Below are 56,673 nucleotides of genomic sequence, written 5' to 3'. Positions count from 1 at the left end.
CACCTCTGGACTTCCATTTTCACTAGCTGCTTGCGGAGCTTGTGAGGTTTGTGCTGGAGTTTCTATATCGTCGTCAAAAGAAAAGCCGCCCTGTTTTGGATTACCACGACCTGTTATCTGATTGATACGCTCTTGGATGTTCTCGCCCATTGCTTTAGCAGAACGTCTGTTGTCATAGAACGATTTTAGAATGTCTTTGGCGCCAACGCTTAACCCATCATCGAACAAAGCATCTTGTGACAAGTAAGACTCAACGTCTTGACCACTCTTGGTAATATCCATATAGGCTTGGGCAGCATCAGCAATATCTTTAGACAGTGTGTTCTCATAGGCATCACCGCTTTTCGCATCGTTATTTATTTGACTGATCTGTGGCGCTTTATCGGTCACTACCTTCAAAATATTTTTTGAGCCTTCGCCCAAGGTTTCAGATATAGCTGTGACAAGGTTGGGTGCGTCATAAGCGTCTTGAATGATGGCAGCTTCTACGCGACGCTTACCTTCTTGCGATAGCGCACCGTTATCGTCCATCATACTAGCCTGCTCAGTACTGGGCAGGCCTGCAATAAAGTTTTTAATGTAGTTGCTACTTTGATAGAGATTCATCGCGCCATCACTACCAAACGATAAAAGACTGGCATCAGGCAATTGCTTAGCATCAGTTGCCGCTTGCTCAGTTGAGCTCATGCGAGCCACTGACGTTTGGTTTGCTTCACTAGCAAACTGATTTCTATCCATGTTCGACATATTGCGTCGCACCAATACTGGCGCTTGCATGTTATTGACCGCATTGGTATCAAGGCCGTACTTGCCAGCGCTCTCACTGACAAACTGACGGTATGCTTGCGCCTTCTCGCCCCCTTCCTTATAAGCGCGTCTGATTGCCATGGTGCGACCATTGCCTGAGTCAACCACATTATCATTAGGTCCAATAAATGGTGAGCCAGTCGATATGTCTGAGCTTTCGCCAAGCATATTTGGTTGCAACTTATTGGCGATATCATTGACTTGTTTCTGGCTGCCTGCGCGTGTTCTGTCTCGCGGCTGACGGTCTGACGGAAAGTCAGGGTTTGGTGTGAAAGTATCGGTGTTACTGGTTATAAGCTGGCTTGCATCAACCACATCCCACTGCGCTTGCACTTCATTACCTTTAGGTGTGTACGCTTTGGTCTGGGCACGACTCTCATCAATGACGCGAGCCTTTGGGTCGACTGCCTTAGAGTCGATTTGTCTACTAGGTAGCTTGGCTGCATCGCGTAGCATCTTGTTTTTTGCAGGCACAGACGTGGGTTCGCTTGCCATGGCTTGCGCTAAGCTCTGGTACTCAGGGCTTGATTGATCAGCCATTTGCATGCGCTCACTCATGGCTTTTTGCCAAGCGCTTTGGGTCGGTGCACTCGCTTGTTCAAAAGCGGCAGCGGCTGGACTTGCGCCACTATCTACCGCAATAGCAGCGGCTGCACTGAGGCCACCTTTATTTGGGTCGAGCCCCATGCGCTCAGAAGGCTTGCGATTATCAATAGAGTCTAGGTCACCAAAACCACGCGCCTCACTTGGCACTGGCGTGTTGTCCTGTATATCACCACGTAGTCGGCTAGCAAGACGTTCAGCATTAGCAGCACGCTCTTGTTGTAGCGCGGTATTACTATCTGCACTGGTGCGTGCGGTACCATCAGGCGTCACTTCAAAATCACTGCGAGGTGCTGGCAGGCGTGGATCACCCCCAAACTGATCATAGCCTTGCGGCACTGGCGTCACATCATTCACATCAGACAAGCCAGCGTCACGCGCCGCTCTTGCCTGCGCTTGTTGCTGTGCTAGGTAGTCGTTGTACTCAGCCTCAGTGAAGATAGTGCCATCTTGCGCAGCACTAAACTGACCACCAAGCTCGCCATTAAACGGCAACTCAGGGTCGGGCGTTAGGTTGCGCATACGGCTAGCATCTGGACCTTGACTACGATCAAAGTAATCAGGATTGGCATTCTCAATCCAGTTTGGATTATTTGGATCACTAATAGCACCTTGGTAGCCAAGCTGGTTACCGCCACCTGGTCTGTTTGGATTGGGCAATCCAAGTCTAGGCGCTTCTTGCCCCATGTCTTCAGTCGGGGTGATATCACTATCTGGCTTACGGTTGCGAGTAATACCGCCAGCAAAGCCGCCCATAGCAGCACCTGATAGCAGGCCAAGCACAGCGGCATCGTCAACGCCTTCCTCAATAGGGTTGCCAAGCGCGATGTTTTGTAGCACTGTTTCAGAAATTGATTGCGGTAATTCTTCTAGCACGCCTTCTGAGGCAGCGCCTTCTAAGACACGTCTAACGATATTCTTCTGATTGGCTGCTTCTGCACCTTCTGTGGCAGCGCGTCCGCTTGCGCTACGAGTACCACCAGCAATCATGGTATCCACATCACCAATACCAAGCTTCTGAGCTACTCTACCGCCTGCAAAACCAAAGCCTGCGGTAGTAGCACCAGTAGCGGCAGCAAGACCAGCCTGCTTACCTGTCAATAAGCCATCGTCAGTTTGTTGGCGTATCTGTTCTGCAGCAAGACCAGCACCTACCGCACCTTCACCGAGCGCGCCTGCTGCTACTGGTGATAGTTTAGGAGCAACTGCACCAAGGCCACGACCAACCACACCGCCAGCGCCCATTGCTGGTAAGGATTCCACGACCGTATTGGTAATTAAAGTTGGGTTATCAATCGCCTGCCCAAACTTAGCCCCAAAACCTTGAGCGCTTTGAAAGTCGCGCAACTGTTCTTGACTACGTTCAGTTTTAGCGCCAGCGATAGCTTCCTTCGCCTCTTTCGGGCGAAACCCTAACGAACCACCTTCATTTTCTAAAAACTTACCGACGCGACCGCCAGTAGGAATATCAGCCAGACCGACCGCCATTTCAGGCACAGATACTGCACCAGACAGCGCGCTGAGCGCGGTATCGCGTATGTGTCCACCGACACCCTTATTGGGCGCAGCTCTATTCTCTTTAACAAAACGCGCAATCTCTTGACTGCGCTGCTTTGCGGCTTCGATTGCTGGGTCTTTTTTATCTTCTTTGTAGTTATCCATCAGTATCTACCTTAACTGTATAGGGCCGCTATTTGATTTTGCATCTCTTCATCACTCAAGTCTCTGTTGCCTACGATGGCAAGGACTTCAGGATCAGAAAAGTTAATCTCTTTTTTTGGTAGGTTGGTGAAACTGCCAGTATCAGGATCGTAGATAACAGACGGATTCTTTTTAACACCGCCCAAGCCGCCTGGTATTGGTGACTCACCTGTCTGGGTGATAACCACTGGCTTGCTTTTCTTGTCAGGCGTGCCTTTTAATGATTGAATTTGTTTGGCAATAGCGCTTCTGTCTTCATCGCTTTGTGCGGCATCAAACTTCTCATAGAGTGCGTTCAGCTGCTTAGGTGCAAAGTTTGCAACATCAGAATTGTTTTGCTCAATATCCAAGCGACGACTGGCCAAGCTGTTTGCTTGTTGCTGCTGTTCGACGGTTTGTTGAAACTTGCCAGCATCAAAGCCAAGCTGTGCGTTCATTCGGTTGTTACTGCCAGACTCGCCTAGCGCCGCACGCTGATTGGCCCCATCTTGCGACATCTGTGCTTGGGCCATTTGGCTTGCTGCACTTAGCTGTGCGCCATACTGATCATTCTTGTACTTATCATCAGCGCCGATAATGCCTGCACGTAACTCCATCTGCTTAGCAGTCAGTTGGCCATTTTGCGAGCCTTTATAAGCGGTACTGGCATCACGCAGTAGTGCTTGGCGTTCTTGCTGCTCTGCCATGGTTCGACGCGGTGCATTTGGCATACGAAAGTTTGTTGTATTGTTTTGGATGGATTGTGGGTTTCTTACTGGGTCAAAGCCAATGCGCGGTGCTGTAGATGACTGTGCGTTCTCCGCATAAGTCTCTTTGATTGGTTGCTGGACAGGTTGGCTGGCAAGCTCGCTTGCTCTGCCAGCAAAAACACTTGGGCTCCTTTTATCAAGAGCCGCAGATTTTGGTGCGCCTGAAACATAAGGGTTTTTTACATTGACACCCAAGCCGCTCAACACAGCTGAATTGTTGGCACGCGACTGCTCTGTCGGGTTGTAAGCGGTTCTGACTTCTTGAGCTGCTTGGTTTCGGGCTGCTGCTTGCTGTGCGTACTGCCCAATACCGCCCACCCCTAAAGCGCCAGCACTACGCGGCTGTGCTTTCTTTTTCTTTTCGTCCTCATCCCAAGAACCACCTGAACCGCCCATCATTCCTAAAGCCATAACGACCACCCATACTTTTATTAGACAATAACTTAGTATGATGGATATACTGAGTCTCACAAAACCTTATAGGGGTAGGCTTGGTCATGGATAGTATTGTAATTTTTGCGATGGGATTCGCAGCGCTGATCGCTTTTGTTGCTTCGCTTTGGTATTTATTTCAAACCGTGCGTATCATGTGGTCATATAATTCTTTGTTAGCAATCGCGGCAGTGCTTTTTAGTCCGCTGGTTCATATAGCTTTTTACTTCATTCCTAAAGATGGTTTTGACAACGATGAAAAACGCCTATTCAAAAAATACTTTTTATCCATTGCTGCAATATTTACGGTAGGTATTTTAGCTGCTGTGATCATTCCCACTACGCAGCAAAGCCAATCCAACAATACCAATATTGATGAAACTGCCGAGGTGCATTTTGCTGCTATTTTCAAGGCTCACCCTGATGCAGATAAAATAGTAGAAAGCCCTGAGTTTGAAGCTTGGCGTCAAAGAAAATCAGGGGTTGAAAGAGATGATATCGAAAGAGTTTTAAGGGAAGGTTATTCTGAAGAGGTGATTGATATGCTGACTCTCTTCAAAAAAGAAACGTCCTAAAAAAACACCCACTACGACCGTAGTGGGTGTTTTGTTTCTCGTAACAGGTAATTGATTAGTAGCTATAGTTGTAGCTCGTTGATTCGCTTTCGCTATCACTTGAGCCAACACTTGCACTACCTGAGCCGCTGATACTCGCTGATACGTGTGCGGCACTCATAGCACCTGCTGCGAGCTGTGCGGTATATTGACCAGCTGCGGTGGCTGCTTGTAATGCAATACGTGCAGACTCTTGCGCTTGACTGACTTTAGCACTGTATTCACTCATTTGCATCTCAGCATAAGCCAAGTTGGTGCGCGTATTCATATCGGTATAGCGTGACTGCATTTCGCTGTCCGCAGTGTTTGCAGCAACTTGAGCGCGCCAGCCATCGACTTGCGCTTGGAATACTTGCGTATTGTATTGAACCTCACTAAGCCCTGCTTGCAGCTCTGCTTTAAACCCATCAACGTCCGCTAAGTATGTCGTCACGTAAGCACGCGCTGCATCAATATTGATCTGCGCTTGCTTAACTTTAACATCACTCTTAGAGGCGTAACTTTGTACGCGGCTGGCATAGGCTCTGACGGTGCTGTCATAAATGTCTGCCTTGGCAGTCTCTGCCTTAATCTGGCTATCGAATGCCTCGAACTTAACTTTTTGGGCGTCGTTCTGCGCTTTGTAAGCATCGATATCGCTGGCATATATTCTCGCCTGCGTCTCACCAATACCAAGCTCTGCTAGCTTGGCTTTGATTTGCGCCTCAAAGCTGGCAAGCTGCAATCGTCCAGCTTCTGTTTTAGATAGCGCAGCTCTCACATCAGTCTCATAGATACCTGCTTCTGTCTGCATGATATCAGCCTTGATAGCTTCGCCACGTAAAGCAGCTTCATGCATCTCAAGCTTAACCTTCTCACCGCCAAGCCTTGCATTATAAGCATCGATATCGATACCATATATCTGAGCTTGCGTACTAGCGACGCCTAGACGTGCCTGTTCACCTTCAATCTGAGTTTTATAGGCATCTAGCTTTAAGCGCTCGCCTTCAATCTTGCCGCCATAAGCTTGAATTTGTTTGGCATAAATATCAGCGCGTGTCTGAGCCATACCGATTTTAGCCTGCTGACCGCGCATTTCAGCGTCGTACTTCTCAATCTTTAAACGCTCAGCGCCCAACTGCTCAGCGTAAGCCTGCATATCAGTACGATAGGCATCAAACTGAGTCTTAATAATATCAACACGCATCTGCACTGCAAGCATATTGGTTTTAAACACTTCAGCGTCGGCAGTCGCGCCTGCCAATTTTGCCCGGTACACTTCTAACTCTTGCGCGTTAAGCTGTCCTTGTGCTTGCTTACTATCTAAGCGCAGTCTTATACCGTCGATGAACATAGCAAGTTTGGTCTTGTAGGTATCGACCAGTATCTTATAGCTTTCATTTTGCGTATTAAAGATAGTGAACTGATACTCATACAAGCGAAAACCAGCTTCTACATTGTACTTAGCCACTTCAAACAATCGGTTAATCATGTCTTGATGGCGATCATACGCAGCTTGTTCTAATGCGATGCCTTTTTCCACGGCAAACCTAAGCGCTTCGATCTGCATCTTGCTGGCTTCTGTGAATATGTCACGGTTCAAGTCAGCCACTCGTAACTGGCCTTCTTGCCTTGCGACATTGGCTTGTTTGGCAAGCATACCTGGCGGCATGCTAAAACCACGCGCAGCAAAAGTATTGACCGCCTCTTGTACGTCGCGCTCTACTTCTCTACTGATACGCTCACGAGGTTTATTAAATAGCGCTGCTACAACGGCATCAGGCAGGCCAAAGTTTTCAGGACGTGCCAGCATATCTTTTGCGACGGTGACCAGCTCGTCGTAATGCGTATTGTCATACTCGTTATCGACATCACCTTTCCACCAGTCGGCGTCAAAATCTTCATAAGGTTGTAAGTCTGCTGCATTATTAGGTGCTTCAGGTATTTCAAATTCAGGAATAGTAAAGTCATCTATCTTTAATGCTTCTAATTCTGCAAGCTCAGGCAGTACCAACTCATAATCTTTCGGTATATCTACGTTGGTATCAATATTCGGTCTGACAGGCGCATTGAGCTGATCAATAGCATCAAGTGTGGGTAGCGTGATACTGGTGTCAAAGTCGGGTTCAACAGGTGCGTCATACTCTTTGAGCGTAGGCGCTGTCGGCATATTGACCGATAAATCAACATCAGGTCTATCGGGCGCGGCTATTGTGTCAACCGTCGGCATGTCGGGAATGTCGATAGTAATGGTCGAGCTGTTACGCTCAGGCATCACAATATCGTCAATCGTTGGCGCATCAGGGAAGTCGACGGTTGTGATAATGTCTGGACGTGCTGGCAGGTCTATTCGCTCAAGCTCGGGTGCTTGTGGCGCTGTAATAGATATTGCTGTTGGCGCTTCAGGTTCAGGCCCTAGATCAGTGACATCAAGATTGCTCAAAAATTTATCTATGTTTGTCATGGCTGGCATGGCAGGAATAGATAAGTTTGCTGGATCAAACGTAGGGAACGCACCTATCTCATATGATGGCACGATGGCTTCAGGCGTTTGTGGCCTGACTGGTGCCTCAACGTCAGCGATGGTAATACCGCCAATATCACTTAACACGGCTGATAGCTCGTTATTAAATCGCTGAGACAAGCCATCCAAGTCTTTTATCTTTTCAACTACCGTGTCGGTAGCTCGGTATAGCATATTATCTGCTATGGCACCTCTAATGGTTAATGGCATTATACTCTCCGACTGGTTGGGGTGTGCTCGATAAACAAGTCATTTACATGGCCATGTGTACCAATCATGATTAATTCAAAAGCAAAGTGACGACCACGCAGGCCGCGACCAAAGATAAAGCGACCATTAGTAAGCTCGTCAGCCACTTCACTAGGAAGCATATAGGTGTATTGCTGCGCTACTCCTTTTTGCGTGGTGCTGACCGTCATACTGGCACCACCGTTTAGCTCGTATTCAAGATAGGCTGTTGATGGGTGTGTCAGTGCGCCTTTACCTAAATCCATCTTGCCAGTCTTAACACTAGCCGTTACCGCGCTCACTTGTTCATCAAGTCGATAGATACCGTCATCAGCTTCACCGTATAGCACGCCATTGATAACAACTAAGCGATTATAGTTATAAGGGTTGTAACGACTCATGGCCCAACTATCGACATTGGCTGTCCACGCCTGACCTTGTGCACCGCCACTACTGAGCACGTTATCCTCAATCACTGCGCCATCGATGATTAATACCATGGCATCGAGCTTGTCTATCACCTCATCAGTGATAGCAATGCTGTCCATGATGATAGCGTTTTGAATAATGCTATCGAGGACAGCATCACTTATGGCTGCGGTATCAATCAGCGTGCCAGCAGCGCCAAACTTGCCAGTAGTTGTGTCGCTAATAGCCACATCATCGATGATAATATCAGCGCGATTGAATAGCAGGCTGTCACCGATAGGCGTGCTGTCTGCCACAAAACTTACGACATTGCGCTGAGTGAATGGCTGCCCATAAGCAAAGGCGCTGTCTGTAATAAGGGTGGCGATACTGCCAGTAGCACTATCAGTCACGCCAGCGCTGTCATTGATTAACTGTACCGCTTGCAGCTTATCGGCGGTAGTGTCAGTAATAGCTAGGCTATCAACAATCAAGTCGCGCTCAATGGCCGTAATACAATCTTTGGCGCGTGCGCTGTCTGTAATTAAGTGTGTGACAATACGCTGGCTGGCCGTGCTGTCAGATACTTGGGCGCTGTCAGTAGTAATCGAGCGTGTGCTGCCGCTCAGTAGTTCATCATTAGCAGTAGCGCTATCAGATTGCACCGCCAGTAAGCCATGCTGATACTGCTCGTTTGCTTTGGCGCTGTCAGTGTGTAGCTGGCGTGCGGCCTTGATGTCTGTTACGTGTTCAGATATTAAAGCGCTGTCTTGTAAGACCTGTATGCTACTATCAATTACCTCATCGCTGGCAAGCGCGCTACTAGATAGAGTGATAGCAATACCAAAAAGCAGGGCGTCCGATACGCGCAGTAACTCCTCAACGACCGCACGCAAACCGCCAAATGTTGTGTTGCTAGCAATCGCCGTATCTTGACTGTCATCTCTATAGTTACTCATTAATCACTCCTATAAAACAATGCGCTGACTTATGATCAGCAAGTTTGGTGCTGCCCCAGTAGGCGCGTTTCCCAACTGTCTTTTCTTCACTGGTGTTTGAGTATTCTTGATTGCCAGCTGTTATCCATGTGGCGTCTTTTTGAAAGTACAGAAGTCCTGCGCCAGTATCGTAAGGCGAGAAGTTATAGTAAAAACTACTAGGTAGCTCTTTGTTTATTGTTGACGCGCCAGCGATTTTTATCGAACAATTAACCTTGCCCTCTATCCTAGCTGGCAAGCCTACTGCGGTGCTATACTCTTTGATTTGTGGTGGCGCACCGCCTATTGTTACGCCGCCTACGTTTTGTACGGCTGATGATCGAGAAGTGTATTTTGAGCAAATGCCCGATACATCGATAAATCCACCCTCCGGTACGCCATACCAATTACCGCTATCGATATAAAAAGCATAATCACTGTTTGAGCTATAATCGTACTCAGGGTCGTAGTTTGCATAAACCCTCTCGCCCATCGTTGGTGACGGCTTACCAATACCTTTACCGCCAATAAAGTGATAAACAAAATCATAGGTCCATATCCGATATGAGGTAGCATCTTTCATAGAGCCTAACTGCACTTTATCCCTATATATTCTTGACTCGAACTGCTTATCGTAGGCATACAAAACGCAATCCCTTGTTAGGCTTGGCACGCAAACCGCCACATTTATAGAGGGGCTGGTGATTAATGTTGACTCGGTTCTATAACTAAAATACCTATAACGGCTTAGCGTTCCCCATATATGCATCAGTGGCGGTGTCCAAAACTGCGGTGTCGCATAACCTAAGTCCACGCCTGTTATCTTAGTAACCAATTCCTCTTGGGCGTTTACCTCCCTATCATCAAAAACAGAGGTATAAAAATTCCCTTGAAGCTGCATATACCCTGACGTTTCTGTTTTTTCCCACGAACCTATAATCATTATGTCTTCAAAGTTGGATATGGTCTTTCTAGCAAACTGCCGTGTGTCTTTAAAATACCTAACTACGTTGAGTTGGTCGTTGATATAACACCCAAAGACGATTGCATCACAGCGTACCGCTGGTCCTTTATAGTCCAGTGCCGTCATATCGAAAGACTCGCAGCCGTTTCCTGTAAACTCAGGGAATTTAAGCGCACCGAAAGACTCTACAAACTTGCCAGCCCAGTATGCTGGACCACTTGATACCATCACAAGATTGGCTGAGTGATTGGCAATAGGTTTATCTATAAAATTTTCCCAATAATTAATATCGCCAGTATTGTTTTTTGCATGAGTAAGTAAATCTTTATTAGGCTGGCGCATTATCTTGTAGCGTATTGCTCGTTCCCTATCCGTGTTTTCGGTGAGCTGCCCAAACAAGTTGGATATATAGTCGTTTAATATTCCTGCATCTTCACCATTTAAAGGCTTACTGCTATCGACCCAGCCTGCATTAATAGCAGCACCAAGACTGATTTTTATTTTATAGGCGTGAGCGTGCTTCATACCTCTGTCATCATAGCTCCAACAAGTATTAAACGCTTCGCTGCCCCGGCTATTAAATGCCCAGCCGCAAGCAAGGTAAAAAGGACTGTTTTCGTAAAAATGCTTAGTGTCGCACAGTTTTATAATCACACCAGCGCGCAGCCATGCTTGAAAGCCTTTGCTTATTGGGAAACTTTCACCACTTGGCATACCGCCAAATCTATCAAGAATATAAAGTATCTCGTCATCGCCCACAGACTCTATGTACTCTCTAAACGAGGCGGTTGTAGTTGCTGGTATTAAAGGAAGTGGCATAGCGTATAAACCGTTATATGCCACCTGTAGCAGCCACGGCTTATTCTCTAAATCAAAAGCCACGCCATGACATAGGTTAAAGTCGTAACTGTATTGGTACTGACCATCGGTATTAGGCACGCCGGTATAGCCTGGCAGTCGCTTGTTGGCAACCTCAATCCTTATAGGATTGATGGTTGGCAGCGGTAGTCTGAAGATTGCTTGCTCTATGGTGCTGTCAGGCAAACCCTCTAAATCTTGCTTACCATAACCACCGACAATCTGCACTACCTCCGACATAGCGCCTGAGTACCAAGTGGCGCGCTGCTTGGCGTACTGACTAAAAAAAGTATTGCCTTTATATACCGGCTCAAAATACTTAAACTTGGGATTGTACTCAACTCTAAATCTATTAAGCGTTTGTTGCTTCGCTGGCAGGTTGGCGCGGGGGTCATAACCGGACAATCTTTTGCGTGTAACTTCTGTCAAGCGCATAGGTACGCCAGCGTCAGCAAACGGTGTTGGGTTTAACACCACACCCGAATACAGCATAGGTATGTAGTCGATAGCCACACCATCAAAAACAATTTGATCAACGCGACTGGTTTTGTGGGCAATAACTCTAAAGTTACCACCCATATCTTGTATGACGACATAACCACCATCAGGCAGATCGTAAACCATGCGCGAGCTATCTATAGACGATAAGCCTTTTAGATTACTAAAGCGCTTAGCGGTGACTGATACAAAAGCTTCGTCACGGTCAGTTAGCTTGCCGCCAATGACGTGCAAGCCATACGGCCTACCCTGGTGCATATCTCACCTACACAGTCAGGCTGATACGATAACCAATTTCATAGGTGTCACCGTCTTGGAAGACGCGAGGGGCTGCATACTTACTAGCACTAATGAGCGCGCCAGTTGTACCGCCTTTAGTGCTATTGGTCAGCATGGCTGCACCTTGTACCGTCAAGCTGCTGGCGGTTCGCATGGTGACTTTCGCAACACTACCAGCCGCCATGTTATCAATTGAGTTGGTAATAGTATTGGTTGGCGTCCACGTTGGGCGTGTTGCTGAGCTATACCCTTCAGTCATACTGACGATTTCGCTTGCGGTACTGGCAAAACTTGCGGCTGTCCAGCTTGCTGCTGGCTGCGCTGCTGCTGAGAAGAGCGCTAGATGATAGCTGGCAGGTTTAGGCGTGGTGCCAAGCGCAACGTTTAGAATGTGCGCAAGGCCCTCAGTTGGAATAAGGTTTTCGGTGCGTGTCCACTCGCCGCCATTGATGCGGTCAAAGTAATCACCTTTGGCGGTAATACCTTGTCCGGTGGTAATACTACCGTCTTCATTGTTTGTGTAGTCGTTCGCGCTTACCGCTGCTAGTAATGCACTCGCTAAGACGGGATTTAATGATTTATGTGATTTCACGGTTTTGTCTCCTTTGACAATTTGGTTAACCGTGATTAGTTTACCGCTGTGACAAGTCTTCGGTCGAACCTTACAGTAGTGCCGGACTGCGCACTGATATTACTAATGCGTCCAGCTTGGTATTCAATAATCTGTCCAGCACTACTGCCAGCGACATAACCATTGCTTGCCAGCCATGCCGTGACTAAGCTACCACCTTCTGCCGCCTCACCAATATCATCACTATTAATCTGTATGGCGCTGTTTGGGACCGGTGCTTGAGCGCTTTTAATAGAGATGGTCATATCGTCCGGACTGGTGCCTTGAATGAATATCACATGATCGGTTTGACCTACCCATAATCCGTTCTCGACCGGCTGAATAAAGGTGACGCGCTGGCTGGTTTGAATAAAGCCGTGGCGTTCATCGTGCAAGTGGTAGGCCAGTGGCTCAGAAAAGCGAATGACGTTGGCGGTGGCCGTGATTAAACGACCACGCCAGTAGCATAGGTATTTGCCAGTAGGCATGGGCGATAGATGGGCGAACTGCGCCGCCATGCCTAGTTTATGATCGGCAGTGATATTAAAATTAACATCAACCATGCTCGCCTTGCCTGCTAGTTGCATATCAGTACCACCTACATTGGTAGCATAGATATTCACGCTAGAAATAGTGGGGTCTGTAACCAATGGCAGAACCACATCAACTTCTGCGCCAGCTGTCACATAGTCAGACAAGCTCGACTCTGTACTTCCTCGAACCCAAGATATAGCAATACTACGTGTCTGCTGCGTACTGTCTGTATCTCCCATAGCAATAGGCGCTGGTGGTCTATCAATCGTTAATGGCTGGCACGTATAACCATCATAAACAAACAAGCCGTTCTTACTTGCGACTATGACGTGATTATTTAGTACCTCATACACAACATGGCCGCCGCCAACATTTATAAGATGATCATGCGTCCAGTCAGGATTTACTTTAACCAAGTCCTCACCAAACACGGCAAACACGTCTTTATGCAACGGGCTTTGCCATAGATTGCGATACTTGCTGTCTGTCACCTTGCCGCCACTGGCAATCATATCTAGCTTGCCAGCTGGCGTGACATTGGCGTTCACCACATCGCGCATATAAACAAATGGCTCACGGCCACCTTGTACCATTGCTGCATCTTCTGAGGTGTTATCTATACCGCGACACGGCATAAAACTTTGACTAGGCATGATAGCCTCCTTTTCTGAATTGATCCGAATTACCGTCAGGTCTAATAAAATGTTGCCCCAGTTTAATGCCAACATCGCCTAGCATTAATGAGTCAAAACCACTAGCATTAGAGCTTATATCATCAACATAACTTGTTGTTGTTCCAGTCACTCTCATACGTTTATCAAAGTTAGTAAAGTCGTAATCACTCATAAAGCTATCAAAACCATCAAGCGCAAGCTGTCTTACCTTTAGTTGTATTGTGGTATCACCAAAAGAAACAAAGTCATCACCACCTATTATTAGTGGTACATGAGGACCAATACGCAAGCCTTGCCACATAAACGGTCGGTCATTGTATCTAAGAGTGCCCATTGCTAGGCTGTCGCTACCTTTTGCTGACACGCTTCTGTTGAAATTTTGAACGTATTGTATTGATATATAACTAGATACAAACCCTCTGACGTTAATACCTTGCGGTCCTGTGTATGGAGGTCTTTTAACTACAGTCTTGCCGAAGTCTATCGTGCTTTCTATACCAGTATCTACTATCGCCTCTCTTTTAAAGTTAGGTATCTCAGGAAACCCCATTGAATACGGTCTAATGGGAGCGACCTGTAAATACTTTATAGACAAGTCTAGTGCTGGCATACCAAACTTAGATGAAACACCTATTGAGTAAGCGTAGATACCCCGATGGAAGAACTCAAACTTAGGTCTGCCGACACGACTAGAGCCATAACCAGTCGGCTCGGAATTACCGGTCCTAATATAGTTTGGCGATAACCTAACCATTCCACTAACATTGACAGTGTTATCTATACCTTGAACACTAATCTTTTTGTTTACATTAATCACAGTGGCGTTATTAGAAACACCGTCATAAGCGTAACCCTCTGTGATCTTTATGGTGCTGGACCATAAGAATGCACCGCCAAACCTAGACGACTGACCAATACTACTAGGTATTAATATATTTTGGTGTAATCTTGGATATCCAAACTGCTCAGTATGAAAACCAAAGCCGTTACCTACATTGTTGCCAGCTTCACTGGTGAGCCATATTGTCTGCGTCACATAAGGATTGGTTTTGTTTTTAATTACTTCGGGTTGCTGACCTACTCCTGAGTCAAGCCAACCTCTAATAAACACAGATTGCTTGGTGTCGGATATTCTTAGCAAGCCCATTAGGGTTGCGTCATAGCCATTAACGTCAACATTTCGCCATTGAGTACGAATGCTTGCGCGTCCAAACTCTGAGCTGTCGTGACCATTAATAAATAGCTCAGGGGTTAGGTTACGTAGCTCTGTATAGCCAAATTTATCAGTATGGTTATACTTAGGGTAGATGATGTTGAACTTAATATCTAAATAAGGGAAGCCGTATTTGCCGGTCTGATAGCCCACTAGATCAACGTACTTGGTCCACAAGTCTATAGTAGGTAGGTTTATTTGTGGCGGCTCGATAGAGTATCTAGGCTCTATATCAATCGTTCTTATTCTAAAAGACACCATAGGCGCGCCAGCTTCTAATGAGTCAATCATACCTATGTTTCGATACTCACGCCTTGTATTAACAACTGCTGGCTGACCGTAACCTGTGTGAATACTGCTGCCAGGATAAGCAACTCTCGCTGCGTTATGCACCACGCCCCATGTGCTAATAAGTGGCGGCTCTATACCATCATAGCTGATAAACCTAATAGCATGACTAATCATGCTTATATCGTCACGACCGGCAGACGGTGGTGCTATACCCAGTGTTAGTAATGGCGCTGCATTATTATCTATCTGACTGTAACCAAAGCGTATAGGGCTAAAGCCAATAACGCCTACCACCTTGTTTCTATTCTCAATCGATTGCCAGTCTGACCATCTTGGTGGCACTAGACCGCTATCGCCTTGATGGTAAAGGCTGATATGCTGTACTTGGTTGTAAACGTCCGGCTTACCCCATCTATCAAGAAATGACTGACCTATAATGTGATAACCGGCTGGCTCGATATACCTTGTCTTGAAATCTAATTGAGAAAGTCCAGCCGCGCTAGCGATAAATCCTTGTGTGTAAATACTGGTACTTTCGGGAATAATCCTAGTGCCAAACTCAGTAGCGATAAAACTTGATGCGTATAAGGTGCGGTGACCGCCCAGCATATGATTAGACGAAAACTCTTTAAATATCGAACGCGGCTCTACTTTTCTTGTGCCGTAAGATACCCATGCTTGCCTGCCATACGCGTCTTGCATAAAACCACTAGATATAATTTCTCTAACACCATGCGTCAGCGTTGGCTCACTAACAAGCGACCAGTCAAATCCATTTGAACATACATAGCGATACCTAAACCATGCACGATGACTGCCTATCTCAGCCGCATCAAATCCTTTTGGTTGTAAGTACCTTGTGTAGTTGTAGACAACTGGTGGAGTAATAGCTGTTGCGTAAAAACCCTGTACTTTAAACTCAGGCGTTTTTATTACGTCAGGCTGACCAAGTAGCAGTCTGTCAAATCCTGATGGGGCTACATACCTTATAAGCGCGCCTATCGATGGTAGGCTGGCTAGTGGTGGCTCAATTCCTTTAAACCATAGTGACGGCGTTTTATTGGTTATTGAGTTGCCGCCAAAAAGCAAAGGCTCAAAACCTTTTGGGCTTAGCTGCCTATTCTGATTGGTGACGGTGGTATAGTCACTAAACGAACCATCATCAATCGCCGGTATATCAACAAATCTGTAAGAGTTACGAGCGCGAATATCACCAAAAATTGCTGACTCAATAATAGAGCGAGCCTGTATCTCTCTTGTTGGGTCAAAAACAGATGGATAGCCTGATTGATAAGAGTCAATGCCAGCTAGTGTACCGCTATCTGATAGCGAGCGCGTATGAAACCATACGGTAGTATTGCCATGTAAACTTTGGTCGTAACCGTAGAACCTCAGCAAAGGGGTAGGTATAACCCTAGCTCTACCCCATTCATTTGAGTCAACCCCATTAGGGTAAATTATATGAGGGCTGACAATAGGCGCTGGCACGTAAGAGTGATTGATACCGCCAGCGATTACGTTTTGATTAGCACTTAGGTTGACTAGCTTTGGTGAAGCAATGCCAGTAGAGCGCCAAGACTGAGGGTAAACAGTCTTTACGCCACCCCACCAAAAAGAAGAACCATACTTAGTTGTATTAAACCCAAATGCTCTTACAAACTGTAGTAAATTAAAAACATAAGGCTTTCCGTAAGCTGGTGTCGCAGCTATACCAATAGCGCCTATATTCCTATTTCTATTTCTTATCGCTGGATAGTCTATTGTAAGTGCGTCAAAACCACTAGGGTGTAGATACTCTCGCATTACTTTTAGTGAAGCCGTACCAAAACTTACTTTACCGGGTATGGCTGCTGGGTATGTAAACGCATGATAGTTATACAGCCCTGCTTGTTCACCAAAAACACTAGACTGAAAACCGCCTGAGAATACAAGCTGATCATCACCTACTGGCGGCTCATAACCATCAACATCAAGCGTAAAATCAATAGGGCTGCTTATAGGTATAGGCTGGTCTTGAGAACCTGTTAGGGTTATATCTTGGCTAAAATTGACAGTGAATACGTTGGCGTTTCTTAGCTTTGTTACATCTATTGGTGACGGCAGGTTGTGTGGGTGAGGTATGCCGCTTGCAAAAACATAACCACCCTTACCTGTTGGTCGTGTATCTACTCCGCTGAAGTTAATAGTGTCAGAAAGACTGTAACCTAAAGGGCTTTTATCAATAAAATTAAAGTCTTGCTGCACCTCTTTGTGTAATCCGCCGTCAATCACTCTGCTTCCTTATGTTAAACGATAATGCGATCTACTATCTGCGCATTAAAGTCAGGCGCTACACCATCATCGTCAAGGCATACCATAAATAGCTTACTGCCTTTACTGGCAGCGCAGAAAATATTGTATCGCCCTTGCGTGTCGCTCTTGGCTCTACCAACCAATCTACCATTAGATCTATCAAACGCCATTACAGAGCAATCAGGGGCAACACCTCCTGATGGGTTATACACCACCCCAGATGCGGTAGCTACGCTAGATCTCAGACAGTAGATTTGGTTTGGGTTTAAATCCCCTAAGAAGCTAAGCTGTCTTGACGCGCCAGCTATCTTGTCGGCCACAAGATCGTAACCCGATCTAGTGCTAAAGAAGAACACGTTTCCATGAGTATCTACTTGGAGGTGCGCAGAAAATCCCGACACTCCTGATGTGGGCCAGCTTGTCGATATTCGCACCATGCCGTCGGCATATTTCTTTGTCACTGTTGTTGCTGGCGTGCGAACCATATCTATAGTAGGGTTGACGTTAAGTGTAATAGCACCGTCCAACGGAGGGTGAAAACCCGCATAAGACCAATCACCCCCTACCATCTCCATGTAAATTGGGTTTACCCCATTTTCAACAATTACTGGAAAATTACTATAGTCTAAGCCGTTTGCATAAACGATAAATCCAAAATTATTGATAACAGCCACATAAATATCGGGTTTGCCGTCATAATCAAACCAGGGACTAGGGATTTTTATTACAGGCACCTTATCTTTATCATCAAATCTTGATGTGTCAGCTGTAACAGAGGTTGTTTCAACCAATGATGAGGTTGCCATTGAGTCAAAAAAACTCAAGCCCTCCGCTTCTCCTGCCACTTGAACATTAGTATCAACAATAGTGTAAGGATATTCTTGAGCATCGAGATAACCTGCGATATTATTATTCATATCACATCACCAGCCGGACTCTCGCCAGCCCACAATCCTTTATTTTTGTGCCACTCAGCATACTGCTTGTAAAGCATATCGTCACTGATCGCGGCGCGTCTATTCTTCACCCACTCATCAGCCGTCGCGCCAGCCGATTGACCCGACTGTTCAAACACAAACATTTCAAACGCTGGCAAGCCTATTAACTTTTGCCAATTAACGTAATTCTGTAGCGGCTCATGTGGCGCTTCACCCATACCGCCATGAGCATTAATGCCATTCACGCCAGCGGTTTGTGTTGGCGGCTTCTTCTTGCGCGTGGTTTTGGTTTTTTCTAAGTCAGACACTAGATACCTCCTTACTTGACCCATTGTTACATGGGTCAATAACCTAAATTTAAACCTAAGTCGTTGATTTACAGCTTAAAGATTTTATTGGTCCCATTGTCCCAGGTCACAATAATATCACCGCCGTTTGGCGTAATAGGTAAGCCGGTAGCAGTATCAATATAAGCAATCAATGGGCTGGTTGCTTCGCTTGACGTATCTTTGTAGATAACAATAGCTTCGATACTCGCACCAGTTACACTGGTAAAAGTAATGTCAGCAGCGTCAGCGGCACCGCCAACGGTAGATTTACTGGTCAGCGTCACTGGTCCAGCAATACGTGCTGAGCTTGAGATATCCGACAGATACTCATGCGTGCTGGTTTGTGGCGTGTATGCGCCAGTATCAACCAAGAATACCTTAATGGTATCCGTCTGCCAGTTAAGCTGCCCTTCTAAGAACCGCTTGCGTGCGGCGTCGTATAGTGTATTAGCCATGGTAAGGCCCTCTCTTAATTAAGTTAAACCCAAAACGGCTTGACCGTGTGGGGTACGTCATGTCGTGTGATACGCCTCAAGTCTGAGTCAGGGCGTTCACCAAAGTACTCGGTAAATTCCTGCTCTGCCAATGCTGCGCGGTTTAAGTCAAAAGTCTCAGCATCTGGTGACTTGAAACCCTTATGGAGTGCCCACTGAATAAGGTATTCATGATGAATAATGTTTATCTCAGGACGGTCAGTATCAAGCGTCATTGGCACTAACGGTGTGCGATAACCCTCAAGCGCAATCACGCCAGCCACGTTAGGTGCTGGCACGATACGAATGTTGGTGTCACGCTGTATGGCATACTCAGGACTATCAGGTTCACGAGTACGCCAGTCATGCCATATATCACCCATCTCTTCTTGTGAGATTAAGCACAATGGATTGGCGTTATAAGGATCATCAGCGCTTAGCCAGTGAATAGAATCAATCTCGTATAGCGATTCATGTAGTGCGTAGACCGACACATTAGGCTGCGTGCTAATGGTGCAAACACCAGTGGTGGTAGAATCATGAATCAGGCGACCACGAATAGCCGCTTCCTTCACTGCATCATTCAACCAGTCAGTAATGTCTTCATCAGCGAATAGATACGGCTGCTCCATATCAAAAGCTGCAACACGAAACTTGCGTATCAATTCAGACAAAATCATTACGGTGCTCCAAACTGGTCAATCATGCCGACAACATCAATACGGATGTTTTCGACTGATTTTGAGTTGTTGGTGTTTTGCTGATAGTGGTTCTGAGCAAAGTCTTTTAGTGCATCTTTGTCCATGACGTTCACTTGGTCATACAAAGCTTGCAGCTCTTTTTGCTCATCATCTTTGTCTTTATTTTTAGCCTCTTGCTCATCAAGCAGTGCTTGCGTGTCATCAGGCTTTTGATTACTGTCATTCTGCGTATCGCCTTCTGGCTTCTCAGGCGTCTCATCACCTTCGTCTTTCGCATCAGCATCCACCTTCTCGAACAGATCTTCGTGACGTAAAAACTTGCGTGCCATATCCCAAGGGATAGTGCGTACTTGATTGCAATCAAAGACAAGGCCAGTGCGGTAGAGACGGTCATGCCACGGCTCACGCTTTCCAATGTACTTAATCGATACTTCATCTTTTGTGCTCATCGCTAGGTTGCTCCTAAAAAAATAGACTGACTGAAACCAGCCAGCCTATTTTTATTTATCGTTTAGACTCAATCACTTGCTGGCAGGTTAATTAGCGCCTGTCAGCTCACCTGATACCGTTACTGTAATGTCAGACTCTTTGGCGTTGGTTACACCAGCCAAGGTAAGAATCAGACGCGCAGGCTTAGGTAGAACAACCAGCTTGCTGCCGTCAGCACGTAAGCGACCAGCAGTAGCAAGGTCAGCACCAGCTTTGACAAAATACTCAGCGTCTTGTGGTACATCGGCATCATCTTCACCATCTGCATACGCAAAACCTAAGCTACCAGTCATGGTTGCCGTCATACCTTCAGTGACAAACACTTGCGCATCTGCCAAGCACCAGCCTTCAGGTAGGAAGCCCATATCAATCACGTCACCATCTTTTGGTGCGGTACCGCTGTCACCCATCACGATACCTAGCGCATTGGTCTTGACGTTATAACCAAGTGTCGTGGTATTGCCATAAGGCGCTGTGAACGTATAAAAATGCGTGACCGTTGGTTTGTTCGTTACAATCGTAGTCATCTGTCTATTCCTTATTTTCCGCGACCAAACGAGTCAACGGCAGTGTCAACAACCGTGATACCGTAGTCAGTAAATTCATGGCCATTACCAGTGTCGACATCAAAGCGGATTTTAGACACGCCTCGAATAGCACCAATCAATAGCTCAGCTTTATCACCATGATCTAAGTCACCCTTTTCAGACCAGAAGAAAGGAATGCCTGATTGACGAGCTGCGCCCATTGCTTCAGCGATTGCCTGTCCACCCAAGATGAGCGAACGGTCAACGGCAAACTTCTCACCGAATGAATCTGGTACCAATGCAGTCGCTTCGTTTTCACTGGTGTATGACGTGCAGTACTGCATCTCATCGCCTGCATAGAAGCGAATCGGACGTGGCATCTTGATCATCAAAAAGCCATTCCAGATACCAGCTTGACCTTTAAACAAAGGATGACCAGCAGCTTGTGCGGCACGAGCCAGCGCAGCAGCTTGGAATTGACGGAAGGCTGGGTCAGCAGCGAACTTGTTGTACTGCGCAGGAGATAACATCCATACACGTAATGGGTCATCATCTGCCATCATGTCGCCTTCAAACTTGACGATAGGAGGCGGCAATGCGATTTGGTCCATCAGCGACTTCATTGAGTCAACGGTATCCATCTTGAGCATGTCAGCTGAAGTGATATCAATCTCATCACCAGTCTGGCTAAACTCCTTGATACCATCACCGTCTGCTAAGTAGTGACGGTTTTTGGTTGGTGCTTTAACACGGTTGACCATGATTTCTTTGAACTTGGCATGCTCAGCTGTTGGCACAACCCATTCGATGTTATCTTGATGACCACGAGCACCAGCCATGTGCACAAGTAGCGATTGATCAACGTAGCGGCCCATTAGGTTCTCAGCAACTGGACGACCGACTGCGCGGAAGTCTACTGGTGAGCGAATGGTGGTCATTGAGTCGCCCATATCGATTGGGAAACGTGCTTGATTGACACGTAGCTTGTCGGTGGTGAATGACATGCCAGTACCACGGCCTTCAGCATAGTTGCTGCCCATAATCGGTAAAGCACCTACCGGGTTAAGTAGGTTGAACGTGACTTCATCGCCAGAACCTTTGCCCAAGTCTTGCACTTGAACGATTGGCATGTGCTGGGTGGTTTGCTTGCGTAGTGTTGCTTCAGCACCAGCAGTACCTTTAGGCATTTTGCCTGTAAGCTTTTGCATCGTACCGTTACGTTGCATGTGAGTCGCAAACAAGCCAGCGGCTTGTACGAACATATTTTTTGGATCGCCGTATGCGGCGTGGGTATTGGTAGCCATCTATGCCACTCCTAGAGATTATTTAAGTATTGGTTACGCTTTTCAGGCGACCAGTCCATCATTGTTTCAACCAATTCCATGCCAGACATGGAGTCCATCTGCTCAGTGATATTGGTTGCGCCTTTATGACCGCCAGGTATGTCGCTTAGGCTGGCAGGTACAGCAGGCGCAGTATTTTTGATTGCTTCGCGTGCCTTGGCTTTTAACTCAGCAGCCGTTGGTGCGGCTGGCGTGTCTTCGGCCTTGGCAGGCGTCGCAGTGCTATTGGTTGATTGCTTATAGTTATTGAGTAATTCGACGACTTGATCAGCACTACCCTGATTCAGCACTTGATTGATAGAGGCTTGAATATAAGAAGGTTGGCCTGCCTTCCACGACTCAAACTCACCACTTTCAACCACTGAGTCAGCGTCTTGATGTGCTTCATAGATTGTGCGCATGTGGGCTTGTTCAGCACTCTCTTGCTCTTTGGCTTGCATCGGCTTTAAGGCTTCTGCAACACGAGCATTCACTTGTGCTTGTACGCGCTCATCAATCAGCTTGTTAATACCTTCTGCCAGAGCTTCTTCAGAGAAGTCACCAAAGTAGTCAGGGTTCACGCCAGCATCGATTGCGGCCTGTGCCGTCTCAATATCCTGCTCTTGCTGCGTAGGTGCGGCATTGGCAGGCGTTTGGTTTTGCTTGCGTAAAATTTCTAACTCGGCATTGGCAGCGGCTAACGCTTCTTGTGATACACGGTCACGCTCACGCGCTTCGACCAACTTTTCATAAGGAATAGTGTGTACGCCATCACGAGCTAGGACCACTTTCTCGCCTTCAACATCGTCGTCCGACGGAGTATCTTTAGGCTCATCAGTGGGGGCTTCTGTGGCTGGCGCGTCATCCTTATCATCAGGTGTGTCAATCACTTCATCTGCATCGGTATCGGCTGGCGTCTCGATACTATCCGCTTGCGCGGTATCGCCATTCATACTTGCTTCCAAGTATTGCGCTGCTTTTTGAGGTGTCCAATCACCGTCATCAAAGTTGTCATCAATAAAAATATTTGCATCAACTGTCATTAATCTGTCCTTTACCCATGTCGGAGGGCTACCGTAAAAAAACAGGTTTCGCCAACTAGCGATTGGCTTGATAACAATTTAATGGGTAGCAAGGTTTTATGCGAACCTTATAGGGGTGTCGGGCTTGCCAGCCAAATTTTGGGCACAAAAAAACCTCCGACTAGGGAGGTTTAGGCTTGCAGTATTAAGGCTGGCTAGTGTTATTCTTTGTCTTTGTCGTCGTTAGTGTAATTCAAGATAGCGCTAGTGATTTTCTCTGCATCTTTTATCATCTGCTCATTCTTAGGGTAACTGTATTTATCAGAAATTAGATTCACTACTTCGTGCATCAAGGTTTGCTCTGCTGTTAAACTCATAGGTATTGCCTCTTTGGTTGGTTAAGGTAACTTACCACGAATAGTATGTCCTGCTTCAGACGGTTTGAGTGGCCTTGTAACAAGACGATATTGATTGCCAAATATATCATTACCCACTGGATTGATTCTAATCCCACTCCATTCAACATTACCAAATGACTTGTGATGAATACTAAGTGGGTCTGTTGCTAACAATCTATCCATAGCATCATAACTTAAATCAATACGGTCTACAGCCATATCTTCTTTCATTGCCTGCATACACGCAAGCTCTAACTGGTCTTTAATCGGTAAATATCTACTATCCATATTCTCACCCTCAATCATGATCATCTGGCTTACACGACTCGAACCAATCACCGTCGCGGTACCGACTATCTACTTTGCGCATCAAGTTGTTTCGCTGGCTTGTCTTAGCCCAAAAATCCTCACTTCTGGCTATCGTTCTATCTACTTCAGCTTGCATACTATCTCGAACCTCTTGACCCAAGGTTTCAAATATCCAGTCTACTTGCTCGATTGTAGAGTCACTGAATGGTGGGTAATGGAAGACTAACAATACGCTAAAAGAACCACTAATAACAAGCAGCTCATCGTCGTCCTTCAATTCAGCTTTATACCCTTTGCTTTCTAACATGCTTTGAAAGCGCGGCACTTCAACTTGATTGCCGTCCTTGCCAGCCTCAAAACCATGCTTGAACCATGGGTGCTTTAATTCTAATATCTCGCCATACGTTGTTAGGTTGGCTTCGAGTGTGGGTAATTTTAGCTCAGCGGTATAGGTAACGGTATCATCTGTCATAGTTTGGCCTCACTTTTCATGTCTTGGTTGAGCATCATACTCGCTAAGCATTAAGTCGATAGTATCTCGCACCTCTTGAAGCTTATTCCTTGGGATATGAACACACTCGTCATCATCCATGTCAGTAAGATAAACGTCGCCGCCCCTGATAATTATCTCTAGCTCGCCATTGAACTCACCCATGTATAACTTCTTAGTGACCATCACTCCACCTCATCTATCAGCTGCTGCAACGCCTCACCAATCCCCACGCCTTGTGTCGCTGGCTTGGCACGAAACAGTAGCACGTCATTGTCGGTCAGCATGTCGTTGATGGTAATGCGCATCTGCGGCTTATCGGCAGTGCTCACATCATTTTGTGATAGTTCGACTGGCGCAGATTCCAAGCTATCACGTATCAACTCACCATTAGCAGTATTCACCATCATAGTTGCTGGCGCGTCCTCACTACTCGTGAAGCTGTACAGATACTCAGTGATAGTCATGCCCTTCTCGTTAAGGCTGACCGCTTCGGCTTGACCATTCATAAGTAAGTCGATGTTCATAGGTGATTCCTTATTTTAAGATTAATGCGGCCATAATAAAGCCCCAAGTTAGGATGGCCAGCAAAGCCAGCGAATAAAGTATATCGAGGTTAAGCTCTATTATAGTCACAGTCTCACCTATGAATTGATACTAGCTTCAAGTTGATTGACGTTGATACTATCTTTTATTATATGAAATTTTGAATTGCTGTTATTGTCTTTCAGCACCTCAAACAAAGCCCTATGTATGCCTTGCTCTTCTAGTGCCACTTCATCCGTTTCCATGAGCTTAGCAAAGTAAATCTGCATCATTCCGACTGTGCCAAAGTGATTAATAGCTTCATGTCTTGGCACTATCATGCCGTAACGACCCTTCCAAAGCATGCCAATAGAATCGTCTATATCGTAGAAGAACGTCTTGAAATGCTCGCTTGCAACTCCGTCCAAGATACTCATACCATCACCTATGAATTAATAACACTCTCAAGATAAGCACGCTCAGCATTCACGCGCCACAACCATTGCGTATGATACCTAGTAAAGCCACACTGACGACCAGCCATCATAAAACGCTTAGGTGGAATGCTGGCAAGTCCAGCGTTCAGTCTTGCCAGCGCATCGATGGCGGTCTGTTTGCGGATTGCGTGAGTGATGTTACTTGCAATGCAGTCTATCCGCAGTGCAACCAAATGCTTGTCTACCTCACCTTTATTATTCATTGGTATCATAGTTCATCTTCCATGTTATCTATAACTGTCTGCCTGATTAAATCCAATCGCTCACGAGTTGGATAGCTAGAGTCACCAGGCTTAGCGTCACGTCTTTCGTACTCATGATGTTGGTAAGCCTTCTCTATTTGATGAGGTAGGTGGTCAGGAAAAGGCATCTGCTGAAGTATGTTCTCAATCTCCATACTCCATCGGCCTTTAGATACTTTGAGCTTATCGTCACTTAAAAGCTCTGAGCTAAAGCCGTTATAGGCCAGTATCATCGTAAGCTCACGAAGCATAAGCTCGCGTAAGTTACCTTCAATCGGGTAATCTTGTGCGCCTTTGGCTGGCGTGATATTAAATTCTTTGGTGGTTACATTCATAGCGACTGTGTTTGGCTGCATCATAACCCAATGAAGCATAGCTTCCGTAATCTGCTTATTGATTAAAGCTGGTGGGTGCATTTTCATGAGTCGCTATCCTTGCTCTTAGGGGAAAATCTTTCTAAGAAAACCTCTATGCCAAAACCGTCAGGCTGACCAGTTGCTACTTCCTCAACTCTAATGCCACCACCTCTCCGATTTATATAAGTTATCTTTACATCATAACCTTTCTGTTTGTGTGTCCAAGTCTGACCTGTGGATAGTTTGACTTCTTTATTCTTGCCAGCATTCACATCAACAAGCTCAATATTACCAGTCTCTAATTTTTTATCTGAAAGCCTGGCATATATCATTGCATTAGCAACAATATGGAGTAAGTCGCTGTGCTCTACTGGCAAGTGAGCGCTAACTATAATGTCATATTGCATAGTAATGGCTGTAACTTGAATAAAGTCTGGGCCGCCATCGCCAAGGTCGTTCTCAATATATCTTGTACGATATTCAACAGGCAATTGCTTCTTGCGATGCTTGATTGGCTCACCGTTGTTGTCAAGAGGATTACTAAAGGCTTGAAAACCATCAACAGAAACGGTCTGAGTTTGCAGCTTATCTTTATTGTCTGACATAACATTACTCGCTACTGTAATCGCTAGTAGAGGGTGTCAGCAAGCATATCTAGCGTAACATGCGTGTCCGACTTGAGAGCTACTCAAGCCGTTAGCCGACCTATTTAGTATATCACTCTACTGGCATATTATCAGTAATATCAGGCGTTTCAATACCTTGCATCGGTGAGCCACCATCTTGCGGTACTGGTGGGTACATAGGGCTAGTATTCTTCTGCACATCGACCGATAACTCGCCAGCCATATCATCAGGCAGTGCCTGCGCTGGCATGTTGGCAGTAGGATAATTAGGGTCTTGACCTACAGGGTTTGGACGCTGATAGCCTGCACTCTTCATGATCTCATCAGCAATAGGCGCAATCTGCGGCATCTGTGCAATCTGAGCGCCACCTTGCATCGCGCTATAAGCAGCCGCAACACCAATTTGCACAGACTCAGCGTCAATCTTTTTAATCTCACTACCAGCTTTAAGCTCTTTGATATCAAGCTCACGTTGCTTAATATCATTACCAGCTTTGGCCAGTGCGTCTTTAATCGCTTCTTGCTTCGCCTGCTCAATCTCTTCTGGTGTCTGTTGTTGTTGCATCTTGCGAATATCCTCAATGAAGTTTTCTTTATGCGGAATATCCATTAGGGCGATCATATAAGGCATGGCTGCAACTTGCATCTCGGCTGGCAAGGACTTGACTGCTTCACTAAACGCATTGAGCTGCTGACCACGATAGCTGTTGGTACTCGGTACATCCTCAAGCGCGACCATGAGGCGTGTCTTCTGCACATCGTTAGATAAGTAGGTCTGTCCAGTTTCAGGGTCACGCTCAGGCGCATTAATCATAATTGTTCTATCTTCTGTGACTGCATCACCAGTGATAACGACTGTCTGTGGCTCGTTACCCATATCTTCGATGAGCATCGATAGTAGTAATTCGCCAACATTCTTACGTCCATCTCGGAAGTTATCCATCATGTCGGCAAGTGATTGATTGCTCTGCTCGACCTGCAGCTGCTCTTGATAACCTGATTGTGCGTTACCTTGTCCACCTTGAAAGCTTGGCGTGATACCAGACGTGCGATTGATCGACTCTCTGTTCTCACCAAGCATCTGATAGTGTTGATCGGTCAACTGGTAATCGCGGATAATCTCAAAACGTGCACCAGCTTTTGCCATGTGAGCTTGATCAAGAACAAAATCAGAATCAGGACGTGCTGCTTGCCTGCGTACCTGTGCATCAGTCATGGTTACTGCGCCTTTGGTACGCTCAGTACGTGTGACACTCATACCCCAACGTAGCTTGGATAAGGCGCTATTCAAGCTATCTTGTGGGTACTTCATGTCACGCACATAGCCATAAGGAATGCCAGTCGCGTCTTCTCTGAATCCCCAAAACGGCACGTATGGGAAGTGCGTGTGCTGATAAGGACTTGGTGCGTCATGAAGCAAGTGAGGACCTAACCAGTACGAACGACGCATGCGAGTAACCGTTGCCATGATAGGTTTGGTCATGCCAGCGGCAACAGCCATCACATGATTCTCGTTATCCTCATCATATTCAACGACACGGCCATCTGGTGTTTTGATGACCGGCACTGACTCCCATCTGCGATACCAGAGCTCAAACACACAAAGCTCTTTACTCGTTGTGTTGTACCAGCGTTCCTCTTGTAGTGTATTAGCACGACCTTCACCCCAAGCGTTCTCAAGACCTGTACTCGAACCACCATCAAAGTTTGGCATGTTGTACCAGTCAGCACCTTGACGACCTAATGCCGTAATCAGCGCTTTATGCTCAGGGAATGACAAAGCGATACGCTCAGGACGTAACCACTTAGCGCGACGTAACCACCTGGCATCTGATAAATCTGACTCGACTGCGTTCATATCCCAATGTATTTCATTGCGATGAATCTTGCGGCAGCGGTAAGGGTACTTGAATGGATCTGTCTCGCGTGATACTTCAACCCAACCAAGGCCACACTTAATCTGTGTCTCGAATGCATCACTACATGCTTTATCGGCTTTACTATTACGCTCAGCTTGATTGATTTTATAATTGAGTGCATCTGCCACGTCTTGGCCACCAACTTCACCATTAGGTGTCACTCGCCAATCTGTACGCACTGACTGCTCATAACCCTGAATCGCTCTGAGTGCTGGACCAATTAGGTTCTCAACCGCAGGCGGTAGACCAAGCTCACGCTGCTTCTTGAGTAATTCACCATCCAATTGATTGCCATCGGCATAATCAGCCTCACTATCAGCAATGCCACGCCAGCGCGGTTGCTGCTCAATCTCATTCAGTATCTCTTGATACTCAATCAAGCTGAGTGCTTGATCATCGGCTGGCACATCGATACCTTCATTAACAACTGCTACGTTATCTATCATCGTTTAATCCTCTACATTACGCGCCAGTCGTCAGCGTCGTGTTCTTCATAAGTGTGTGTTTTGTCTGACCTATCGAGCAAGCCAGCCTCTTTTGCTTGTGCGTGTTGTCTGAGTGCATCAGCGCCTTCACTACAGCCATTCGCCTTGTTTGGTCTATTGGTGTATCGGTTGTCCTTACTGCTAAACACTTTCTTATAGCCTTCAATGCGCTTGATACCGAGCTGACAGTTCACTTCATCAAAGTAATAGCCTTTCATTGCAGCGCGAGTCTGCTGAATACCATTCATAAGCTCAGAAATAAGCGGCACGACTTCAAAGACTTCACCAGGCATGAGGTCTTCTAGCATCTCGCGTGTTGATTTATTGGTATCAGATAGGCGCTTATGGTCAGCGTCATGCGGTAAGAAGTGACGCCCAAACACATAGCCGTAGCTTCTCAGCTGTGCGACGTAGTGCTTGAGCGTTTCATTGTGTGCTTCGTAATAGCGAATCCAGCGGTCTTGGCCATTCATGTGCTGCAAGAACCAAATAGCACAGCCGTCCGAGTTACCAATATCCCAGAACGTATCAACTGGAATGTCGAGCTCATCGATATGACACACACCGCCGCGCTTGCGCAGCTGTAGCATGTCTTTTGCGTAGTAATGGCCTTCGGTGCTGACTTGGAATGGCTCGTCAGGGAAGGATGGATACTCTTGCCACATACGCTCTTCAGCGCCAACAAAGTCACTGTTCTTGATGGCCACATACCAAGCGCGTTGATCAGGATCGAGTTTCATATCGATACCCATGTCGCGCTTGGCTATCATCTCAACCATGTCAAAGTATTCATGCTCTTTATCAGTGATATCGACGGTGCGTGAGTTGACACGGTAGTTGGCTTCTTGCCACCACGCATAGAAGTGCAATCGATAGTCTTTGCTCGATAGCTTCTTGCGTGAGTAGAAGTGTTTTTGTGCCATCTGAGTGAGACGGAAGAAGTCGCCTTCACGACCTTCAGCAGTGGATTCGATGACCAAGATACCGCTGGCAGGAACAGCAGGGATAGAACCAGTCATTACTTCGACGGCTTTATCAGGGAATTTTGCGCAGATCTTGCCAAACTCTGATATGTGCAGACGGTGAATCGTGCCTGAACGCATCGACGTTGCGACACGGATAGATGAGTTATTATGAGCAAATAGCAGCTCAATTGCGCTGTCACGCTTTAATGGGAAGCGCTCACGTATCTCGTCAGGTAGATTGTCATACGCAAACTTCACTTTATCGCGGAAGATAACCTCAGCCGCGTTCTTGTCCTGCGCGATAATACCGCAGCGCTGGTCAGCGTTGAACAAAGCATGGTCAAGCCAAAGAATGGCAATGAGCGTGGTAAAACCAAGCTGGCGTGCTTTTAAGATGATATTGCGGTGCCACAGCCTATCGATAAACTTTTTCTGTGCAGCATTCGGCTTAAATGGCACGACATAGCTCTCAGCTTCTACGTCTTCGTCATCATCACCTTTAATCATAATCTTATACAGACAGCCGCTAAACACACGCCAATACGGATCAGCTAAGCATCTTGCCAGCTCAGCTGCATCAGTAGGAAGTGGGTTTAATTCAGTGTTGTAGATTATCTCAGTCATTCGCATCGCGCCTGCGCTGCTTGCGCTTGGTATAGAGCACGCAAGCAATGTCTATGACTACAACCACGACTTTAAGTAACCTAATCATGGTCATCACCACTCACACCAATAGAGTTGCTGGCAGGTTCGCCCTCATAAGCAGGATCAGCTTTAACCACACCAAAGGCATTGCCGTTGTTGTTAGCAATGCTATGCAGTAGCGTAGTAAGTGCATCGACTGGTGAGCTGTCAACGTCATCAAGGCCATAAGCTTGGCGCTCAAGCGTGACAAGTTTGGTCATGGTGTCTGCCAGCTCTTTCATGACACGAACGTGATTAGATAAGGATGTGACACGCTCATACGCTTCAAGCTGACTTGCATCCACCACTTCTGCTTGTAGTGCTGCAATAAACAAATCTTCTAAGCGTGCGCGGTTCTCAATGCCAATCTGCGCTTTTAAGTCATCGAGCAAGGTCATGGCAATGCTGCGAGCATCACCAATGTCTTGACGATGAGATAGACGCACGTTGGCTGTGAGCTGTGCGTTCTCTTCAATCGTCATATCATCACGAGCAACTTGATCACCTGCCAGCGAGCTGACGGCACGTTCTTGTACGATGGCATTTGCACGCTCTTTAATACGACTCTTTAAGTCACGCTTCCATGCATGCTTCTTCGCACGACGTCTAATTGTGCTGTCATGTACGCCAAATTCTTTCGCAAGCTGTGCATTCGTGCGCAAATCTGCACGATATAGGCGTTCAATCTCTTCCCAATCGACTTCTGGCTTGTTGTTTTTCTTACTCATAAAGCACTCCAAAACCGCTTGAATGTCACAATGTTAGCGGTGTTGAGCGATATGGGCGAACCTTACAGGGGTGATTGCGCAGTGAGCGCGCACGCACGCTCGCAATCGCGCATCAACAAGCGAATATTGTGCGAATAACGAGCATGAGCGCGTGTTTTTGCAGACATAGACGCAAAAAACCTCGCATTTAGCGAGGTATCGTTGTCAAAAATCAGGCTTTATAACTAAACTGCGGACAATTCGCGCAACTGTTTGCGCATCTGCTTTAACTCCAAGTCCATCTTAGCTGTCGTAAGTGCTGCATGATGACCTATTTCTATATTGCTATACTGCATAGCATCAGCCATGAACAAACTACCAATCAACCTGGCTTCTTTGGGCGTTAGAGTCACAACCATATCATCACCAATATCGATCTTAACTGTGCCGCATGGCAGTACAATCTTACTGATAATACGAGCTGGCTTGTGCTCAACCGTTGGCACATAGACGCCACGCTGCACACGGTGAATCAAATCATCATTAACCAATGACGACAAGTTGTCATCGATAATGGTCTGTTTTAAGTCCAGTACGTCAGATAGCGTTTCGCGTGTGACTATCTGTTCTTGATTGTGTAAATCAATAACTGCGTCTAATACTCTTTGCTTGTTCGTCATCTGCATGTGATTCATCCTCAAAATAATATATAATCAACATGCGATAACATTGCTCTGTTACGTGCCAGCCAAACCGCTTACGTCTGCCAACGTGGGCGGTTTTTATTTATTCAGCACTCACAAACTCACCCAAAACCGCATTACCATCCACTTGAGCATGCAACCAATCCAAGTCGCGCGAGTTATCAATCACAATGTCACCTGCTTTGAACTCAATAGGGTTCTCTGATACGTGATTGCCCTCGATACCGCCGCGACCAGTCAAGTGAATAAGCACACCATGCTCACGCACAAGATCCGCTTCATTTTCAAAACGAACATCGGGCACAATTACGTACTTGCCAGCATTCAAGCGAGCAAAAGCTTCCACCCAGATATTACCGTGGATCATCTCACGGCCCCATTCAGTGCCTAATATCTGCATCATGTGACGAGGTGTGTAGCAGAAACGCTCGTCAATCACTGCCTTTGCATCATCACTACAGTCCACACCTATGACCTCAAGCATCTTTTTAATCGGATCAGCGAACGATGAGCGCGTCCAGTTATCGCCTAGATTGTCTAGCATGTAGCTGGCGAGTGTGTCCTTGCCTGCACGTGCTGGTCCTGCGATACCTATAAGGCGCATTTTGCTAGCATTTGCTTTGCAAGTTGGACAACCTAGACCTCGATTTATCATGTCAAATTCCACGCTATCTAAAGGTATTATTGATTTGCAAGTCAAACAAACGCATGTCTCTGCGATCTTATCCTGCGTACCCATATCCCATTCAATAGGTCCAAACGTCTGCGCTACCGTGTCGTCGTTGAACGTATCGTCAACTACTGGTTGGCTTCCATACGCAGGCAAGCTATCTACATACTCATCAAGCGAGCCGTGACGCGCCAGCGTTTTGGATATGCCGGAAGATTGTTTTACTTGCGCAAGACGGTCACGTTTAGCATCAGACTCTATCAGCTTGTAATCACTAAGTAGGTCTTCTATTAAAAGACCGTAAACCTTAGCGCATCCTTCATCGCTACAATCAACCATGCTTGTTATTGTGTGATTCACGCCACGAACCTTTATATGTTTACCGTCATGCACGCTCTGCCAAAGTCCTGTTTTAATATCAGTCATAACTCACCACCGCCTTTAGATACTATGAATAACAAGCACAATCCAAGTACCGCTATATAACCCATGCAAAATAGAAAGTCGTTCATCATCCGTTCAACTCCTTACGTTTGCCGCAATCAACACACTCTGCATAGTGCAATCGATTACCAAAATGTATTTGCGCTCTCTTATGTTTGCAAAACAACCGTCTTATTAACTTGCGCATAAACCACTCCTCAGTAAGTTTCTAAAATTTCAATCTCATGGAATGCGAGCATCATGTGTCGACGCATCCTATAATCAGTTAATTTTGCCGTGGCCTTAGACTTCACATCTTCAACAATCACTTTGTCCTTCTTGATATCGTAGTACCTAAAGTCAGCGGTATAGCGCATGGCTGGCGTGGCCTTTTTATCGCCACTAAACTTGACGCTTTTTACCAAAATAAATACTGGCTGAACTTCTAGGTCTTTGATCAAGCCAGCGCGTACCAGCACCTTTAGCTCTTCGTAACGATTGCCCTCTGTTATGCTGTCAAACTTAATGCCGTCAATCACCACTTTGACCGCATTAAACTTGTTTTTAGGCTCTCCGCTTATCTCTCTGACCAACTGCTCAAGACTAGAGGGTCGTTTACTGCTTTTACGTGCCAATTTACCGCCCTCCTCGTCTTTAAACCGTCCTAACCGATGAATGTACCGAAGCCAATAACAAATCGCTTAAATCGCCTTCTAATGCACCACCCTCTGCGTCCCAACTACACACCTTGCTGTTATCGCGTACTCCGTCAATCTCAATCGCGCTTGCTGAGTAATACTGACGCTCATTGTGATAAGTCAGTCCAATGACAAAATCCCCGTCTTTAGTGACTGCGTTATTCACGCGGTATGTATAAGCGTTCGGCTTGCCAGCCTTTAGCGCTTCAACGATGTCGGCAAACTTACGCTCGCCTGGTGTGTAATCGGCTGGGGGTTTTTTCACTTGTACACCTTCCGGTGTCGAAAGCAGGTTAAGTATCTATCGTACTGACAAGCGCTAACCTCACCATCAGTTAGGTAGCACTTGCATATTTCGCACTGTCTTAAAATCACGCGCCCACTCCCTCAAACGTTATCAAACAATCTTTGAAAGGCGGCTCTGCACTATTTGCGCAATAGCCACCAAAAATAGCCATGGCTTTCCATAATTGCATGCGACACAAGCCGTCTTCATCGAACTTGCCAGCGCTATAATCAGTTAAATTTGGATTGCTAGCTCGCGTGACGTTGTTGTGGCTGGCCAGTATCTGCTCGCCTGTGTCGGTTAGCCTGAATGTCACGTACTGATTGACGTTTACGTTCACTTTGTCCTGCTCGATAGGATAACGAGCCAAAAGACGGTCACGCAGCTTGATAGCTTCGTCATTTTTTAGGTGCGAAACTATTAAGGACGAGAAATGCCTTGGGTCCGCGCCACGATCTTTATTGTTTACCTGGTCCTGCCGACTCTTAATAACCACGCCGCGTTCGTAAAACTGAAACGATAGTGATCTATGGCTTTCATAGTCACTTAAAATTACTGATTGCTTAGCTATAAACTTACTCACGCACTTATCTCCCTATCAATCGCACTGTTCTGCCAGTCCGTAGCATCAAAACCACCACCGTAGTAGTAAAACCCTGTCTCAATATCAGATACCCATGAGCGATGATTAGGTGTTAAGTGACTTTTGGTGCACTCAAACAACCAAACTCTGCCTTGTGAATCCATAACTGCGCTTTTGACTGCTGGCAAGGCACCTTCAAACGCTTTCTGAGTCAATTTATCCTCATCACTGCGTAGTCTTAGGTCTGTTAAGATACTAATGCTCACTTGCTCGCCTCCTTAAAATCCAACATGCCAGCCTTTGCGATATAAGCCTTGCGACTTACTGGCTTCGCTTTGGGCTTAGCTGCTGGCTTGTTGACATGGTACTTGCCGTCAGCATCAAAGTATTCGCTGTGATTGATCGCGTCCTTGGCGTGCTCTTCAGGAATAACGGGGACCACCTTAAAACCGTTAGCCTCAGCGATAGCGTTCATGACATCGTGTAGCGTCATGAAGTGTGCGCGTATTCTCAAGCTGTCTAGCCCTACATTGATGTTCAACATCTGAGTGTTATCACCCAATAGCTCCACGCTCGCTGAGTCGTTGCACATATTGTAAAAATCTATCGAGTCAGTAAGGTCTATCGTTAAGCCGTCTAGTTGTATTGATGCCATTACAGCCATCTCCTATGCGAACTGAACAAAGCCATCAACTGCGGCAAATTCAAAGGTTTGGATTAAGTCGGTAAGCAAGCCTTGATTCCACTCGTTCAACTCGCCAGCGTGTTTAGATACTGTATGCAAGTCATTCAGTATCTTGCGGCAAGTCTTAGTGCCAATCTCGCCTTCATTGTCTGCAAAACATAGAAGTTCAGCCAATACGCCGCGTTGACCTTTCTCCCAGTTGTCACAGACCCGCGCTGCATAGATACCACGATACTTACTGCCAGCAATTAATGGTTCATATCCCGAGATACGTGCCAGCTCATTACGCAAATTGCCGTAAGTAGAGTAAGAACTGCTGTAAAAACTGCGCGCATAACTAAAACCATAGACCTGCCCCGCTTCTAAGTCATCGCCCTGCTCCCACTCTGAATTACCAATACCGATATAAACCTGATTGGCCCACACTTCTGGATGATTGGTGTCGCCCATCTTTGGGTTCTGAATCAACTTAGTGCATTTGTACGCTGTAATATCTAGTCCCATGATCTTTCTCCGTAGTAGTTTTTGTTTATGCTGAAATTTTCCGTAACTGCGCCAACTGCTCATTGATATTCTTATCCGCCTCACTACCTGCCTGCACTGGATGATGACTGTGTGCAATCTGACGCTCCACTGGCACTAAAGACAACGTGCCAGCCTCATGCTCGCTGCAAACCTGCTCGTAAACCTTACTGAAATAGCCTAGAAACTTGTTATCTGCGGTTTTGAGCCTACCCATGCCAACTCTGTGCGCTGTTAGCTGTACGACATCGTGGAGCCACTGACGCTTGACGTACTTGTCTTCGATCAAGCCGCTTTGACTACAAGCGTTATCAAAAGCTTCTGTGGCTGTGGGGTATGTATCAACCTCACCTTGCTTGCATAGCTGAATAAACTTGTAAGCGCGTTCTACGGGGTAGTCTTGCTGCTTGATTGCTTGCCAGCGTCCACGCTGATACTGTTCACCATTGATGCCTGACTCTAAGAGTTCTACTGCCCATTCGCGTGCTTTGGCTGGCGTGTAACGATGTTCTTTATTGTCAAACAATGCGCCGTACTCTTCTTTGAGTTCTGCAAAAAGATTTAAGACTCTAGCTGTAGCAGTCTGTATGGCTGCCGGGCTGTACTTCGATTCCAAACTCTTGGTTAAACTCTCGCTGCATCCGCTGCTTGTATTCTTCTGTAGTTTCTCTGCGAGGTTTGTTGTTAGCTGATTGGTTGCTTGCATGAGTGTTCCCCTGAGTGATTGTCTTGCGTTTGCGCTCAAATACCGTTTGATAGTCGCCTGTGATTGAGTAGTCCAATGAGTCGTTAACATCAAAACCATCTTCATCCAATTTGATTATTTTATTAACCAAGCGCTTACAAGCCGTTTCTGTGAGAGGTTTTTTAATCCTCTTTCTCATTTCTACAAAATCATTCCAATTTTCTTTATCAACAAAACTAGGTACTGGGTAACTAAGAGCATCAAAAGCAGACTTATCTTTTTTTGCCCCTACTTCTTTATTGATAGGTTCATTGACAGGTTCATTGATAGGTTCGGGTGCAGCTCCTTCACTACCTAGTGAATCTCCTTCACTACCCTCGACGCTCATTTGCACTAGTGCAGCATTTGCACCACCCTCTAGTGGTGAATCATTTGCACTACCCTTAGACAAGGTTAAGTGATACTTATTGCTAAAATTCTTGCCAGCATCTTTGTTGTATCGTTTCTCAATACGGAGAAACCCTTGTTTTTCTAGCTTCTGAATATGAGTAATGACTGAGCGCTTGCTGATCTCGCAAGTCTTAGCAATAGACTCATAACTAGGCCAGCACACACCTTCGTCATTAGCCTGGTCTGCAAGCTTGATAAGTATTATCTTGCGCAATGGGCTGCCGACTTTAATATCCATCACTTGTGCTACTAATTTAAAGCTCATGGCTCCAACTCCAGTTTCTTAAACTCAACAGTCCATACCCACTGGCCGCTATCTTTATCACGCTGTAAGCCTATATCTGTAACCTCATACGCTGGCTGGTTGCCAAGCAGTCTCAGACCCTTCTTGCTTAAAATGAACTCCAAGCGGTCGCCTATCGCTAAGCTTGGATGATCCATTCCTGAGCGTGGATAAGTGCCTTTTCTCACCAGTGTGGTAAAGCCACTAGATAATTCTTTGGCGGCTGACTTTTGAAAGTGCCTGTCAGTGATAACTCGATGCAACCTTGGTTTGATACCAATGACAGCCATTACACTAACTCCGCTTCACGGTTGCGCTCTTTCTCAAGCATCTCTGCAATCTTAGCCACGCCAGCGGGTGTAAATTTAACTCTAGGCTCTGCTCTATCTCGCCCATCATGACCAACGAATGACTGTAGCTTCTGCGTCATGAGTCCTGCACTGGTGCGATGTGAGTACGCATTAAGCACGCCTCGATCATCACGGTACATAAAGCGACGGCTCATAGGTTTGGTATCATCGACGCACCACGCTACAAAGTCGTTTTGACGCATACCCACTGCCTTGGCGGTATCACGAATACCTGTAGCGCCTTTTGAGCTGCTGATACGTGCCAGCGCTTCGGCTTTAGGCTTTAACTCTGTGACCTGAGCTTGTGCGACCTGCTTTTCTTCTTCGCTGCTCACTAACGCCTTTAGTGCCGATAAATAATCTTGTGGTAAGGCGATAACTGGCTGGCTAGCACTTACTTGCTGTTCTAACTCCTGCCAGCGGTCAACCAATGCGGCGGTAAACTCTGGGGATAACTGGGCAACAACAACATAACTATCGCGTTTTCCTTGCTCACCTGTAAAAACATAATGAGTCGGGGTTACTCCGTTAGCTGCTTTAATCCCATTCACCAATGGTGGTTGGGATATAGAACCCTTTGCTACCAATCTTTCGATACTTTGTTTTACTAGGCTGTGGCGAGTTTCAACCAATTCGGCAATTTGCTGGCTAGTCATCGACTGTTTATTGTTTTGCGTTAGGATATTCATAATGCTATACTCCATTTACAGGTTTAGTTTTGCGCCCATTTCAGTTACCGCTGATTTGGGTTTTTTATTGCGTGTCTTTCGCTGCACGCTTCTGCTCTTCTGTCAGCGCCACTTCAACATCAGTTGGCATCACCCAACCAACCAAGTCACGACCACTGATGACCGAATAGATGTTCATACCGTGGTTGTCGGCTAGATTGGCTACGCTTGCTGACCCAGCCTTTCCACCTTTGATGATGTTTGATGCCTCAAATAGCTTGCCACTGCGTAGCGCGTTGATTAGCGGCTCACGGTCTGGCCCAATCAAGTTGCCTGATAGTTTGACTCGCTCATGACGCTCAAGGCTATCAATCATAAAAAACGACTCGCTGGTCTGAAGACGATTTAGACGAATCAACGTGATATTCATATTTCTTTTGATATAAACCAGATCAGCGCGCTGCTTTTGATAGTCTTTGTGCTCGTTATTGTTTTGAGCCTTTTCGGACTTAGAGATCATCTTTACCATCTTGCCAGCGGTTAGATCGGCTATGAGGACATCACGCCTCGCCTTAGCCATCTGCTTTGATGACAGTGCTTTCTGAGTCACGCTGACTCTAGCTACCTTCTTAGCTGGTTTAGCTACTTTGGTCGCTTGGGGTTTTTTGACCTTGAGCGCTGGCGTGCGGTCTTTCTTCTGACGTAGTACCGCTGTACCCTTCTCTAGCCTTGCCAGCGCTTCTTGATGTTCAAGCTTTGCTTTGTTGCGTGCTTGGGTGCGCTTGAAGCCGTCAAGGGCTCTTAGCTGTGCGTCAGTACGCGGTGTTTTGCGCTTAGGTGCGCTTGGATCATCAAGATCAGTCGCGCCTACTTCTTCTAAGTATTCAGCAACCGCTGCTTGCCATTCGGGACTGACTGGCTTTGGATGACGACTTAAATCCGCAAAATGATGTTCAACTAACATGATTACCCCCAAAATCTATGAATTGCTGACAGTACGACCAGTACCAATACAGCATGAACAAGAATGTAGACCGCTTTCCAAAACTTCTGCTCGTCGGCAGTGATTGCTTGACGCTCTTCTTCTATCTCAGCTTCAATATTTTGTTTTGCGACCAATGCTGACGGTCTAACAGCCTCATTTTTGGCAACTATAGAAGCTTTGATTGCGGTATAAAGGCTTGCGACCCATCCAAACGCAGTAGCTGTACTGGTACATGGCAGATCAGCGCCACGACTGAAACGCAACTCACAGCTGTCAGACATGCCAGCGTCGTTCTGAAAGAAGTCATCTACCGCTTCTAAATTCTGGAAGTGGTATTTTGTGATGTGAAAAAGAATGTCGATTTTCTCTTTGTCGTAGTGCTTGGCATTGGCTGGCACGATCTTTAGGCCGCAAAATGCCAGAATGTCGCAGAAGCGCACTAATTGACTATCAGGCTTACTTGAATCCAGCCAGCGTCCGACTGTGCTTGAGTCAACATCAAGACATTTTGCGACGTTGACTTGCTTGACTTCTGCAACTGCGTGCAAGACGTCTGATTGCATGTTGCGTGACCGTTGTATTTTTTGGTGTGATAATTGATTTGTAGACATGGTTATTCTCCGTAGTAGTAGAGGTTAAGCGTGTTCGATAGTTTGAATATTGGTCATTTCCCCTGCCTTGAAGTCGTCCCAATTGTTTTTTTCAACGACTACAAATTGATGGAGCTTTCTGATTGATTCAACATCGCGCCATCTTGGGTTTTTGGTGGTTTCAGTAAAAAGACGAGATACTTTTGATTGGTATATATCTGCTTTCTCGGCAATCAATTCTTGCGTCATACCTGCGCCAATAAGCTCTGATATTTGCTGCGAGGCTCGCATGAGGCTTGAACTCCTTTGTTGGGTTAGTATTTATATTATAATGCAAATCTGCATAATATCAACCCACTTATGGATAGGTCATTACATAAATATCCGTTTTTGCATAAAATATATTTAATTAATGTTCACCAGATTAAATAGGAGGGTTCTAAATGTCTTACTTGGCGCAAAATATTCAGCACCTATTAGATAAAAACAATATCAATGCTCATCAATTGCAAGAAAAATCAAACATCGCTCAATCCACGACATTTAGAATAATTAACGGTGACACAAAAAGCCCAAGCAGCACTACAGTACAAAAGTATGCTAAATACTTTGGTGTTGAAGAGTCTGATTTAAGATTTAAAGACTTATCGGATTCAATAAAGACGCAAGATGACGGTGATAACTTTAAAGTGGTAGAAAAAAAGCCTGTGAGATACGTTCCTCTACTGAATTTTGTGCAAGCTGGCGAGTTTTGCGAGTACCATGACGATGCCATATCAGATGAGTTCAGACCGATCTTTGGAGAGGGTTATGGTGAGAATGTCTATTGGGTTGCTCTAGAAGGCGATAGCATGGAGCCTGACTTCAAATCAGGAGAGCTGGTGCTGATTGATCCAGATATGCAACCAAATCCTGCTGACTATGTAGTAGCTTTACGTAAAGGTGAAAAAAAGGTGACTTTCAAAAAATGGAGACCGCGTGGATTCGATGAAAAGACTGGTAAAGAGTACTCACAGTTGATACCGTCCAATGAAAATTATCCAATAATAGACAGTCGCTTTGTGCCGTTTACTATTTGCGGTGTTGCAGTTGAGCGCAAGCAGATGCTGAGGACAATATGAGATCATACTATTATTATTGGATATGCCATTTTCTGAAGCACGCCACATTGGTTGTGGTTAAGCCTTTAGGTTGGGGTGTTTACCGTGAAGCGCTGGATTGGGATTAATTAAGGAGTAATGTTGTTGTAGAACTAGGGTTTTATAACACCGAAAGATAATAAAGCAATAATTTCACAAGCCCACCTTTTGGTGGGTTTTTTATTGCCTATCCTAAATTTTATGCAATTATGGATAATTTAATCTATCCACTCTTGCAATAATCTATGCAATATTGCATAATATGGATTATCAGCTAGCAACGACCTAGCCGAAACTATTTAAAAACACCTGAATACATAGAACCATCTTGAAGCGCGTTTAACCAGATTGGGCGCGTGAATGGATGGCTATCGTAAGTGATGCAAAGCGCATTGCTTACCATAGCCATTTGAAAGGCTATAACCACTACTACGGAGACAAAAGGCATGAGCAAAGCAACTCAAGTTACATCGGATTCCCCTTTCTATGAAGTGTTAAACCAATGGGGCGAAGAGCTTATCGAGCAAGAAGAGAGGTTATCTGAGATGTTTGCAGGAATAGTTATTGGCAAGAACTTCACGTTAAAAAGCGGAGTGCAGGTAAAGATAGAGATAGGTCGCGACATTATTGAAGAAGCCTAGTTATTACAACATAGCCGATTGCTCGCAGTCGTCTATCTCGTAACAACTAACCCAATTAGATAAGGAGTCAATTTTGGCAGACAAAACCGAACCATTAAGCCGACGCGACCAATTGGCTGCTTCCATCATGCAAGGCGTTATTACCGCCAGTGCTGGCAAGCAAGTTAATAGTCACGACATGGCGCAAGCAGCAGTTAAGCACGCAGACGCCTTGATCAAGGCACTCGGCACTAACAATCACCCATAGAAAAGCCCCAATCAGCGCGAACTGAATGGGGCATAACACTCTACTACGGAGTAGAAATATTATGGCACATCTAATAAAGCAAATCAATATAGAGCTGACAGCAAAGCTCGCAATATCCGCCCTACTCGCCAGCGCAGTCATCGTCACTGGTGCAAACGCTATCGATACTGGCATCGAAGCAGAAGATCGCACGCACTTAGAGCACAAACTGTGGCTTGAAGAAAATACGGTTACTGACAGCGAAGACAGCATGAAGTCAGAAGAGTATGAGTCTAGCCAGCAAGCTAAAGCAGCGGCACATGCTAACTCGGTTATCGCCAAGGCGTATGGGAGACGGTCATGAGTATAAATCACGGTTTTGCAGATGATATTGAACATATCGGTTTAATCAAGCGAACGCCTGAAGGCCATATAGTGCAGATTGGCATGACGCAAGAGCAGCAGACAATGTTAAAGCTATCACTAGCTGCAATATCTCAAGACAGCCCTATGGTCAGAATGCCTGAGCAGTATGATTTAGTGCTAAAGAGTGAGGTGACGCCATGAGTACCAGAATTAGCTATAAAACAATGACCGATGCCGAGCTTATCGATGAAGGTCTTGATCATGAACCCGGTACGCTTGCTTATGAGTTGGCTATCACGCTTGATGCCCTGCCTATCAATCATGGCTCAGTACAAGTTGATGACGAACCATGCGGCAGATGTAGTGACCTAGACGATGAAATATTAAGTCTAGAGACTCAAGTTTACAGTCTAGAAACTAAGATAGAAAACCTAGATATGGACCGCTTGGTTGCTGGCGTGAAGCGAGCTAAAGAAGCAGTTAAGCAAGCAAGCGACAAGGTTAATTACTTGCTGGGTTTGGGAGGTAATGATGAGTAACTCTAATCAAGCTGGGTGGGAATGGTCTCAAGAAGATGAGCGACGCTGGCACGCTGAGCAGGCGCTTGCAGCAACTCGCCAGCCAACTGATAAGCAGGTCAACGAAAGATTGCTCGCTGACTTTGACAGCATTTTTATGAGTAATAAGGAGAGCAACTGATGGCTATCGTGACTTTTGTATTGGGCAATAGCGGCTCTGGTAAGTCGTACAGTATGCACAATCTGGACCCAAAGCAGTGCGCCATGATTAATGTCATGGGCAAGCGCCTACCCTTTCGCGGTGGCAACAACATACGCTCTGTTAATGCTGACAATGCGTACTGGATTAACGATAACTTGCCAGCCTTTAAGTGCCCTATCGTCGTTATTGATGACTTTCAATACATCATGGCAAACGAGTTCATGCGCGGTGTGACCGATGAAGGTGCTGGCAATGCAGTATTCCAACGCTTTAACCGTATTGGGCAAAACGCTTGGAATATCTTGACCACTGCGATCAACAACATGGCACCGGATCAGCGTGTTTATATCTTATCGCATATCGAAGAAACCGATGGTAAGACAAAAATCAAGACGATGGGCAAAATGCTTGACGACAAAATTGTGCTAGAAGGCATGGTTACTATCGTGCTGCAAACCACCATTCGCAATGGTGAAAACTTTTTTATGACCAAGAATGACGGCACAACCACGGTTAAGACACCGCATGAAATGTTTAACAGTGAGTTGATACCGAATGATTTAAACGCTGTAGATGACGCGATATGTGACTTCTACGGTATAGAAAAAACCCAAAAACAACAGGCGCAAACTGCCTAATTTTAATTTAAGGATTTACTTATGAACTTTCCAACTATTCAACTAAATGAAGCAGTCGCCCTTAAAGCTGGTACTGGTGGCGGTATGTTTTTTGATAGCAATACTGAGCAGCTAGTCAAAATTGGCCGCGCTCAGTACACCACTTCAAGCAACACTGGTTCGGTTGGTCTTGAGTTTGATGTGTTTAATGCAGAAGGTCAGAAGGGATATTTCACGCTATGGTTTATGCGTCAAGACGGCTCATTCATAGACTTCTCTTACGGCAAGTTGCAAAGCATTATGGCGGTCACTGGCGTTACCACGCTGACCCCAACAGCAGCCACGATCAACAAGTATGATTTTGATGCTGGCAAAGACGTACCTACGCAAATGACGGTTGCCAATGAGTTGATGAACAAATACTTCACTGGCTTGTTTGTCAACGAATTTGAAGTCTATCAAGGCGAGAAGAAGCCTAAAACGCAATTGTTTGCTGCTTTCAATCAAAAACGTCAAACCCTGCAAGAGCAAAAGGATCAGTCAGCACCGCAGCAGATTGAGATTCAAAAAGAGCGAATGATCGATTATTCCAGCAAGTCCGAAGAAAAGGCTGATAACGCACTAAGAGCTAATGGCGGTCAGCAAGGCGGCTTTAACAATCAACAAACAGGCCACTCACCGAATGCTGGGGCAACATACCACCGCGGACCAGCACCAACTCAGCAGAACAACAATGCGCCAATGAACAACCAAAACAGCATAAACCCTAATAACCCAGCCGTGAATGGCGGCGGTCCGGTAGACGATGACATTCCGTTCAATGCTCATTTTGACGGTCAGTTTTAACTTTTTTGAATAATGATTCGCAGCCGTAAGTTGCTTCTAATTTTTTATTTTAAGGATAAGGATAATGGACATTCAAAGTTATTTAGAGAAAGTCGCGGACCTTGTAGAAAATAGCCACCCTTGGAATGAGGATGGACTGAAAAAATATATCAGCAAGTTTGACGGTAGCTATATCACCCTCGAAGGCATGGAGGATGATGTTAAATTCCTTGCCGACCTAGAAATAACAGACGAATTAACGCATGGGGTAGGGTTTAGCCCGTTGCATAAAAAGTGGTTTGGCTGGAGCCATAGGGCTTGTTACGGCTTTACCGTTGGCTCGAAGTGTGAAAAAGGCGATTGTCACTATACACCTGCAAACATTGAGGACGCTTCTCTTAACGAGCTTAGTTTTTGGGATGATGAATACAACGAATGGACAACCTCTAAAATAATTGACGCTAACACTATCGAGATTAGTTGGAAATACAACAATGAAGTGCCAAACGAAAAATTAAGAGGCACTACAAATAGTAGATTATCAACCTTTGGTAATTTTGGTCGTGGTGAGTGGGTAGCGGAAACAATGGAAGATGCAAAGCAAATGGCAATAGATTTCAGCGAAGGTGTCTCTTAATCAACCATCAATCGTTTAGGCAACTGGTATCAGCTAGTTGGTGAGGTGATGGCTTACCAAGGCTACGACGCTGGGGTTAGTTTGAAAGGACAACTGCCAGCCTAAACACCCTATTTTCAACTACTACGGAGTAAAAAGCATGGCAAAGATTAAAAACCGTGATAAGCGTAAGAAGGCGGCAGTCAAAAAGGCGAACCAGGTTAAAGCAAGTAAGCCAGAAATGTACGAAGGCTTTATGCGCATACCGCTGAACAATTCATTCACCAGCAATGAAGTTAGGATTCACACTGAGTACGAAGGCGATTGGTTGGACCGAAAGCTACGCGCCACGATTATGAATGAGCCACGCATGTTCGTAGTGACAGCGCATGTCTTTATGAATGATGGTAATAGATACTGCGCGACTATCGAGTATCAAAGTTATGGCGGCAGGGAAACGATACCGGATGCGGCGAACATGGCAGTTGATGCAGCACGCGGTGGTAGCGGTCTTATGGATATGAGCAAAACTTACATTATTGTTCGCGCTCAGAAGGATATGACCAAATTCCCGAAAGAGATTGACGTGGAAGTATTGCAGGCTGAGCAACAGAAGAAGGCGCCAGTCATGGGCTTGGCACAACCTTTCGATTATAACTATCTGTTTGAAGAATTTGTAAAGGAGTCAAAAGCATGAGCGACCTAAAAGAAATGTCCGACTTCGCTAATGATGCAATGGAAGAAGTTCAGCGAAGCTTCCTAAAGAAAAAACCGATTGCTGGTCAGGATTTATTCGTAACAGAGCGCCAAAGAAACTCCCCTCCCATACGTAGGATTGTGACCGTTGAAAAAGTTGGTACTAGATATTTTACGCTGAAAGATTTTGCTCATAGAAGGTTTTATGTTGACTCGAAACGCGAGGCAGACACCTTTGATTCCCACTTAACTCTATACGCCAGTAGTGATTGCTATGAGCATGAAAAAGACAAACAGGATCTAGCATACCAGATAAAGAACGCCATTAACCAATTGCGCGGTGGCGCCTTAAAAAATCTTACGATGGTAGAGCTTGGAACGATAGCCAATCTTGTGCTGAAAAATAACAATAAGGACGAAGTGTCATGAACACGCCAGCAATGATTATCGACTTTGAAGCAACGGATGTGAGCAAAGAAGCGGAAGCGACACAGCTTGGGTATACCCACATTGAATTTTTTAATAAATCTTTGCGTGAGTATTTCCCTACTGGGCCATCACTAACACCGCCTTGCAGCAACTGGTTATTCTGCAAGCCTAATAGACAGATAAGTTATGGTGCTATGGCGGTCAGCCATATCACAAAACACGATCTAAAAGGTATGTTGAGCCATAAAGAAGCGGTACCGATGTATCTACCAAAAGGTGAAGCCTACATCATAGGTCATAACGTGGATTTTGACATTCAAGTCGCTGCTAATGCTGGCGTCGATGTTAGCCAGTACAAAGGTATTTGCACACAAGCGCTGGCGCGTCGATTGCTGCCCGACTTGGATAGTCACTCACTAGGCGCACCCACCTACGCTATTAACCCTGAGCTAGCACGTAAGTATTGTCGCAATGCTCACAATGCTGGCTGGGATGTCACCTTTACGTTATGGCTGCTAGAGCACCTATGCAAGCTAGGCAACATCACCAGTATGGAACAGCTACATCTTGCCAGCGAGGAAGCCAGAACGCCCATCATTTTTGATTTTGGCAAACACAAAGGTAAAGTCATAAAAGAAGTGGCTTGTCACGCTAAAGATCGCGAGTATTTTGACTGGGTGTTCGACAACATCAAGGACAAGCCTTACTTAATCAAAGCTTGTCAGAAAGCCATCAAAGACATTCGGTTATTGAATTGGCGGCATGAGCAATACGGCCTGCCAGCTGTAGCAGAGATTGATAATGGTGATAGCTATCATATTTGCTCAAGACCTGATGCGCCAGCGCCCTACATTGCGATTAAAAAATCAGATGATCATGTCGTTGATGATGGTTATTTTGACACGGTAGAAGACGCTAAAGCTTGGTGCGTCAAGCATTTCAATATAGGAGCTTTTCCTCATGAATGATGAAAGATTGGTAAAAATGGCAAAAGCGTGTTTCATGGCGGTAAGCAAAGAAGATGATGGAAGTTGCACCCTGTTACCGGGTGCAAAGCAGTTTGCCGACATGATTGAAAGCGCGGTCAGTCATGATTATGAGGTCGCACGCAAGAAGGACCAGCAAGACTTAATCGCACTACGTCAGAAGGTTCAAAATTTAGCTGGCGAAAATATTAAGTTACGCGCTCACATCAAGAATGCGCGTGAATGTTTAGACGAGGTGTCTAATGTCTGATTTTAAACATCTAACAGGTTGTTCTGACTTTAATCACTTAATGCTTTTTAAGCAAGCACCCTTATCGATTGGTAGTCAGTTACTACATATTCCTACCACCAATTATAAGTACGATCTGTATTTTCATATTCACGACGAAGATACGATAGAAGTTTCACTGTGGCGTTACTTTAGCGGCAGTTGGAGTAGCGAAGAGCAAGACAGCTTCCTGATATCTAGCGACAGCTACGTGAACAATATTGGCTTTGTAGATAACGAGCTATCCAAAGCCAAAGCTCATCTAAACGTGAATTGCATCTGGCTTGAGCAATCGGCTGTGCAAGATATTTTTAAACATTACAAATCCTTTGCGCTGTCTAACGCGCAAATGGGTTTTGAATTTCAATAGTGAGATGCAAAGTGACCAAAAAATATAAAAATACCATCGTTATCGGTTTTGATGATATCGATGACCCTAAGCGCAAACAGATAACGGATTTACTGTCCGAAGGTCTAGCGGATGGTTGGTGCTTATTCTTGGCTGACCGCGATGTGGTAAATGACGAACAATGTAAGGAGAACAACGATGATTAGATGGTTGACGTTAAAAGACGTAGCGAATGAGTGTGGGTTTAAGGACCCACGTACTTTTAAAAAACACTACATGCATAAATACCCACCAGACAGAACCAATGCTCAATTGAAATGGTGGAAAGAAACAACGGTTGATCATATCAAGGAAGTAGAATTTTCTGATGCTGAAATTCCAGACGGTGAAGGCGCTTAATGCGCCTTTTTTTATGCCTGATGATAAATCCACGGTGTGACAATATCAGCCCACCACTCCATCAATCGGACGCGCTCATCCCAATAGTCAGCGCGATTGTAGGCAAAACGGCCTTTGTTTTCTGGTACGTGCGCTAAGTGGCGCTCAATAACATCTTTATCAAACTCTTTTGAAGCGTTTGCATGCGTTGATAGTAGCGACCTAAAACCATGCGTAGTCATCTTGCCAGCACCTGCAGCACGCTTAATTGCTGCTAGTGGTGTTTCCGTCGGCATGTGCTCCCAGGGCTTATTTTTTTTCTTGAATACGAACTCGTCATTGGTACGATTGGTATATAGGTCACGCAGTATTTCCAACGGTTTTTCGGCAAGCGGTATCATGTGCTCAAGACGCATTTTCATTCTATCCGCTGGTAACAGCCAAATTCCATTCTCTAAATCAAACTCCCCACTATCCCATCTTGCTTTTGCAAGCTCAGAAGGACGACAAGCAAGATAATTATACAGTGCGATTGCTTGCTTGGTTTCGTGCTGCATATCTAAGTAATTGAGCTTTGTCCAAAATTTTGGCATTTCAGTAATAGGCAGACACGCCATGTTGATGACCTTACGTGATGGGATCATCTTGCTGACCAAGGAACAAGGATTGTTCTGCACATAGTCTTTTGCCAGTGCGTAATCAAACAACGAATTAAGCAAGCGTAGACATCGATTAGCTGTTTCAATAGTGCCGTTGGCGATAAGCAAACTGATCTCGTTCGATATCATGGCACGATTCACATCATTGGCTTTCACTTTGGCAATGCGGTGTGTGACCAACTCCAATCGGTACACAACGGTATCGTGATACTTCTGACTGGTCCAAGCAGGACTGTAGACAGATAGCCACTCCTGCACCAAGTCTTCAACCAGTATGTCGTTGTAGCCCATAATCGCTTGACGCTGCATTTCTTGCGCCAGCGTGCGAGCATCCTTGAGGGATAAAACCGGATAGGTGCCAAGTTTGGTTCGTGTGCGTTTGCCAGCCTTAACATAGGCAAGCACCCATGACTTCTTACCAGATGGCATTACATCAATAGACAGCCCGTCACCCAACGATTTTGAGTAGCGTTTATCCTCTGGTTTAAGAGCCTTTATCTGAGTGTCTTTAGTTATCATGATTGCCAATTCCGTGTGTCAATACGTGTGTATGTTGTGTGCATTATCGCCATGCTTGACTATGCTTGTCAATGATTAACTATGTCGAACTAACCCAGACTTAGACACTAAAAAACCCCTTGAAACGTTGTGTTTCAAGGGGTTTGATAGGTTTTTATGTTTGACTATGGCGAACCATGTCGAACGATGCTTAACTATATTTGGTGGAGATGGCGGGAGTTGAACCCGCGTCCGCCAGCATTACGCTCATGAATCTACATGTTTAGTTTCTGTCTTTAGTTTTAATCCGCACCGATCCGACAGTCAGGATGGATTGGACGATTCTCTACTTTTGAACCCAAGCAATTGAGACAATCACTTGTGGCGAGCCTACATGCGGACGCTTCAACTTAGTTAACCAACTGTAGGTGATCAGCAACTAAGTAAGCAGGGTTTAAGCTGCTAGAGCGTAAGTTTCGTCGTTTGCGACTATAACAATATATGTTTGATTAACGAGAGGACATACACTCTCGACATGCATCATTGAGTTTCATCACCAGCGTCGAAGCCAGAACATCCCCAATCAGACTGGCTATTATATAGGAGATATCGGTTAGGTTTCAACCTATAAGTAGCCTGCATTACATTACGTTACAGCTTAATAATTTACGCCAAAACAATGTTTAACCATTTACCGATATTTTGAATCTGCGGCATACAGACCTGATGTGCCATCGGATACGTATTATAAGACACATTATAGTCCTTTGCCGACAATAACTGCTGGGCTTGCTCACCTAGGATGACAGGCACGACTGGGTCATGAGAACCATGTTCAATCAAAATCGGCATGTCTTTATTGGCAGCACTATACTCAATATTGTCATTGGTTGCTAAGTAGGTAGAGAGCGTCATCAAGCCAGCCAAACGTTTTGGATAGCCAAGTGCCACATGATACGCAACTGCCCCGCCCTGTGAAAACCCTGCGATAACGATATGCTCTGGTAACACGCCGCGCTCTATCTCACGACTGATCAAATCTTGTATCTGCTGAGCAGACTCTTCAATCTGAGCCACATCTACTTTACGCTCCAGACTCATCTCTATGATGTCGTACCATGCTGGCATCACCATGCCGCCATTTACCGTGACTGGGCGTTTAGGTGCATGGGGGAAGATAAAACGTACTGCCATATCATCAGCCAACCCAAGCTGCGGTACCACTGGCTCAAAATCATGACCGCTAGCACCTAAACCGTGTAGCCAAATCACTGCGCGATCTATCTTTTTTTGAGAGGGATTGTGCTCAACGACGACTGCGTCTAGATATTTATTCATAGTTATCCTTAATAATGTAGTGAGAGATGCCTTAAGCATTTCTATATTTTTTGCCAAGATAATGTGTGTGTCATTATATGGTCAATATCATCTGTTAGTTTGAGAGTATGGTCAATAGTGAGGTACCAAACGGACAGTAGCGAAAATGTGAACAGTATAAGAAGACACGTATGACTTTACGACCGATAAGCTCAGTACTATCAAGCTTAAAACTATCAAGCTTAAATACTGTCAGCTGTCTATTCTTTAGTACATGTGCCTACAATTGTATCCGCATTAATGCTAAAGTTTTACAAGGCCAATTTCCTACAAGGCTAAGCTTTTACAAGAATGCATAACCCTTAGCTTCTTTTGGCAAGTAACAACCAATAGTCAAACGTTAATTTTTCAATTCCTATCCATACGTCCGATGGGATTTTTTTATAATTTTGCAGGAACATTTTACATGACAATTTCTAATAAATCAGCGCTTGAGCTGAGTAAGTACACGCTGGCTAAAGTTAATAAGATGAATCTCGCCTTACCTTTAACGCTGATCAGCTCATTATTGATAGTAGGCTGCACTACCGATAGCCGCTCAATGCTCACATCAAAAGCCCCTTTATCGACAGCGCAACCGCAATCGTCTTCACCTGTCGCATATACCTATGGAGTGCGTCCGTTTTATTTGATAAATGATATGGATGAGGGACCACTAAAAGAAGAGCTACAGGCATGCAGAGGGCAACTGCCAAGTAAGACAGATTTCTCTATTGCGCATCGAGGTGCGCCATTACAGCTGCCTGAACATACTTATGATAGCTACGTGGCGTCAGCACAAATGGGTGCTGGCATCTTGGAATGTGATGTCGCTTTTACCAATGACGGTGAGCTTGTCTGTCGTCATGCCCAGAACGATTTGCACACCACTACTAATATATTAGCCACGCCGCTGGCCAAGCAATGTACCGTACCGCCCATCTTAGATGCTAAAGGCAAACTTACTAATGCCGAAAGTATCGAATGCCGAACCTCAGACATTAGCGTTACTGAGTTTAAAACCTTGACGGGTAAGATGGATGCTGCCAATAAAAAAGCAACCAGTATTAGTGAATATATGAATGCAACCGCGCCTTGGCGAACGGACTTATACTCGCAAAACGGCAAAGTGTTAACCTTGAAAGAGCATATCGCGTTGGCTCGCAAGCTGGGTATGAAGCACACGCCTGAGCTAAAAGCACCTGCAGTGACCATGCCGTTTAACGGCTATCGTTTGAACGATTACCGCCAACAGCTGATAGATACTTATAAGGCAGCGGATGTACCTGCAAGCGATGTATTTGCCCAGTCATTTAATATAGAAGATCTTGATTACTGGATCAAAAACGAGCCAGCTTATGGGGCTAATGCCGTCTATCTTATTGATGACAGCAATGAGACCGCTAAGAGTAAAACATTTGATAAAGATGACGCAACCACTTGGAAGCACTCATTGGCTGATATCAAAGCACGTGGCATTAACACCATTGCTCCGGCACTTTGGTTGTTAGTCACTACTGATGGTAAGGGAAATATGCAACCATCAGAATACGCAAGACAAGCCAAAGCAAATGGTCTAAAAATCATTACTTGGTCGATAGAGCGTTCAGGACCATTAACCGATGGTGGCGATTGGTACTATAGCGGTCTTGGTGATGCTATCAACAATGATGGTGATATGATGAATTATATTGACGTACTAGCGCAGGACGTCGGTGTCCAAGGCATTTTTTCAGATTGGCCAGCTACGGTGAGCTACTATGCTAACTGCAAAGGTCTTAAATAGATTTTCGCTTAGTCTATTAATATACAACCACGCTTAATCTTCGTTACCAAGGCCAACTTATTTATTGAGCTGGCCTTTTTGTTGAATGTATTAAGGTGATTACATCACAAACTATCTACTGAGCACCCTACTTTTCCATTAACTTTTCACACCATTTAACTCGTGGCAGCAAAAGCAACCTGCTGTTTTGTGCTACGATAATTTACTAAGCTTATAAGACGATATAGAGACTATGACCCATATTTTACTGGTAGAAGATGATCCTGCGATCGCGATGTCGCTTAAGGTTACCTGTAAGCGCGAAGGCTGGCAGATAACTTGGTTGGATAATGCCAGTAGCGTGTTACCCATGTTGCATAGTCATGAAGCACAAGATCTGTCGGCGATCATTATGGATGTAGGTCTACCAGATGGTGATGGCTTGAGTCTATGTCAGCAAATACGTCATACGCCTGATATCGACGCCTTAAAAGATTTGCCTATCGTGTTTTTGACCGCGCGTAGCGATGAGGTCGATCGGATTTTGGGATTGGAGATGGGCGGTGATGATTATTGCGCAAAACCCTTTAGTCCACGTGAGTTGGTCGCTCGTTTAAAAGCCATTTGGCGACGTGAACAGCTAATTCAGCAGTCAAGCTCTCATACTACAAACTCAGGTGACAGTACTGATACTACTTCTTCGAATAATCTATCAGGACAAGCGTTAACGTTTGAGAACCAATCTGGCGTTTGGCATTATCAACCGCTCAACTATTCATTAACGTGGCAAGAGCAAAAGCTTGAGCTTAGCAATACAGAACGCAAAATTTTGCTGACACTATTACAAGCGCCGCAGCAAGTCTTTAGCCGTGAGCAGTTGCTTAGCGCAGTAAGTGACTATCCTGACCACCGCTTGGCACGCACGATAGACAGCCATATCAAGTCGATTCGTAAGCAACTTGCGACTGTTGATACGAGTATTGAAGTCATTCATACGCATCGCGGACTGGGTTACGCATTATGTCCAGCTTAACAGTGGCTGCTAGTTTATGAATAATAAAATCAATCCTGCTGAGAATGATATTCATAACGACCAAAGCAATTGGTATGCCAAACTGCATCCTATTGGTACTGCTCAGCAAGCCCCTAAACGCAAACGGCTGCTCAATTTAAGTATATTTTTTAGAATTTGGCTAGCCGTTGCGTTGGTGCTCGTCATATGCGGCGTGGTGGTGTTTACTCAGTTGTTTGGCTACGTTAAGCCAACCGCGCAGCAAGTCATCGAAGACACGCTACTAGACACCAGTAAATTACTCGCGGCCAGTCTACAGGTGCCGTTATCTACAGGGCAGCTATATGATGAGAGTTATCAAGCGCAACTTGATGCTGCATTTATCGGCATACCAGCGACGGATGAAACGCTCAGTCCTGTCGATCAAACCAAAAGCTACAGTAGCTTTCGCGTATACGTGACAGACAGTAGCGGTATAGTCATTTACGACTCCCTGCCCGAACCTGATAATAACGAAGGGCAAAACTATGGGCGCTGGAACGATGTCTATCTCACCTTAAAGGGACAGTACGGCGCAAGAAGCACGCTGCGAGATTATCAGCGGCGCGATGGTTCGGTCATGTATGTGGCTCAGCCCATCAAAAATCCGTCTGGAGATATCATCGGTGTGGTCAGTGTCGGTAAGCCTGTCGCTAGCGTATTGCCTTATTTAGATGACACACGTAATCGTATGCTCATTACCGCACTACTTATCAGCATCGCTGCCCTTATACTGGCAGGTCTAGTAGCATGGTGGCTCAAACAGAGTATTACTTTGGTGACTCAATATACTAGCTCGCTGGCAGAAGACACCAAAAAGCCCTATTTTTATCTGGGTCATGAATTAAATAGCCTGACAGATACCATCGAGACCATGAAGCATCGACTCGAAAACCGTGCTTACGTCACCGATTACGTCCATACTTTGACCCATGAGCTAAAAAGCCCTTTAACCGCGATACGTGCCAGTAGCGAGCTGTTAGAGGACGATGGATTAGATGGCAATAAACTGGATAATGAAGATCGGCAGATGCTCATTGAGACGGTTGGTGAGCAAAGCGTAAAGATGCAACAGCTCATCGACCGTCTGCTGTTGCTTGCTAAAGTAGAACAGCCTACCTTTAAGCTCAACCGACAACTGACTCCCCTATTACCGCTTTTGCAAAGTTTGATCAGAGATAATACGGCCAAGCAGCAACAGCAGAATCTATACCCTATCGATATACATATTGATAATAAAAATGTGACCAACATTGCAAACTTGCCAGTAGAAATACTGGCAGCGACTAGTGTGTATGCTGACCAGTTTTGGTTAATACAGGTACTGCAAAATGTGCTTGATAATGCGATACACTTTGCAAATTGTACTGTTAGTATTTCACTACACAGCACTGCTCGAACCGTCACTATCGATATATTCAATGATGGTAAGCTGCTACCCGAATATGCTGTCGCAAAAGCATTTGAGCGTTACTTTAGCTTGTCTCATCAAAGCCAACCCTCATCTCAAGCAATGGAACAAACAACGAATCAAATAGACATCAATAACATAAGTACAGACTCAGTATATCCAACGACTGAGCCGAGGCAAACTGACCATAGTAGTAATACGCTCAAGAAAGGCACAGGCCTTGGACTCACCTTAGTAAAGCAAGTGATTGAACATCATGGTGGTCAGGTAGCCCTCAATAATGTCCATGCCAATGATAATAAAGCCACTGATAACACTGATATTAGTAAAAACCAGCGTTCTGGTGTGATGGTTAGTATTACCTTGCCCTTAGCTTGAAAATAAACACTTATAGCAGTTCATCAACTTTCCATCATGACTACACAGGATTTCTACTTCTTTGTTTTACGATAGCACTAGGTTCTGTTGAACCTTCAAATTCGTAAAGTAAATGAGGAGTAGAAAATCTATGTCACATCAATTAACGGATAACCCTATTATCAATAACCTAATCGGCCTTAGCCGTCATCACTGTACACAGACATTAACGAGCCAAGGCGTCGATAGTATTGAGTTTGGTCATTGGCTAGCAATTCCTAGTCAGCGGTTATTATTGGTATTTCGACATCAGCAATGTGTAGCTATTGATAGTTATCAAGTAGCTGCTTAGTGATTACAGTCATCTAAAATCGGAATAAGTTTTATTAACTTCAAAATATTAAGATTCATCAAAAATCAACCCACACTGGCCTCTCTAAATGCTTTAAGTTTAGCTTTGAAGCTATTTTTCCACAAACTAAATTCTCTAATATCATCTTCTATGTCAGTTTTACTAGGTAACCTAGGTATAGTTGATATCCCTCCATCATGTTCAGTAATAGAATATTTACCGAACAAACCTAATATGAAATTAATATCAGTTTCCTCAGTAACGACATAGCTTGATAAGTAGCCTCTTTTCAAATTGATATTCTTTGAAAAGCGTTCATATGTACGGTTTGATAGTACTTCTTCGACAGACCTTTCTAATAGCATTCTGAACCTTTTCCTAGCAGAGTCTAATTTAACTTCTCGCTCATGAGCATTTGTGATTGAAAGTGAGTCATGCTCTCTGATTATTCTTTGGATTGAGTCAACTCTTTCCTGAAGATTCTTAGCTAAATATGGAATTTCATCTGTTACAATACCTGTTACTCCATTATATTTATCAATTCCTATTATCTCACAATCATTTGAGGTCTCAGTTTTATGAATATCCATAAGCAATCTCATAAAAGATAGATCATGCGTCAGTACAATAATCTGTCTAGTTTGAGCTAAATTAACTAATTTGACTGCGATAAGCTCTCTATAATCCGTATCTAAAGAAGTAACAGGATCATCAAAGATAATACTATTTAATTTATTATCAATCGTACATTCTGCTAAGAAATTTGAGAGTGAAACAATACGTTGTTCGCCTTCACTTAGAATAGTACCCATATCGTCGCTAACTTCACTGAAGTTACATTTCATGAAAGCTTGACCTATAGTCGTTCTACTTTTAGAAATCTTTACTTTATTAGATAGTTCAGAATTAAAACAGTTTAAATGAGCGATGAACTCATCATGCTGTAGATTAATAGCTTCTTCGGTCATAATATCACCGATTTTTTTAGATATTATCGAGGTATTTAACTGTTTAATTAGATGGCTTAACCATTGTTTATACTTAAATTCTTGATGATATTGGATGATAGTAGCTTTGTTATTAAATATAAATTCTTTTGCAGCAATATTGTGATATTCAATCCAGAAATTATTTCTATTTTGCTGTA

The 56,673-nt window shown here is 45.2% G+C and carries 68 protein-coding genes and 1 other RNA gene (1 of these 69 only partly in view); 22 read left to right on the top strand and 47 right to left on the bottom strand.

Features of this window, described 5'->3' with window-relative positions:
- Positions 1–3,072, bottom strand: partial view of a PLxRFG domain-containing protein gene (locus tag CXF60_RS06280; protein ID WP_102091249.1) — the 5' portion only. 7,104 nt of this gene lie to the left of the window's left edge; only the first 3,072 of its 10,176 coding nucleotides appear in the window; its start codon is at positions 3,070–3,072; the stop codon falls past the left edge of the window.
- Positions 3,073–3,083: 11 nt separating this feature from the next.
- Entirely contained in the window at positions 3,084–4,271 is a 1,188-nt protein-coding gene (locus tag CXF60_RS06275) for a hypothetical protein (RefSeq protein WP_145990204.1), read from the bottom strand.
- An 86-nt stretch (positions 4,272–4,357) separates the two neighbouring features.
- Here CXF60_RS06275 and CXF60_RS06270 point away from each other — a divergent pair, with 86 nt between their 5' ends.
- Entirely contained in the window at positions 4,358–4,867 is a 510-nt protein-coding gene (locus CXF60_RS06270; RefSeq protein WP_102091247.1) for a hypothetical protein, read from the top strand.
- 55 nt (positions 4,868–4,922) lie between these two features.
- On the opposite strand, the gene CXF60_RS06265 is transcribed toward CXF60_RS06270, so the two are convergent.
- From CXF60_RS06265 to CXF60_RS06070, 41 genes are all read right to left on the bottom strand, one after another.
- Positions 4,923–7,619, bottom strand: coding sequence for a coiled-coil domain-containing protein (locus CXF60_RS06265; RefSeq protein WP_102091246.1), 2,697 nt, complete (start codon positions 7,617–7,619; stop codon positions 4,923–4,925).
- Entirely contained in the window at positions 7,619–9,004 is a 1,386-nt protein-coding gene (locus CXF60_RS14420) for a hypothetical protein (RefSeq protein ID WP_180958105.1), read from the bottom strand. The genes CXF60_RS06265 and CXF60_RS14420 overlap by 1 nt, the downstream gene beginning before the upstream one ends.
- The gene (locus tag CXF60_RS06255) at positions 8,997–11,600 is read right to left on the bottom strand and encodes a hypothetical protein (RefSeq protein WP_102091245.1); all 2,604 of its coding nucleotides are present in this window, start codon (positions 11,598–11,600) and stop codon (positions 8,997–8,999) included. Before CXF60_RS06255 ends, CXF60_RS14420 begins: the two co-directional genes overlap by 8 nt.
- Before the next feature lie 7 nt (positions 11,601–11,607).
- Positions 11,608–12,213 carry a hypothetical protein gene (locus CXF60_RS06250; protein ID WP_416376870.1) on the bottom strand — a complete coding sequence of 202 codons (606 nt, stop codon included), beginning with the start codon at positions 12,211–12,213 and terminating at the stop codon, positions 11,608–11,610.
- 35 nt (positions 12,214–12,248) lie between these two features.
- Positions 12,249–13,418, bottom strand: a complete 1,170-nt coding sequence (locus tag CXF60_RS06245; RefSeq protein WP_102091244.1) for a hypothetical protein — start codon at positions 13,416–13,418, stop codon at positions 12,249–12,251.
- Positions 13,411–17,214, bottom strand: a complete 3,804-nt coding sequence (locus CXF60_RS06240) for a hypothetical protein (RefSeq protein ID WP_102091243.1) — start codon at positions 17,212–17,214, stop codon at positions 13,411–13,413. Before CXF60_RS06240 ends, CXF60_RS06245 begins: the two co-directional genes overlap by 8 nt.
- 14 nt (positions 17,215–17,228) lie before the next feature.
- A complete protein-coding gene (locus CXF60_RS06235; RefSeq protein WP_102091242.1) occupies positions 17,229–18,152 on the bottom strand; it encodes a hypothetical protein in 924 nt (307 codons plus the stop codon).
- Positions 18,149–18,481, bottom strand: a complete 333-nt coding sequence (locus tag CXF60_RS06230; RefSeq protein WP_102091241.1) for a hypothetical protein — start codon at positions 18,479–18,481, stop codon at positions 18,149–18,151. Before CXF60_RS06230 ends, CXF60_RS06235 begins: the two co-directional genes overlap by 4 nt.
- Before the next feature lie 68 nt (positions 18,482–18,549).
- Positions 18,550–18,957, bottom strand: coding sequence for a hypothetical protein (locus tag CXF60_RS06225; protein ID WP_102091240.1), 408 nt, complete (start codon positions 18,955–18,957; stop codon positions 18,550–18,552).
- A 23-nt stretch (positions 18,958–18,980) separates the two neighbouring features.
- Positions 18,981–19,655, bottom strand: coding sequence for a phage adaptor protein (locus CXF60_RS06220; protein ID WP_102091239.1), 675 nt, complete (start codon positions 19,653–19,655; stop codon positions 18,981–18,983).
- Positions 19,655–20,125: a hypothetical protein gene (locus CXF60_RS06215; protein WP_102091238.1), complete on the bottom strand. Its 471-nt coding sequence runs from the start codon at positions 20,123–20,125 to the stop codon at positions 19,655–19,657. The genes CXF60_RS06220 and CXF60_RS06215 overlap by 1 nt, the downstream gene beginning before the upstream one ends.
- Before the next feature lie 87 nt (positions 20,126–20,212).
- Positions 20,213–20,692 (bottom strand): hypothetical protein, encoded by a 480-nt coding sequence (locus tag CXF60_RS06210; protein WP_102091237.1) that lies wholly within the window; start codon positions 20,690–20,692, stop codon positions 20,213–20,215.
- Positions 20,693–20,703: 11 nt separating this feature from the next.
- Positions 20,704–21,996, bottom strand: a complete 1,293-nt coding sequence (locus CXF60_RS06205) for a phage capsid family protein (RefSeq protein ID WP_102091236.1) — start codon at positions 21,994–21,996, stop codon at positions 20,704–20,706.
- 11 nt (positions 21,997–22,007) lie between these two features.
- Positions 22,008–23,057, bottom strand: a complete 1,050-nt coding sequence (locus CXF60_RS06200; RefSeq protein ID WP_102091235.1) for a hypothetical protein — start codon at positions 23,055–23,057, stop codon at positions 22,008–22,010.
- Positions 23,058–23,257: 200 nt separating this feature from the next.
- A complete protein-coding gene (locus tag CXF60_RS14415) occupies positions 23,258–23,413 on the bottom strand; it encodes a hypothetical protein (RefSeq protein WP_180958104.1) in 156 nt (51 codons plus the stop codon).
- A 21-nt stretch (positions 23,414–23,434) separates the two neighbouring features.
- Positions 23,435–23,722, bottom strand: a complete 288-nt coding sequence (locus tag CXF60_RS06195; protein WP_145990203.1) for a hypothetical protein — start codon at positions 23,720–23,722, stop codon at positions 23,435–23,437.
- A 10-nt stretch (positions 23,723–23,732) separates the two neighbouring features.
- Positions 23,733–24,215 carry a hypothetical protein gene (locus tag CXF60_RS06190; RefSeq protein WP_102091233.1) on the bottom strand — a complete coding sequence of 161 codons (483 nt, stop codon included), beginning with the start codon at positions 24,213–24,215 and terminating at the stop codon, positions 23,733–23,735.
- 9 nt (positions 24,216–24,224) lie between these two features.
- On the bottom strand, positions 24,225–24,419 hold the full coding sequence (locus CXF60_RS14410) for a hypothetical protein (protein WP_102091232.1): 195 nt from the start codon (positions 24,417–24,419) through the stop codon (positions 24,225–24,227).
- The gene (locus CXF60_RS06180) at positions 24,419–24,760 is read right to left on the bottom strand and encodes a hypothetical protein (protein ID WP_102091231.1); all 342 of its coding nucleotides are present in this window, start codon (positions 24,758–24,760) and stop codon (positions 24,419–24,421) included. The genes CXF60_RS14410 and CXF60_RS06180 overlap by 1 nt, the downstream gene beginning before the upstream one ends.
- A gap of 117 nt (positions 24,761–24,877) precedes the next feature.
- Positions 24,878–25,195, bottom strand: coding sequence for a hypothetical protein (locus CXF60_RS06175; protein ID WP_102091230.1), 318 nt, complete (start codon positions 25,193–25,195; stop codon positions 24,878–24,880).
- Positions 25,196–25,203: 8 nt separating this feature from the next.
- Positions 25,204–25,467 carry a hypothetical protein gene (locus CXF60_RS06170; RefSeq protein WP_102091229.1) on the bottom strand — a complete coding sequence of 88 codons (264 nt, stop codon included), beginning with the start codon at positions 25,465–25,467 and terminating at the stop codon, positions 25,204–25,206.
- Positions 25,464–25,919, bottom strand: coding sequence for a hypothetical protein (locus CXF60_RS06165; protein WP_102091228.1), 456 nt, complete (start codon positions 25,917–25,919; stop codon positions 25,464–25,466). The genes CXF60_RS06170 and CXF60_RS06165 overlap by 4 nt, the downstream gene beginning before the upstream one ends.
- Positions 25,916–26,458, bottom strand: coding sequence for a hypothetical protein (locus tag CXF60_RS06160; RefSeq protein WP_102091227.1), 543 nt, complete (start codon positions 26,456–26,458; stop codon positions 25,916–25,918). Before CXF60_RS06160 ends, CXF60_RS06165 begins: the two co-directional genes overlap by 4 nt.
- A 112-nt stretch (positions 26,459–26,570) precedes the next feature.
- Positions 26,571–28,844, bottom strand: coding sequence for a portal protein (locus CXF60_RS06155; RefSeq protein WP_102091226.1), 2,274 nt, complete (start codon positions 28,842–28,844; stop codon positions 26,571–26,573).
- An 11-nt stretch (positions 28,845–28,855) separates the two neighbouring features.
- Positions 28,856–30,472: a terminase gene (locus CXF60_RS06150; protein WP_180958103.1), complete on the bottom strand. Its 1,617-nt coding sequence runs from the start codon at positions 30,470–30,472 to the stop codon at positions 28,856–28,858.
- A gap of 80 nt (positions 30,473–30,552) precedes the next feature.
- On the bottom strand, positions 30,553–31,260 hold the full coding sequence (locus tag CXF60_RS06145) for a hypothetical protein (protein ID WP_102091224.1): 708 nt from the start codon (positions 31,258–31,260) through the stop codon (positions 30,553–30,555).
- Positions 31,261–31,484: 224 nt separating this feature from the next.
- A complete protein-coding gene (locus CXF60_RS06140; protein WP_416376869.1) occupies positions 31,485–31,925 on the bottom strand; it encodes a hypothetical protein in 441 nt (146 codons plus the stop codon).
- 100 nt (positions 31,926–32,025) lie between these two features.
- Entirely contained in the window at positions 32,026–33,039 is a 1,014-nt protein-coding gene (locus tag CXF60_RS06135; protein WP_102091223.1) for a deoxynucleotide monophosphate kinase family protein, read from the bottom strand.
- Between the two features lie 215 nt (positions 33,040–33,254).
- The gene (locus CXF60_RS06130; protein WP_102091222.1) at positions 33,255–33,671 is read right to left on the bottom strand and encodes a DUF1064 domain-containing protein; all 417 of its coding nucleotides are present in this window, start codon (positions 33,669–33,671) and stop codon (positions 33,255–33,257) included.
- 19 nt (positions 33,672–33,690) lie between these two features.
- Positions 33,691–33,999, bottom strand: a complete 309-nt coding sequence (locus tag CXF60_RS06125; RefSeq protein ID WP_102091221.1) for a hypothetical protein — start codon at positions 33,997–33,999, stop codon at positions 33,691–33,693.
- Between the two features lie 106 nt (positions 34,000–34,105).
- A complete protein-coding gene (locus CXF60_RS06120; RefSeq protein WP_102091220.1) occupies positions 34,106–34,603 on the bottom strand; it encodes a hypothetical protein in 498 nt (165 codons plus the stop codon).
- Entirely contained in the window at positions 34,600–34,869 is a 270-nt protein-coding gene (locus CXF60_RS06115) for a hypothetical protein (protein ID WP_102091219.1), read from the bottom strand. The genes CXF60_RS06120 and CXF60_RS06115 overlap by 4 nt, the downstream gene beginning before the upstream one ends.
- The gene (locus tag CXF60_RS06110) at positions 34,866–35,258 is read right to left on the bottom strand and encodes a hypothetical protein (RefSeq protein ID WP_102091218.1); all 393 of its coding nucleotides are present in this window, start codon (positions 35,256–35,258) and stop codon (positions 34,866–34,868) included. The genes CXF60_RS06115 and CXF60_RS06110 overlap by 4 nt, the downstream gene beginning before the upstream one ends.
- Before the next feature lie 12 nt (positions 35,259–35,270).
- Positions 35,271–35,792, bottom strand: coding sequence for a hypothetical protein (locus CXF60_RS06105; RefSeq protein WP_102091217.1), 522 nt, complete (start codon positions 35,790–35,792; stop codon positions 35,271–35,273).
- Positions 35,793–35,817: 25 nt separating this feature from the next.
- On the bottom strand, positions 35,818–36,426 hold the full coding sequence (locus CXF60_RS06100) for a replication protein P (protein ID WP_323807175.1): 609 nt from the start codon (positions 36,424–36,426) through the stop codon (positions 35,818–35,820).
- On the bottom strand, positions 36,380–37,210 hold the full coding sequence (locus CXF60_RS06095) for a helix-turn-helix domain-containing protein (RefSeq protein WP_075106014.1): 831 nt from the start codon (positions 37,208–37,210) through the stop codon (positions 36,380–36,382). Before CXF60_RS06095 ends, CXF60_RS06100 begins: the two co-directional genes overlap by 47 nt.
- Entirely contained in the window at positions 37,207–37,518 is a 312-nt protein-coding gene (locus CXF60_RS06090; RefSeq protein ID WP_102091215.1) for a hypothetical protein, read from the bottom strand. Before CXF60_RS06090 ends, CXF60_RS06095 begins: the two co-directional genes overlap by 4 nt.
- Positions 37,518–38,267 (bottom strand): phage antirepressor KilAC domain-containing protein, encoded by a 750-nt coding sequence (locus tag CXF60_RS06085; RefSeq protein WP_180958102.1) that lies wholly within the window; start codon positions 38,265–38,267, stop codon positions 37,518–37,520. Before CXF60_RS06085 ends, CXF60_RS06090 begins: the two co-directional genes overlap by 1 nt.
- A gap of 64 nt (positions 38,268–38,331) precedes the next feature.
- The gene (locus CXF60_RS06080) at positions 38,332–39,210 is read right to left on the bottom strand and encodes a hypothetical protein (protein ID WP_102091213.1); all 879 of its coding nucleotides are present in this window, start codon (positions 39,208–39,210) and stop codon (positions 38,332–38,334) included.
- Positions 39,211–39,212: 2 nt separating this feature from the next.
- The gene (locus CXF60_RS06075; protein ID WP_102091212.1) at positions 39,213–39,842 is read right to left on the bottom strand and encodes a hypothetical protein; all 630 of its coding nucleotides are present in this window, start codon (positions 39,840–39,842) and stop codon (positions 39,213–39,215) included.
- 24 nt (positions 39,843–39,866) lie between these two features.
- Positions 39,867–40,112 carry a helix-turn-helix domain-containing protein gene (locus CXF60_RS06070; RefSeq protein ID WP_102091211.1) on the bottom strand — a complete coding sequence of 82 codons (246 nt, stop codon included), beginning with the start codon at positions 40,110–40,112 and terminating at the stop codon, positions 39,867–39,869.
- A 152-nt stretch (positions 40,113–40,264) separates the two neighbouring features.
- Between CXF60_RS06070 and CXF60_RS06065 the strand changes: the two genes are divergently transcribed.
- The 17 genes from CXF60_RS06065 (at position 40,265) to CXF60_RS06000 (ending at position 48,098) form a co-directional block, all read left to right on the top strand.
- Positions 40,265–40,942, top strand: a complete 678-nt coding sequence (locus CXF60_RS06065) for a LexA family transcriptional regulator (RefSeq protein WP_228707055.1) — start codon at positions 40,265–40,267, stop codon at positions 40,940–40,942.
- A gap of 464 nt (positions 40,943–41,406) precedes the next feature.
- Complete coding sequence (locus tag CXF60_RS06060; RefSeq protein ID WP_102091210.1) at positions 41,407–41,601, top strand: hypothetical protein; 195 nt, start codon at positions 41,407–41,409, stop codon at positions 41,599–41,601.
- A 73-nt stretch (positions 41,602–41,674) separates the two neighbouring features.
- Complete coding sequence (locus tag CXF60_RS14405; protein WP_180958101.1) at positions 41,675–41,848, top strand: hypothetical protein; 174 nt, start codon at positions 41,675–41,677, stop codon at positions 41,846–41,848.
- 61 nt (positions 41,849–41,909) lie between these two features.
- Entirely contained in the window at positions 41,910–42,191 is a 282-nt protein-coding gene (locus CXF60_RS06055) for a hypothetical protein (RefSeq protein WP_102091209.1), read from the top strand.
- Positions 42,188–42,394 carry a hypothetical protein gene (locus CXF60_RS06050; RefSeq protein WP_102091208.1) on the top strand — a complete coding sequence of 69 codons (207 nt, stop codon included), beginning with the start codon at positions 42,188–42,190 and terminating at the stop codon, positions 42,392–42,394. The genes CXF60_RS06055 and CXF60_RS06050 overlap by 4 nt, the downstream gene beginning before the upstream one ends.
- On the top strand, positions 42,391–42,732 hold the full coding sequence (locus tag CXF60_RS06045) for a hypothetical protein (protein WP_102091207.1): 342 nt from the start codon (positions 42,391–42,393) through the stop codon (positions 42,730–42,732). The genes CXF60_RS06050 and CXF60_RS06045 overlap by 4 nt, the downstream gene beginning before the upstream one ends.
- The gene (locus tag CXF60_RS14400) at positions 42,725–42,892 is read left to right on the top strand and encodes a hypothetical protein (protein ID WP_180958100.1); all 168 of its coding nucleotides are present in this window, start codon (positions 42,725–42,727) and stop codon (positions 42,890–42,892) included. Before CXF60_RS06045 ends, CXF60_RS14400 begins: the two co-directional genes overlap by 8 nt.
- Positions 42,892–43,551 (top strand): ATP-binding protein, encoded by a 660-nt coding sequence (locus CXF60_RS06040; protein ID WP_102091206.1) that lies wholly within the window; start codon positions 42,892–42,894, stop codon positions 43,549–43,551. The genes CXF60_RS14400 and CXF60_RS06040 overlap by 1 nt, the downstream gene beginning before the upstream one ends.
- A 21-nt stretch (positions 43,552–43,572) precedes the next feature.
- A complete protein-coding gene (locus CXF60_RS06035) occupies positions 43,573–44,376 on the top strand; it encodes a hypothetical protein (RefSeq protein ID WP_102091205.1) in 804 nt (267 codons plus the stop codon).
- 64 nt (positions 44,377–44,440) lie between these two features.
- A complete protein-coding gene (locus CXF60_RS06030; protein WP_102091204.1) occupies positions 44,441–44,992 on the top strand; it encodes a hypothetical protein in 552 nt (183 codons plus the stop codon).
- 139 nt (positions 44,993–45,131) lie between these two features.
- A complete protein-coding gene (locus CXF60_RS06025; RefSeq protein ID WP_102091203.1) occupies positions 45,132–45,668 on the top strand; it encodes a hypothetical protein in 537 nt (178 codons plus the stop codon).
- Positions 45,665–46,096, top strand: coding sequence for a beta barrel domain-containing protein (locus CXF60_RS06020; protein WP_102091202.1), 432 nt, complete (start codon positions 45,665–45,667; stop codon positions 46,094–46,096). Before CXF60_RS06025 ends, CXF60_RS06020 begins: the two co-directional genes overlap by 4 nt.
- A complete protein-coding gene (locus CXF60_RS06015) occupies positions 46,093–47,064 on the top strand; it encodes an exodeoxyribonuclease X C-terminal domain-containing protein (protein WP_102091201.1) in 972 nt (323 codons plus the stop codon). Before CXF60_RS06020 ends, CXF60_RS06015 begins: the two co-directional genes overlap by 4 nt.
- Complete coding sequence (locus tag CXF60_RS06010) at positions 47,057–47,332, top strand: hypothetical protein (protein ID WP_102091200.1); 276 nt, start codon at positions 47,057–47,059, stop codon at positions 47,330–47,332. The genes CXF60_RS06015 and CXF60_RS06010 overlap by 8 nt, the downstream gene beginning before the upstream one ends.
- Positions 47,325–47,720, top strand: a complete 396-nt coding sequence (locus CXF60_RS06005) for a hypothetical protein (RefSeq protein ID WP_102091199.1) — start codon at positions 47,325–47,327, stop codon at positions 47,718–47,720. The genes CXF60_RS06010 and CXF60_RS06005 overlap by 8 nt, the downstream gene beginning before the upstream one ends.
- A gap of 11 nt (positions 47,721–47,731) precedes the next feature.
- Positions 47,732–47,905 carry a hypothetical protein gene (locus tag CXF60_RS14395; RefSeq protein ID WP_180958099.1) on the top strand — a complete coding sequence of 58 codons (174 nt, stop codon included), beginning with the start codon at positions 47,732–47,734 and terminating at the stop codon, positions 47,903–47,905.
- On the top strand, positions 47,898–48,098 hold the full coding sequence (locus tag CXF60_RS06000) for a hypothetical protein (protein WP_102091198.1): 201 nt from the start codon (positions 47,898–47,900) through the stop codon (positions 48,096–48,098). Before CXF60_RS14395 ends, CXF60_RS06000 begins: the two co-directional genes overlap by 8 nt.
- A gap of 11 nt (positions 48,099–48,109) precedes the next feature.
- Here the strand turns inward: CXF60_RS06000 and CXF60_RS05995 are convergent, their stop codons facing one another.
- The 3 genes from CXF60_RS05995 to CXF60_RS05985 form a co-directional block, all read right to left on the bottom strand.
- Complete coding sequence (locus tag CXF60_RS05995) at positions 48,110–49,255, bottom strand: tyrosine-type recombinase/integrase (RefSeq protein ID WP_102091197.1); 1,146 nt, start codon at positions 49,253–49,255, stop codon at positions 48,110–48,112.
- Positions 49,256–49,456: 201 nt separating this feature from the next.
- Positions 49,457–49,815, bottom strand: a transfer-messenger RNA (tmRNA) gene (ssrA, locus tag CXF60_RS05990).
- Between the two features lie 85 nt (positions 49,816–49,900).
- The gene (locus CXF60_RS05985) at positions 49,901–50,572 is read right to left on the bottom strand and encodes an alpha/beta hydrolase (protein WP_102091196.1); all 672 of its coding nucleotides are present in this window, start codon (positions 50,570–50,572) and stop codon (positions 49,901–49,903) included.
- 445 nt (positions 50,573–51,017) lie between these two features.
- On the opposite strand from CXF60_RS05985, the gene CXF60_RS05980 reads away from it, so the two are divergent.
- From CXF60_RS05980 to CXF60_RS05965, 4 genes are all read left to right on the top strand, one after another.
- Positions 51,018–52,376, top strand: a complete 1,359-nt coding sequence (locus tag CXF60_RS05980) for a glycerophosphodiester phosphodiesterase family protein (protein WP_180958098.1) — start codon at positions 51,018–51,020, stop codon at positions 52,374–52,376.
- A gap of 232 nt (positions 52,377–52,608) precedes the next feature.
- The gene (locus CXF60_RS05975) at positions 52,609–53,388 is read left to right on the top strand and encodes a response regulator (RefSeq protein WP_102091195.1); all 780 of its coding nucleotides are present in this window, start codon (positions 52,609–52,611) and stop codon (positions 53,386–53,388) included.
- Between the two features lie 16 nt (positions 53,389–53,404).
- Complete coding sequence (gene creC, locus CXF60_RS05970) at positions 53,405–55,195, top strand: two-component system sensor histidine kinase CreC (RefSeq protein WP_102091194.1); 1,791 nt, start codon at positions 53,405–53,407, stop codon at positions 55,193–55,195.
- 130 nt (positions 55,196–55,325) lie between these two features.
- On the top strand, positions 55,326–55,526 hold the full coding sequence (locus CXF60_RS05965) for a hypothetical protein (protein ID WP_102091193.1): 201 nt from the start codon (positions 55,326–55,328) through the stop codon (positions 55,524–55,526).
- Between the two features lie 65 nt (positions 55,527–55,591).
- Here the strand turns inward: CXF60_RS05965 and CXF60_RS05960 are convergent.
- On the bottom strand, positions 55,592–56,673 hold a 1,082-nt coding region (locus CXF60_RS05960), incomplete at its 5' end, for an AAA family ATPase (protein ID WP_145990202.1).

This window comes from Psychrobacter sp. 4Bb, from assembly GCF_002836735.1.
Lineage (GTDB): Bacteria > Pseudomonadota > Gammaproteobacteria > Pseudomonadales > Moraxellaceae > Psychrobacter.
This window is presented reverse-complemented; position numbering and strand designations above follow the sequence as displayed.

Excerpts from the sequence above, each read along its gene's own strand:
- CXF60_RS06275 (WP_145990204.1), bottom strand. The coding sequence starts at position 4,271 with ATGGCTTTAGGAATGATGGGCGGTTCAGGTGGTTCTTGGGATGAGGAC.
- CXF60_RS06270 (WP_102091247.1), top strand. The coding sequence starts at position 4,358 with ATGGATAGTATTGTAATTTTTGCGATGGGATTCGCAGCGCTGATCGCT.
- CXF60_RS06265 (WP_102091246.1), bottom strand. The coding sequence starts at position 7,619 with ATGCCATTAACCATTAGAGGTGCCATAGCAGATAATATGCTATACCGA.
- CXF60_RS14420 (WP_180958105.1), bottom strand. The coding sequence starts at position 9,004 with ATGAGTAACTATAGAGATGACAGTCAAGATACGGCGATTGCTAGCAAC.
- CXF60_RS06255 (WP_102091245.1), bottom strand. The coding sequence starts at position 11,600 with ATGCACCAGGGTAGGCCGTATGGCTTGCACGTCATTGGCGGCAAGCTA.
- CXF60_RS06245 (WP_102091244.1), bottom strand. The coding sequence starts at position 13,418 with ATGCCTAGTCAAAGTTTTATGCCGTGTCGCGGTATAGATAACACCTCA.
- CXF60_RS06235 (WP_102091242.1), bottom strand. The coding sequence starts at position 18,152 with ATGAATAATAATATCGCAGGTTATCTCGATGCTCAAGAATATCCTTAC.
- CXF60_RS06225 (WP_102091240.1), bottom strand. The coding sequence starts at position 18,957 with ATGGCTAATACACTATACGACGCCGCACGCAAGCGGTTCTTAGAAGGG.
- CXF60_RS06220 (WP_102091239.1), bottom strand. The coding sequence starts at position 19,655 with ATGATTTTGTCTGAATTGATACGCAAGTTTCGTGTTGCAGCTTTTGAT.
- CXF60_RS06215 (WP_102091238.1), bottom strand. The coding sequence starts at position 20,125 with ATGAGCACAAAAGATGAAGTATCGATTAAGTACATTGGAAAGCGTGAG.
- CXF60_RS06210 (WP_102091237.1), bottom strand. The coding sequence starts at position 20,692 with ATGACTACGATTGTAACGAACAAACCAACGGTCACGCATTTTTATACG.
- CXF60_RS06205 (WP_102091236.1), bottom strand. The coding sequence starts at position 21,996 with ATGGCTACCAATACCCACGCCGCATACGGCGATCCAAAAAATATGTTC.
- CXF60_RS06200 (WP_102091235.1), bottom strand. The coding sequence starts at position 23,057 with ATGACAGTTGATGCAAATATTTTTATTGATGACAACTTTGATGACGGT.
- CXF60_RS14415 (WP_180958104.1), bottom strand. The coding sequence starts at position 23,413 with ATGAGTTTAACAGCAGAGCAAACCTTGATGCACGAAGTAGTGAATCTA.
- CXF60_RS06195 (WP_145990203.1), bottom strand. The coding sequence starts at position 23,722 with ATGGATAGTAGATATTTACCGATTAAAGACCAGTTAGAGCTTGCGTGT.
- CXF60_RS06190 (WP_102091233.1), bottom strand. The coding sequence starts at position 24,215 with ATGACAGATGATACCGTTACCTATACCGCTGAGCTAAAATTACCCACA.
- CXF60_RS14410 (WP_102091232.1), bottom strand. The coding sequence starts at position 24,419 with ATGGTCACTAAGAAGTTATACATGGGTGAGTTCAATGGCGAGCTAGAG.
- CXF60_RS06180 (WP_102091231.1), bottom strand. The coding sequence starts at position 24,760 with ATGAACATCGACTTACTTATGAATGGTCAAGCCGAAGCGGTCAGCCTT.
- CXF60_RS06175 (WP_102091230.1), bottom strand. The coding sequence starts at position 25,195 with ATGAGTATCTTGGACGGAGTTGCAAGCGAGCATTTCAAGACGTTCTTC.
- CXF60_RS06170 (WP_102091229.1), bottom strand. The coding sequence starts at position 25,467 with ATGATACCAATGAATAATAAAGGTGAGGTAGACAAGCATTTGGTTGCA.
- CXF60_RS06165 (WP_102091228.1), bottom strand. The coding sequence starts at position 25,919 with ATGAAAATGCACCCACCAGCTTTAATCAATAAGCAGATTACGGAAGCT.
- CXF60_RS06160 (WP_102091227.1), bottom strand. The coding sequence starts at position 26,458 with ATGTCAGACAATAAAGATAAGCTGCAAACTCAGACCGTTTCTGTTGAT.
- CXF60_RS06155 (WP_102091226.1), bottom strand. The coding sequence starts at position 28,844 with ATGATAGATAACGTAGCAGTTGTTAATGAAGGTATCGATGTGCCAGCC.
- CXF60_RS06150 (WP_180958103.1), bottom strand. The coding sequence starts at position 30,472 with ATGACTGAGATAATCTACAACACTGAATTAAACCCACTTCCTACTGAT.
- CXF60_RS06145 (WP_102091224.1), bottom strand. The coding sequence starts at position 31,260 with ATGAGTAAGAAAAACAACAAGCCAGAAGTCGATTGGGAAGAGATTGAA.
- CXF60_RS06140 (WP_416376869.1), bottom strand. The coding sequence starts at position 31,925 with ATGCAGATGACGAACAAGCAAAGAGTATTAGACGCAGTTATTGATTTA.
- CXF60_RS06135 (WP_102091223.1), bottom strand. The coding sequence starts at position 33,039 with ATGACTGATATTAAAACAGGACTTTGGCAGAGCGTGCATGACGGTAAA.
- CXF60_RS06110 (WP_102091218.1), bottom strand. The coding sequence starts at position 35,258 with ATGGCATCAATACAACTAGACGGCTTAACGATAGACCTTACTGACTCG.
- CXF60_RS06105 (WP_102091217.1), bottom strand. The coding sequence starts at position 35,792 with ATGGGACTAGATATTACAGCGTACAAATGCACTAAGTTGATTCAGAAC.
- CXF60_RS06095 (WP_075106014.1), bottom strand. The coding sequence starts at position 37,210 with ATGAGCTTTAAATTAGTAGCACAAGTGATGGATATTAAAGTCGGCAGC.
- CXF60_RS06090 (WP_102091215.1), bottom strand. The coding sequence starts at position 37,518 with ATGGCTGTCATTGGTATCAAACCAAGGTTGCATCGAGTTATCACTGAC.
- CXF60_RS06085 (WP_180958102.1), bottom strand. The coding sequence starts at position 38,267 with ATGAATATCCTAACGCAAAACAATAAACAGTCGATGACTAGCCAGCAA.
- CXF60_RS06080 (WP_102091213.1), bottom strand. The coding sequence starts at position 39,210 with ATGTTAGTTGAACATCATTTTGCGGATTTAAGTCGTCATCCAAAGCCA.
- CXF60_RS06075 (WP_102091212.1), bottom strand. The coding sequence starts at position 39,842 with ATGTCTACAAATCAATTATCACACCAAAAAATACAACGGTCACGCAAC.
- CXF60_RS06070 (WP_102091211.1), bottom strand. The coding sequence starts at position 40,112 with ATGCGAGCCTCGCAGCAAATATCAGAGCTTATTGGCGCAGGTATGACG.
- CXF60_RS06065 (WP_228707055.1), top strand. The coding sequence starts at position 40,265 with ATGTCTTACTTGGCGCAAAATATTCAGCACCTATTAGATAAAAACAAT.
- CXF60_RS06060 (WP_102091210.1), top strand. The coding sequence starts at position 41,407 with ATGAGCAAAGCAACTCAAGTTACATCGGATTCCCCTTTCTATGAAGTG.
- CXF60_RS06055 (WP_102091209.1), top strand. The coding sequence starts at position 41,910 with ATGGCACATCTAATAAAGCAAATCAATATAGAGCTGACAGCAAAGCTC.
- CXF60_RS06050 (WP_102091208.1), top strand. The coding sequence starts at position 42,188 with ATGAGTATAAATCACGGTTTTGCAGATGATATTGAACATATCGGTTTA.
- CXF60_RS06045 (WP_102091207.1), top strand. The coding sequence starts at position 42,391 with ATGAGTACCAGAATTAGCTATAAAACAATGACCGATGCCGAGCTTATC.
- CXF60_RS14400 (WP_180958100.1), top strand. The coding sequence starts at position 42,725 with ATGAGTAACTCTAATCAAGCTGGGTGGGAATGGTCTCAAGAAGATGAG.
- CXF60_RS06040 (WP_102091206.1), top strand. The coding sequence starts at position 42,892 with ATGGCTATCGTGACTTTTGTATTGGGCAATAGCGGCTCTGGTAAGTCG.
- CXF60_RS06035 (WP_102091205.1), top strand. The coding sequence starts at position 43,573 with ATGAACTTTCCAACTATTCAACTAAATGAAGCAGTCGCCCTTAAAGCT.
- CXF60_RS06030 (WP_102091204.1), top strand. The coding sequence starts at position 44,441 with ATGGACATTCAAAGTTATTTAGAGAAAGTCGCGGACCTTGTAGAAAAT.
- CXF60_RS06025 (WP_102091203.1), top strand. The coding sequence starts at position 45,132 with ATGGCAAAGATTAAAAACCGTGATAAGCGTAAGAAGGCGGCAGTCAAA.
- CXF60_RS06020 (WP_102091202.1), top strand. The coding sequence starts at position 45,665 with ATGAGCGACCTAAAAGAAATGTCCGACTTCGCTAATGATGCAATGGAA.
- CXF60_RS06015 (WP_102091201.1), top strand. The coding sequence starts at position 46,093 with ATGAACACGCCAGCAATGATTATCGACTTTGAAGCAACGGATGTGAGC.
- CXF60_RS06010 (WP_102091200.1), top strand. The coding sequence starts at position 47,057 with ATGAATGATGAAAGATTGGTAAAAATGGCAAAAGCGTGTTTCATGGCG.
- CXF60_RS06005 (WP_102091199.1), top strand. The coding sequence starts at position 47,325 with ATGTCTGATTTTAAACATCTAACAGGTTGTTCTGACTTTAATCACTTA.
- CXF60_RS06000 (WP_102091198.1), top strand. The coding sequence starts at position 47,898 with ATGATTAGATGGTTGACGTTAAAAGACGTAGCGAATGAGTGTGGGTTT.
- CXF60_RS05995 (WP_102091197.1), bottom strand. The coding sequence starts at position 49,255 with ATGATAACTAAAGACACTCAGATAAAGGCTCTTAAACCAGAGGATAAA.
- CXF60_RS05985 (WP_102091196.1), bottom strand. The coding sequence starts at position 50,572 with ATGAATAAATATCTAGACGCAGTCGTCGTTGAGCACAATCCCTCTCAA.
- CXF60_RS05980 (WP_180958098.1), top strand. The coding sequence starts at position 51,018 with ATGACAATTTCTAATAAATCAGCGCTTGAGCTGAGTAAGTACACGCTG.
- CXF60_RS05975 (WP_102091195.1), top strand. The coding sequence starts at position 52,609 with ATGACCCATATTTTACTGGTAGAAGATGATCCTGCGATCGCGATGTCG.
- creC (WP_102091194.1), top strand. The coding sequence starts at position 53,405 with ATGAATAATAAAATCAATCCTGCTGAGAATGATATTCATAACGACCAA.
- CXF60_RS05965 (WP_102091193.1), top strand. The coding sequence starts at position 55,326 with ATGTCACATCAATTAACGGATAACCCTATTATCAATAACCTAATCGGC.